This window comes from Micromonospora sp. CPCC 205739 (assembly GCF_036906795.1).
GTDB lineage: Bacteria > Actinomycetota > Actinomycetes > Mycobacteriales > Micromonosporaceae > Micromonospora.
The window spans coordinates 397,618-455,288 of record NZ_JBAKHS010000002.1 but is presented as its reverse complement, the minus strand read 5'-3'; the positions used below and the strand labels follow the sequence as shown (position 1 = coordinate 455,288).

46 protein-coding genes and 1 tRNA gene (1 of these 47 running past the window's edge) are annotated in these 57,671 nt (G+C 73.6%); 16 read left to right on the top strand and 31 right to left on the bottom strand.

Going from position 1 to position 57,671, the window contains the following annotated elements; genetic code table 11:
- Positions 1 to 744, top strand: partial view of a C40 family peptidase gene (locus V6U88_RS06025; protein WP_334450553.1) — the 3' portion only. 171 nt of this gene lie to the left of the window's left edge; the window shows 744 of its 915 coding nt (coding positions 172-915); the start codon falls outside the window, past its left edge; the stop codon is at positions 742 to 744.
- A gap of 66 nt (positions 745 to 810) precedes the next feature.
- Here the strand turns inward: V6U88_RS06025 and V6U88_RS06020 are convergent, their stop codons facing one another.
- From V6U88_RS06020 to pnuC, 3 genes are all read right to left on the bottom strand, one after another.
- On the bottom strand, positions 811 to 1,809 hold the full coding sequence (locus tag V6U88_RS06020; RefSeq protein WP_334450552.1) for a TerC family protein: 999 nt from the start codon (positions 1,807 to 1,809) through the stop codon (positions 811 to 813).
- Between the two features lie 370 nt (positions 1,810 to 2,179).
- Complete coding sequence (locus tag V6U88_RS06015) at positions 2,180 to 3,268, bottom strand: AAA family ATPase (RefSeq protein ID WP_334450550.1); 1,089 nt, start codon at positions 3,266 to 3,268, stop codon at positions 2,180 to 2,182.
- A complete protein-coding gene (gene pnuC / locus V6U88_RS06010; protein WP_334450549.1) occupies positions 3,265 to 3,918 on the bottom strand; it encodes a nicotinamide riboside transporter PnuC in 654 nt (217 codons plus the stop codon). Before pnuC ends, V6U88_RS06015 begins: the two co-directional genes overlap by 4 nt.
- A 104-nt stretch (positions 3,919 to 4,022) precedes the next feature.
- On the opposite strand from pnuC, the gene V6U88_RS06005 reads away from it, so the two are divergent.
- Both V6U88_RS06005 and V6U88_RS06000 read left to right on the top strand, forming a co-directional pair.
- Entirely contained in the window at positions 4,023 to 4,316 is a 294-nt protein-coding gene (locus V6U88_RS06005) for an antibiotic biosynthesis monooxygenase family protein (protein ID WP_334450548.1), read from the top strand.
- Positions 4,317 to 4,471: 155 nt separating this feature from the next.
- Complete coding sequence (locus V6U88_RS06000; RefSeq protein ID WP_334450546.1) at positions 4,472 to 5,233, top strand: SDR family oxidoreductase; 762 nt, start codon at positions 4,472 to 4,474, stop codon at positions 5,231 to 5,233.
- A 7-nt stretch (positions 5,234 to 5,240) separates the two neighbouring features.
- On the opposite strand, the gene V6U88_RS05995 is transcribed toward V6U88_RS06000, so the two are convergent.
- Both V6U88_RS05995 and uvrB read right to left on the bottom strand, forming a co-directional pair.
- Positions 5,241 to 6,158, bottom strand: coding sequence for a helix-turn-helix domain-containing protein (locus V6U88_RS05995; RefSeq protein WP_334450545.1), 918 nt, complete (start codon positions 6,156 to 6,158; stop codon positions 5,241 to 5,243).
- A gap of 147 nt (positions 6,159 to 6,305) precedes the next feature.
- The gene (uvrB, locus tag V6U88_RS05990) at positions 6,306 to 8,414 is read right to left on the bottom strand and encodes an excinuclease ABC subunit UvrB (protein WP_334450543.1); all 2,109 of its coding nucleotides are present in this window, start codon (positions 8,412 to 8,414) and stop codon (positions 6,306 to 6,308) included.
- Between the two features lie 317 nt (positions 8,415 to 8,731).
- On the opposite strand from uvrB, the gene V6U88_RS05985 reads away from it, so the two are divergent.
- Positions 8,732 to 10,426 (top strand): hypothetical protein, encoded by a 1,695-nt coding sequence (locus V6U88_RS05985; RefSeq protein WP_334450542.1) that lies wholly within the window; start codon positions 8,732 to 8,734, stop codon positions 10,424 to 10,426.
- 4 nt (positions 10,427 to 10,430) lie between these two features.
- On the opposite strand, the gene coaE is transcribed toward V6U88_RS05985, so the two are convergent.
- Positions 10,431 to 11,612 carry a dephospho-CoA kinase gene (gene coaE / locus V6U88_RS05980; RefSeq protein WP_334450626.1) on the bottom strand — a complete coding sequence of 394 codons (1,182 nt, stop codon included), beginning with the start codon at positions 11,610 to 11,612 and terminating at the stop codon, positions 10,431 to 10,433.
- Positions 11,613 to 11,917: 305 nt separating this feature from the next.
- Complete coding sequence (rpsA, locus tag V6U88_RS05975) at positions 11,918 to 13,411, bottom strand: 30S ribosomal protein S1 (RefSeq protein ID WP_334450540.1); 1,494 nt, start codon at positions 13,409 to 13,411, stop codon at positions 11,918 to 11,920.
- A 413-nt stretch (positions 13,412 to 13,824) separates the two neighbouring features.
- Between rpsA and V6U88_RS05970 the strand changes: the two genes are divergently transcribed.
- The 4 genes from V6U88_RS05970 to V6U88_RS05955 all read left to right on the top strand — a co-directional run bounded on the left by V6U88_RS05970 (position 13,825) and on the right by V6U88_RS05955 (position 15,973).
- A complete protein-coding gene (locus V6U88_RS05970) occupies positions 13,825 to 14,628 on the top strand; it encodes a class I SAM-dependent methyltransferase (protein ID WP_334450538.1) in 804 nt (267 codons plus the stop codon).
- A 107-nt stretch (positions 14,629 to 14,735) separates the two neighbouring features.
- A complete protein-coding gene (locus V6U88_RS05965) occupies positions 14,736 to 15,287 on the top strand; it encodes a Uma2 family endonuclease (protein WP_334450537.1) in 552 nt (183 codons plus the stop codon).
- A 46-nt stretch (positions 15,288 to 15,333) separates the two neighbouring features.
- Positions 15,334 to 15,552 (top strand): DUF2945 domain-containing protein, encoded by a 219-nt coding sequence (locus tag V6U88_RS05960; RefSeq protein WP_334450535.1) that lies wholly within the window; start codon positions 15,334 to 15,336, stop codon positions 15,550 to 15,552.
- Entirely contained in the window at positions 15,539 to 15,973 is a 435-nt protein-coding gene (locus V6U88_RS05955) for a DUF3140 domain-containing protein (RefSeq protein WP_334450534.1), read from the top strand. The genes V6U88_RS05960 and V6U88_RS05955 overlap by 14 nt, the downstream gene beginning before the upstream one ends.
- Positions 15,974 to 16,063: 90 nt before the next feature.
- On the opposite strand, the gene polA is transcribed toward V6U88_RS05955, so the two are convergent.
- The 8 genes from polA to V6U88_RS05915 all read right to left on the bottom strand — a co-directional run bounded on the left by polA (position 16,064) and on the right by V6U88_RS05915 (position 26,002).
- Complete coding sequence (polA, locus tag V6U88_RS05950) at positions 16,064 to 18,763, bottom strand: DNA polymerase I (RefSeq protein WP_334450532.1); 2,700 nt, start codon at positions 18,761 to 18,763, stop codon at positions 16,064 to 16,066.
- A gap of 135 nt (positions 18,764 to 18,898) precedes the next feature.
- Positions 18,899 to 19,612, bottom strand: coding sequence for an ABC transporter ATP-binding protein (locus V6U88_RS05945; RefSeq protein WP_334450530.1), 714 nt, complete (start codon positions 19,610 to 19,612; stop codon positions 18,899 to 18,901).
- On the bottom strand, positions 19,599 to 20,540 hold the full coding sequence (locus V6U88_RS05940; RefSeq protein WP_334450528.1) for an ABC transporter ATP-binding protein: 942 nt from the start codon (positions 20,538 to 20,540) through the stop codon (positions 19,599 to 19,601). The genes V6U88_RS05945 and V6U88_RS05940 overlap by 14 nt, the downstream gene beginning before the upstream one ends.
- Complete coding sequence (locus V6U88_RS05935) at positions 20,533 to 21,690, bottom strand: branched-chain amino acid ABC transporter permease (RefSeq protein WP_334450526.1); 1,158 nt, start codon at positions 21,688 to 21,690, stop codon at positions 20,533 to 20,535. Before V6U88_RS05935 ends, V6U88_RS05940 begins: the two co-directional genes overlap by 8 nt.
- Positions 21,687 to 22,670 carry a branched-chain amino acid ABC transporter permease gene (locus tag V6U88_RS05930; protein ID WP_334450524.1) on the bottom strand — a complete coding sequence of 328 codons (984 nt, stop codon included), beginning with the start codon at positions 22,668 to 22,670 and terminating at the stop codon, positions 21,687 to 21,689. Before V6U88_RS05930 ends, V6U88_RS05935 begins: the two co-directional genes overlap by 4 nt.
- Before the next feature lie 64 nt (positions 22,671 to 22,734).
- Complete coding sequence (locus V6U88_RS05925; protein WP_334450522.1) at positions 22,735 to 23,883, bottom strand: branched-chain amino acid ABC transporter substrate-binding protein; 1,149 nt, start codon at positions 23,881 to 23,883, stop codon at positions 22,735 to 22,737.
- 251 nt (positions 23,884 to 24,134) lie between these two features.
- Positions 24,135 to 25,328, bottom strand: coding sequence for a hypothetical protein (locus tag V6U88_RS05920; RefSeq protein WP_334450520.1), 1,194 nt, complete (start codon positions 25,326 to 25,328; stop codon positions 24,135 to 24,137).
- Between the two features lie 53 nt (positions 25,329 to 25,381).
- Positions 25,382 to 26,002 carry an ANTAR domain-containing response regulator gene (locus V6U88_RS05915; RefSeq protein ID WP_154943735.1) on the bottom strand — a complete coding sequence of 207 codons (621 nt, stop codon included), beginning with the start codon at positions 26,000 to 26,002 and terminating at the stop codon, positions 25,382 to 25,384.
- 94 nt (positions 26,003 to 26,096) lie between these two features.
- Here V6U88_RS05915 and V6U88_RS05910 point away from each other — a divergent pair.
- Positions 26,097 to 26,172, top strand: a tRNA-Leu gene (locus tag V6U88_RS05910).
- Between the two features lie 31 nt (positions 26,173 to 26,203).
- Positions 26,204 to 26,953 carry a terminase gpP N-terminus-related DNA-binding protein gene (locus V6U88_RS05905; protein WP_334450517.1) on the top strand — a complete coding sequence of 250 codons (750 nt, stop codon included), beginning with the start codon at positions 26,204 to 26,206 and terminating at the stop codon, positions 26,951 to 26,953.
- Positions 26,954 to 27,013: 60 nt separating this feature from the next.
- Here V6U88_RS05905 and V6U88_RS05900 read toward each other — a convergent pair whose 3' ends face one another.
- On the bottom strand, positions 27,014 to 28,189 hold the full coding sequence (locus V6U88_RS05900; protein WP_334450516.1) for a trans-sulfuration enzyme family protein: 1,176 nt from the start codon (positions 28,187 to 28,189) through the stop codon (positions 27,014 to 27,016).
- A gap of 83 nt (positions 28,190 to 28,272) precedes the next feature.
- On the opposite strand from V6U88_RS05900, the gene V6U88_RS05895 reads away from it, so the two are divergent.
- Positions 28,273 to 28,752, top strand: coding sequence for an Lrp/AsnC family transcriptional regulator (locus tag V6U88_RS05895; RefSeq protein ID WP_334450514.1), 480 nt, complete (start codon positions 28,273 to 28,275; stop codon positions 28,750 to 28,752).
- Positions 28,753 to 28,825: 73 nt separating this feature from the next.
- Positions 28,826 to 29,821, top strand: coding sequence for an LLM class flavin-dependent oxidoreductase (locus V6U88_RS05890; RefSeq protein WP_334450513.1), 996 nt, complete (start codon positions 28,826 to 28,828; stop codon positions 29,819 to 29,821).
- A 177-nt stretch (positions 29,822 to 29,998) separates the two neighbouring features.
- On the opposite strand, the gene V6U88_RS05885 is transcribed toward V6U88_RS05890, so the two are convergent.
- Positions 29,999 to 32,155, bottom strand: coding sequence for a rhamnogalacturonan lyase family protein (locus tag V6U88_RS05885; protein ID WP_442934573.1), 2,157 nt, complete (start codon positions 32,153 to 32,155; stop codon positions 29,999 to 30,001).
- Positions 32,156 to 32,469: 314 nt separating this feature from the next.
- On the opposite strand from V6U88_RS05885, the gene V6U88_RS05880 reads away from it, so the two are divergent.
- Positions 32,470 to 33,903, top strand: a complete 1,434-nt coding sequence (locus V6U88_RS05880; RefSeq protein WP_334450511.1) for a pyridoxal-dependent decarboxylase — start codon at positions 32,470 to 32,472, stop codon at positions 33,901 to 33,903.
- Between the two features lie 504 nt (positions 33,904 to 34,407).
- Here V6U88_RS05880 and V6U88_RS05875 read toward each other — a convergent pair.
- From V6U88_RS05875 to V6U88_RS05850, 6 genes are all read right to left on the bottom strand, one after another.
- Positions 34,408 to 35,418 (bottom strand): sulfite exporter TauE/SafE family protein, encoded by a 1,011-nt coding sequence (locus V6U88_RS05875; protein WP_334450509.1) that lies wholly within the window; start codon positions 35,416 to 35,418, stop codon positions 34,408 to 34,410.
- A 115-nt stretch (positions 35,419 to 35,533) separates the two neighbouring features.
- The gene (locus V6U88_RS05870) at positions 35,534 to 36,004 is read right to left on the bottom strand and encodes an RrF2 family transcriptional regulator (protein ID WP_334450508.1); all 471 of its coding nucleotides are present in this window, start codon (positions 36,002 to 36,004) and stop codon (positions 35,534 to 35,536) included.
- 57 nt (positions 36,005 to 36,061) lie between these two features.
- On the bottom strand, positions 36,062 to 36,946 hold the full coding sequence (locus V6U88_RS05865) for an acyl-CoA thioesterase (RefSeq protein ID WP_334450507.1): 885 nt from the start codon (positions 36,944 to 36,946) through the stop codon (positions 36,062 to 36,064).
- Positions 36,943 to 38,391: a pyruvate kinase gene (gene pyk / locus V6U88_RS05860; RefSeq protein WP_334450506.1), complete on the bottom strand. Its 1,449-nt coding sequence runs from the start codon at positions 38,389 to 38,391 to the stop codon at positions 36,943 to 36,945. Before pyk ends, V6U88_RS05865 begins: the two co-directional genes overlap by 4 nt.
- A 229-nt stretch (positions 38,392 to 38,620) precedes the next feature.
- Positions 38,621 to 40,003: an FAD-binding oxidoreductase gene (locus V6U88_RS05855; protein ID WP_334450505.1), complete on the bottom strand. Its 1,383-nt coding sequence runs from the start codon at positions 40,001 to 40,003 to the stop codon at positions 38,621 to 38,623.
- Positions 40,004 to 40,108: 105 nt separating this feature from the next.
- Positions 40,109 to 40,474, bottom strand: a complete 366-nt coding sequence (locus tag V6U88_RS05850) for a YciI family protein (protein ID WP_334450504.1) — start codon at positions 40,472 to 40,474, stop codon at positions 40,109 to 40,111.
- A gap of 248 nt (positions 40,475 to 40,722) precedes the next feature.
- On the opposite strand from V6U88_RS05850, the gene V6U88_RS05845 reads away from it, so the two are divergent.
- Positions 40,723 to 42,192 (top strand): PAS domain-containing protein, encoded by a 1,470-nt coding sequence (locus tag V6U88_RS05845; RefSeq protein ID WP_334450502.1) that lies wholly within the window; start codon positions 40,723 to 40,725, stop codon positions 42,190 to 42,192.
- Positions 42,132 to 44,435 (top strand): SpoIIE family protein phosphatase, encoded by a 2,304-nt coding sequence (locus V6U88_RS05840; RefSeq protein WP_334450500.1) that lies wholly within the window; start codon positions 42,132 to 42,134, stop codon positions 44,433 to 44,435. Before V6U88_RS05845 ends, V6U88_RS05840 begins: the two co-directional genes overlap by 61 nt.
- 55 nt (positions 44,436 to 44,490) lie before the next feature.
- Here V6U88_RS05840 and V6U88_RS05835 read toward each other — a convergent pair whose 3' ends face one another.
- The 8 genes from V6U88_RS05835 to V6U88_RS05800 all read right to left on the bottom strand — a co-directional run bounded on the left by V6U88_RS05835 (position 44,491) and on the right by V6U88_RS05800 (position 55,817).
- On the bottom strand, positions 44,491 to 45,285 hold the full coding sequence (locus V6U88_RS05835; protein WP_334450498.1) for a lipase family alpha/beta hydrolase: 795 nt from the start codon (positions 45,283 to 45,285) through the stop codon (positions 44,491 to 44,493).
- A gap of 215 nt (positions 45,286 to 45,500) precedes the next feature.
- A complete protein-coding gene (locus V6U88_RS05830) occupies positions 45,501 to 45,896 on the bottom strand; it encodes an effector-associated constant component EACC1 (protein ID WP_334450496.1) in 396 nt (131 codons plus the stop codon).
- Between the two features lie 12 nt (positions 45,897 to 45,908).
- Positions 45,909 to 48,125: a M48 family metalloprotease gene (locus V6U88_RS05825; RefSeq protein WP_334450495.1), complete on the bottom strand. Its 2,217-nt coding sequence runs from the start codon at positions 48,123 to 48,125 to the stop codon at positions 45,909 to 45,911.
- A gap of 431 nt (positions 48,126 to 48,556) precedes the next feature.
- Positions 48,557 to 48,820, bottom strand: coding sequence for a DUF6244 family protein (locus tag V6U88_RS05820; RefSeq protein WP_154943759.1), 264 nt, complete (start codon positions 48,818 to 48,820; stop codon positions 48,557 to 48,559).
- A gap of 100 nt (positions 48,821 to 48,920) precedes the next feature.
- Positions 48,921 to 49,592, bottom strand: coding sequence for a hypothetical protein (locus tag V6U88_RS05815; RefSeq protein WP_334450493.1), 672 nt, complete (start codon positions 49,590 to 49,592; stop codon positions 48,921 to 48,923).
- A complete protein-coding gene (locus V6U88_RS05810; protein WP_334450492.1) occupies positions 49,593 to 52,133 on the bottom strand; it encodes an FtsK/SpoIIIE domain-containing protein in 2,541 nt (846 codons plus the stop codon). It lies immediately after the preceding gene.
- Between the two features lie 90 nt (positions 52,134 to 52,223).
- Entirely contained in the window at positions 52,224 to 54,902 is a 2,679-nt protein-coding gene (locus V6U88_RS05805; protein WP_334450491.1) for a hypothetical protein, read from the bottom strand.
- A 117-nt stretch (positions 54,903 to 55,019) separates the two neighbouring features.
- Positions 55,020 to 55,817: an SGNH/GDSL hydrolase family protein gene (locus V6U88_RS05800; protein ID WP_334450490.1), complete on the bottom strand. Its 798-nt coding sequence runs from the start codon at positions 55,815 to 55,817 to the stop codon at positions 55,020 to 55,022.
- A 197-nt stretch (positions 55,818 to 56,014) separates the two neighbouring features.
- On the opposite strand from V6U88_RS05800, the gene V6U88_RS05795 reads away from it, so the two are divergent.
- The gene (locus tag V6U88_RS05795) at positions 56,015 to 57,556 is read left to right on the top strand and encodes a M1 family metallopeptidase (protein WP_334450489.1); all 1,542 of its coding nucleotides are present in this window, start codon (positions 56,015 to 56,017) and stop codon (positions 57,554 to 57,556) included.
- Positions 57,557 to 57,671 lie beyond the last annotated feature (115 nt).

Here is a 57,671-nt window from a genome sequence, read left to right as displayed (position 1 = left end):
AGCCAACTGCTGCTCGGCGAGCGGGTGCTGGTCACCGAGCTGCGCCCGGACGGCTGGGCCCGCGTGGTCGCCGTCGAGCAGCCCGCGGCGGAACTCGACCCGCGCGGCTACCCCGGCTGGCTGCCCAGCGCCCAGCTGGCCCCCGACGAGCCGGTCACCGCCGCCGGTGACCCGCTGGTGGTCGACGCCGCGATCAGCACGCTGCACACCGCACCGGGCGGCCCGGTCGCCCTGCCCGGCGTCGTCCTCGGCACCCGACTGACCCCGGCCGGCGGCCCGGTGGACGGGTGGCGTCCGGTGCACGCCCCCGGCCACCCGGAGCCGCTGTGGATCCCCGAGGCGGACGTGGTTCCGCTGCCCACCGGCCGGCCGGAGCCCGGCGAGGTGCTCGCCGTCGCCGAGCGCCTGCGCGACGTGGTCTACATCTGGGGCGGGGTCTCCAGCCACGGCATCGACTGCTCCGGCCTGGTACACCTGGCCTGGCGCCGCTTCGGGGTGACCCTGCCCCGGGATGCCGACGACCAGGCCGAGGCCACCGCGCCGGTGCCGCTGGGCGAGGAGCACCCGGGCGACCTGTACTTCTTCGCCCGCCCCGGGCGACCGATCCACCACGTCGGCATCGTCACCGCCGAGGCCGGCAGCGACCGCCGGATGCTGCACGCCTGCTACCGGCAACGCCGGGTGCTGGAGGAGCAGCTGCCCGCCGATCGGGCCGCCACCCTGGTCGCCGTCCGCCGGGTCTGAGCCGTACGTACGAGAGAGGGGCACCCCGCCGGCCGGGGTGCCCCTCTCTCGTACGTAGCGGATCGGTCAGTGCCGGGCTTCGGCCAGCTCGCGGCGGCGGTCCCGGGACGACTTGATCAGGCTGGCGGCGGTGGCCACGGCGAGGGTGCCGAGGATGACCGACAGGGAGAGCCAGATCGGGATGTGCGGGGCCCACCCGACGTGCTCGCCGCCGTTGATGAACGGCAGGTTGTTGTCGGCCAGGGCCTCCAGCACCAGCTTGACGCCGATGAAGCCGAGCACCACCGCCAGGCCGTAGCTGAGGTAGATCAGCCGGTCCAGCAGGCCACCGAGGAGGAAGTAGAGCTGCCGCAGTCCCATCAGCGCGAAGACGTTGGCGGTGAAGACGAGGTACGGCTCCTGGGTGATGCCGAAGATCGCCGGGATCGAGTCCAGCGCGAAGATCAGATCGGTGGTGCCGATCGCGATCATCACGATCAGCATCGGGGTGAACAGTCGCTTGCCGGCCTGGTGCGTGGTCAGCTTCGCGCCGTCGTAGTCCTTGGAGATCGGCAGCGCCTTACGGCTCCACCGGATCAGCACGTTCTCGCTGAACTCGTCCTCGTCCGGCTCACCCTGCCGGGCGAGGTTCACCGCGGTGTAGATCAGGAACGCGCCGAAGATGTAGAAGACCCAGGAGAACTGGGAGATCAGCGCCGCGCCGGCGGCGATGAAGCCGCCGCGCATGACCAGGGCCAGCACGATGCCGACGAGCAGCACCTTCTGCTGGTACTGCCGGGGCACGCCGAACCGGGCCATGATGATCACGAAGACGAAGAGGTTGTCCACCGAGAGGCTGTACTCGGTGAGCCAACCGGTGTAGAACTGGCCGGCCGCGCTCGCCCCGGAGGTGAGCCAGAGCCCGGCACCGAAGATGAGGGCCAGGGCCACGTAGAAGCCGACCCAGATGCTCGACTCCCGGACACTGGGTTCGTGCGGTCGTCGACCGACGATGAGAAGGTCGACGAGCAGGACCGCCGTCATCACGACGAGGGTCCCGGCCCACACCACTCCGGACACGTTCAATGCATTCCTCCGGCAGACACGCGACGTCGGGCACACCGTAACGCCGGCTGGCGGCGGGACGGGCGGCGACGCGGACTCTGGTGACTGTCGGAGGTCTCTTCCGCCAGCGACCCGCGGGCGGGGCGATGACCGACGGCGCCGGGTCGGGCCGCCGGTTTCGGCGGTCGACCGTGCTGACGACTCCGTCGCGGGGGAATACTCCCCTCCTCGGGGGCCATTGTTCCCCATCGCGGCCGGGCACCGCATCTCCAGGTACCGCGATTGCCGACAGCGTCACGTTCCGACAGGGTGCGGGCCCCACTTCCCCTATGGCGTCCTAGGAGGCTAGGTGTTGCGCAGTCCGCACCCGCCGGGGCGGCGGACGTCCTGCTCAGGCGGGTGCCACCAGGGGATCCGCGAGGGACCAGCCGGCGGCCAGCAGCGTGTCGCAGGCCGCCACCGCCCGCGCCAGCCGCTCCGGGTGCGGTCCGGTGAGCTCGATCACCGGCACCTCGCAGCCGGCCAGCTCGGCCCGGAACCGCTCGGTCATCCAGGCCCGCAGGTGCGCGCCGTCGCGCAGCCCGTCGTCGAAGAACGGCACCCCGACGTGGTCGGTGAGCAGATAGAGCGCCGGTCGTCGGGCCGCCGCCCGGACCGCCTCCGACGCCGAGCCCAGATAGCGCTCCTCCCAGACCGCGGTCGCCCGGGCGTCGGTGTCGCAGACCAGCAGCGGACCGCTGGACCGCGCCGCGGCGTCCTCCGCCGCCTGCTGGGCGCGGACCACCTCGACGAAGTCGTCGGAGTCCCAGGTGACGTCGAAGACCGTCGCCGCCGGCCGGTGGGCCCGCAGCCGGTCCAGCTTGCGGGCGGTCAACTCCCGGCCGTACTCCGGCACCCAGGCCGTGCCGTAGTGCGCGGCGAGGGCGGCGGCCATCGTGGTGGTGCCGGTGGACTCCGCCCCGACCACCACCACCCGCCGGACAAACCAGGCCCGCACCGGCGGGCTCAGTGCCGCCCAGTGCCCCACCGGATCGGCCCGCACCGCCGTGCCGGAGACCGGCACGACCCGCCGGTCCGGGTCCACGCAGACCGCCGTGGCGTCGAACCGCCGAGCCAGTTCCCCGCCGTACGCCTCGGAGGAGAACACCGCGTCCACCGGGCGCCCGCCCAGCGCGGCCCGGAAGACCGCGCAGTGCGCGTCCCAGGCCGCCGGGTCGGCGTAGTCGACCGGGTGGTCGTCGTAGCGGCCGACGAACCGGACCCAGGGGGTGTGCGCGTGCGCCTCGCGCAGCCAGTCCAGCCGCAACGCGAGCGGGATGGACTCCCGGCGCGACGGGGCGACCACCACGGTGACCGCCGCGCAGCGGGCGGCGGCGGCCTCGATCAGCGCGTGGTGCCCGGCGTGGGGCGGGTAGAACTTGCCGACCACCATGCCGTGCCGGAACTCCGGCCGGGCCGGGCCGGCGGGCGGGGCGCTCACGCGGTCACCGGGGCCGGACCCGGCGGCACCAGGCTCGGGGTGCCGGCCCGTTGCAGATCGGCCCGCCAGGCCCGCAGGCCGAGCACGCAGAGCGCCAGGAAGATCAGGTACAGCGCGCCGGTGAGCCAGAGGCCCTTGTACGCGTAGAGCGGGATGTAGATCAGGTCGGCCACGATCCACAGCCACCAGCTCTCCACCAGCTTGCGGGTCTGCCCGTAGGTGGCCAGCAGCGACAGCGCGGTGGTGAGCGCGTCGGCCAGCGGCACCGTCGAGTCGGTGGCCCGGTCCAGCAGGGCCCAGAGCCCGCCGGTGAGCAGCACACCGGCCACCGCCAGCCCGGCCCACTCCCGCCCGCTCGTCCGGCTGACCGTGAGCCGGCTGCGCCGCTCGCCGCCGAAGAGCCAGTGGTACCAGCCGAAGAGGCCGAGCAGCACGTAGACCACCTGGAGGCCGGCGTCGGCGTACAGGCCCGCGGTCCAGAAGAGCACCATCAGCAGCAGCACGTTGGCGATGCCGACCGGCCAGTTCACGATGTGCTGCCGGGCGACCAGCCAGACGTTGAGCACCCCGGTGGCGAAGCCGAGCAGCTCCGCCCAGGTCGTCCCGGCGCCTGCGACGGTGAACGCGACCGTGGTCAACCAGTCCAGCATGATCCGCCTCTCCCCTGGCCCGAGCGATCACCCTAGGGCCGCACCGGCCGGCGGACCAGACCCCACCCCACCGGTTCCACCGCCGGCCGTGCGAGGCTTCGGTCATGGTGCTTGAGGTCGCGCTCATCGACGTACTGCCCGGACACGAGGACGGGTTCGCCGCCGCCTACGCGCAGGCGCGTGGGCTCCTCACGGCCGCCGAGGGCTGCCGGTCGGTCCGGATGACCCGGGGTGTCGAGACCCCGACCCGGTTCGTGCTGCTGGTCGAGTGGGACTCCGTCGAGGCGCACGACCAGAACTTCCGGGCCACCGAGTCGTTCGGGAAGTGGCGCGCGCTGATCGGCCCGCACTTCGCCGGCCCGCCCCGGGTGGAGCACTTCGTCGACGTCCCGGCCTGACCGACTGATCCACACCCGTCGTTGTCGTACCCCCCGGTTACCGTGCGGCGCACGCGCGGCACACCGGCCCCGACGCGTTCGGGGGTGCCGGGTCCGGTGGCCGCGCGGCGACAATCTGCTGGCGCCGACCGGGCCCGGCGGGTTGACTGTCGATCATGAGTGATCGGGTCTTCCTGGTGACCGGCGTGAGCCGGCGGATCGGCATCGGCGCGGCGGTGGCCCGGCTGCTCGCCGCCGACGGGCACCGGTTGCTGCTCACCGGCCTGCCGGCCTACGACGACGCCCAGCCCTACGGAGGCGACCCCGACGGCGTGCCCGCGCTGCTGGCCGAGCTCGGCGACGCCGCCGGGTACGTCCCGGCCGACCTGCTCGACCCGGCCGCGCCCGCCGCACTGGTCGCCGAGGCGGTACGCCGGCACGGTCGGCTCGACGCGGTGGTGGCCGTGCACGCGTACTCCACCCACACCCCGCTCGGCGCGCTCGACGCCACCGAGATCGACCGGCACCTGCTGGTCAACGTCCGGGCCACGCTGCTGCTCGCCGAGGCGTTCGCCGCCGCGTTCACCGCCGGCTCGGGCGGCCGGCTGGTGCTCTTCTCCAGCGGGCAGCGGCTCGGCCCGATGCCCGGCGAGCTGGCGTACGCCGCCAGCAAGGCCGGCGTGGAGAACCTGACCGCCCAGCTCGCCCCGCTGCTGATGCCCTGCGGCATCACGGTCAACTGCGTCAATCCCGGGCCGACCGACACCGGCTACGCCCCACCGGACGTGCACGCCGCCGTGGCCGCGCTCTTCCCCGGCGGGCGCTGGGGCACCCCCACCGACGCCGCCCGGCTGGTCCGCTTCCTCTGCTCACCGGAGGCAGACTGGATCACCGGTCAGGTGATCGACTCCGAGGGCGGCTTCGAGCGGCACCGCTGAGCACCCCTCACCCGACGCGCCCCGCCGGCTCCCCCTCGACGCTGCCCGGCCACGCGCCGTTGGCGGCCTCGGCGGCCCGGTGGCGCAGCAGCGCCACGGTCTCCTCGCCGCTCAACGCCACCCCCGACAGCCAGTCGGTCATCCGCTCGTAGCGGGCGACGTCGGCGTCGGTCACCAGCCGCACGTCGCTGGTGAGCGTCTCCACCATCACCGTGCGCGGGTCCGCCGGGTCCGGGAAGGAGTAACAGGAGTAGGCGGTCAGCGCGTGCACCGCGCCGGGCGGGGCGGCCGTGCGGGGCACCACCCGGATCGTCACGTTGGGCAGGTCGGCCACGGCGAGCAGGTGCGCCAACTGCTCCTGCCAGACCTCGACCGGGACGCCGGCCGGATCGCAGACCCGCTCGTCGAGCAGGCCGGTGTAGCGCGGCGGATCGGGGCGGCGCAGCACCTCCTGGCGAACCAGCCGGGCCCGCACGTCGGCCTCCACGTCGACGTCCGGGTGCAGCAGCCGGCCCGCCAGGACCCGCAGCCGGGCGTACCCCGGCGCCTGGAGCAGGCCGGGCACCACGGCCGGCTGGTACTCCACGATGGTCGCCGCCCCCGCCTCCAGCTCGGCGTAGGTGCGCTGCCGCTCGTGCATCTCGCCGAGCGCCTTCCACCAGCCCCGGCTGGTCGCGGCGTCGCGGGCGATGACGATCAGCGCCTCCCGCTGCGGCGACGGCACCTGGTAGACGTCCAGCAGGTCGAGCACGTCGGCGAGGTCCGGCCGGCTCTGCCCCAGCTCGATGCGGGACAGCTTCGAAGTGGAGGCCCAGCCCAGCAGCCCACACACCTGTTCCAGGGTGAGCGCCTCCCGTCTGCGCAGCTGGCGCAACTCGGCGCCGAGTCGCGCACGTCGAATGACAGGACTCGATGACAACGGCATCCCGGCCTCCCCACGACGGAGGGTACGCAGGACCGTCACCCAGGGCAATACCTCGCTTGCGCACCGCAACCACCCGAGGCCCGCGGGAGGCGCACAAAGGCGCCCGCCACGTCCGCGCCCAGCGGACGTGGCGGGCTCGGGTGCCCCTTACTTCACGCCCGCGGCGTCCATCCCGCGCAGTTCCTTCTTGAGGTCGGCGACCTCGTCGCGGATCCGGGCGGCCAGCTCGAACTGCAGCTCCCGGGCGGCGGCCAGCATCTGGTCGTTGAGCTCCTGGATGAGCTGCGCCAGGTCGGCGCGGGCCATCCCCTCCCGGGACGGGCCGGCTGCACCGGCCCGACTGCGGCTGCGGGTCTCCTTGACCGGGGCCTTGCCCCGGGAGAGCTGGCGCACCGCCCCGCCGACCCGGCTGTTCTCGGTGTCCTCCGCCTCGCGGTAGATGTCGTCGAGAATGTCGTGGATCTTCTTGCGCAGCGGCTCCGGGCTGATGCCGTGCGCCTCGTTGTGCGCGATCTGCTTGGCCCGCCGCCGGTCGGTCTCGTCGATCGCGTCCGCCATCGACGGAGTAATCTTGTCGGCGTACATGTGGACCTGGCCGGAGACGTTCCGGGCGGCCCGGCCGATGGTCTGGATCAGCGACCGGCCGCTGCGCAGGAAGCCCTCCTTGTCGGCGTCGAGGATCGCGACCAGCGAGACCTCGGGCAGGTCGAGGCCCTCCCGGAGCAGGTTGATGCCGACCAGCACGTCGTAGTCGCCCTTGCGCAGCTCGCGCAGCAGCTCGACCCGGCGCAGCGTGTCGACCTCGGAGTGCAGGTAGCGTACCCGGATGCCGTTCTCCAGCAGGTAGTCGGAGAGGTCCTCGGCCATCTTCTTGGTCAGCGTGGTGACCAGCACCCGCTCGTCGCGCTCGGTGCGCAGCTTGATCTCGTGCATCAGGTCGTCGATCTGGCCCTTGGTGGGCTTGATCACGACCTCCGGGTCGATCAGGCCGGTCGGGCGGATCACCTGCTCGACGAACTCGCCCTGGGCCTGCTCCAGCTCCCACGGGCCGGGGGTGGCGGAGAGGAAGACCATCTGGCCGACCCGCTCCAGGAACTCGTCGAAGCGCAGCGGCCGGTTGTCGGCGGCACTGGGCAGCCGGAACCCGTGGTCGATCAGCATCCGCTTGCGGGACGCGTCGCCCTCGTACATGCCGCCGATCTGCGGGATGGTCACGTGCGACTCGTCGACCACGGTGAGGAAGTCGTCCGGGAAGTAGTCGAGCAGGCAGTGCGGCGGGCTGCCGGGCAGCCGGCCGTCCATGTGCATCGAGTAGTTCTCGATGCCGGAGCAGAAGCCGACCTGCCGCATCATCTCGATGTCGTAGGTGGTGCGCATCCGCAGCCGCTGGGCCTCCAGCAGCTTGCCCTGCCGCTCCAGCTCGGCCAGCCGCTCGCCCAGCTCGGTCTCGATGTCGCGGATCGCCCGCTCCATCCGCTCCGGGCCGGCCGCGTAGTGGGTGGCCGGGAAGATGACCAGCTGGTCGACCTCGCGGACCACGTCACCGGTGAGCGGGTTGAGGTAGTAGAGCTTCTCCACCTCGTCACCGAAGAGCTCCACCCGGACCGCCAGCTCCTCGTACGCCGGGATGATCTCCAGGGTGTCGCCCCGGACCCGGAAGGTGCCCCGCTGGAAGGCCATGTCGTTGCGGGTGTACTGGATGTCGACCAGCCGGCGCAGCAACTGGTCGCGGTCGAGCTCCTGCCCGACGGCGACCCGGACCGCGCGGTCCAGGTATTCCTCCGGGGTGCCCAGGCCGTAGATGGCGGAGACCGTGGCGACCACGATCACGTCGCGGCGGGTGAGCAGGGACATGGTGGCCGAGTGGCGCAGCCGCTCGACCTCCTCGTTGATCGAGGAGTCCTTCTCGATGTAGGTGTCGGTCTGCGGGATGTACGCCTCGGGCTGGTAGTAGTCGTAGTAGGAGACGAAGTACTCCACCGCGTTGTGCGGGAGCAGCTCGCTGAACTCCTTGGCCAGCTGGGCGCAGAGCGTCTTGTTGGGGGCGAGCACCAGCGTGGGGCGTTGCAGCCGCTCGACGAGCCACGCCGTGGTGGCGCTCTTGCCGGTGCCGGTCGCGCCGAGCAGCACGGTGTTGCGGTCGCCGCGCCGGACCCGACGCTCAAGATCGTCGATGGCCGTCGGTTGGTCGCCGGCCGGCTGAAACTCGCTGACGACCTGGAAGCGGCCGTCGAGCCGGGGAATGTCGAGCGCCATGACATCAACGGTACGCCGGAGGTCCGACACTCCGCCGCGACTACCGCGGGTCCGTGATCGGCTTCGATATTCCCATTGTGGCCCACATCCCACCGCGCTAGCCTGAACTCCGTAGGCCGCTCGCGGCGGCCGACCGGGCCGGTGGCCGGGCTCTCACGGGCTCCCACCCCCGGCACAGGAGGTCGCAGCACCCGGACATCGCCGGCGTGCGCACCCGACGTGGTCGCGCTCAAGGCGCAGACCGGCCGCCGCGAGCGCCCCTGCCCCCTTCCCCGGCGCGCTCGTCACCCTCGCCGCCGCCGGGCGTTCAACCACTCGTGGAGACCTCCCCCGACCGGCCGCCCCCGCCCGCCCCGACGGGCCCGTCCCCCGGCCGCCCCGTCGCCGGGCGGCCGACCGCGCACCCGTCCACCCGTATCCCCGTCTTCGTCGGCAGCGGCGGCGGGCCGGGAGGTGCCGACCACGGCGCCGGGGGTCGCCGCCGCCGGCCGGGCCGGCGGCGGCGCGAGCCCGCCCGGCACGCCCGGCCCACCGCGGCGGCCCTGACCGCCCTCGGTCCCGCCCCCGATCAGCCCGCGCGCCGGCGCACCGCCCTGGCGGCGCTCGGCGTGGTCGCCGCCGCCTCCGCCGCAGCGCTGGTCGGCGGCCTGCTGAGCTGGGCGCCGCCGGGCGAGCCGGCCCGGGCCCTGACCGCGGTCGAGGCCGAGCGGCTGGCCGCGACCCGGGTCACCAATTACCGCGACGTGCGGGCCGGGGTCCGGGTGACCGTCGGGGCCGGCGCCGCCCGCACCGACCTGGTCGGTTGGATCGACTGGGCCCGGCCCCTGGCCTACCTCGACGTGGGCGGTCCGGGCGCGGGCGGCGACCGGGGGCTGCTGCAGGCGACGCCCTCGGTCGTGGTGGTCCGCCCCGATCCCGCCGCGGTCCCGACGCCGGCCCTGCCGCCGCCGGTGCCCCCGGCGGACCGCTGGCGACTGCGCGAGCTGCCCGCCGACCGGGCGCTCGCCGGAGCGCTCGACGTGCTGTTCCGGCTGAGCGCGGACCGGGCCGAGCCGGCCGACCCGCTGCGCCACGGCGCGGGTCGATGGGTGGGACGGGAGACGCTCGCCGGGGAGCCGGTGGACGTCCTCCAGGCCTTGCTGCCCGGACGCAGGGTCGCCGCCGACCCGACGGCCGGTCCGTCCGCTCCGCCGGCGGCCGGCGACGGCGACCCCCGCTGGTGGGTCGACCGCGACTCCCGGCTGCACCGGTGGGAGGGGCGGCTCCCCGGCGGGCAGGTCGTCGCCGTCGAGCTGGACCGCACCGACCGGCCCGCCATCTGGCCGGTCGACGCGCTGGGCGGCCGGCCCGGGCTGCCCCGCGCGCTCACCGACGTCGAGGCGGACCGGCTGGCCCGGCTGCCCGCCCGGCTGAGGGCGCAGCCCGGCGCCGCGGTCACCGTCGCCGTCCCGCTCGGCACCGCCGCCAACCTGCGCGGCTCGGGGTGGTTGAGCTGGACGGGCGGGGTGGCCTACCTGTCGGTGGCCGAGCTGGACACCCTCGGCCGGCGTACCCTGCTGCGGCGCGACCGGGGCGGCTTCGCCCGGGCGGAGGTGCCGGTCGGGCCGGGTGACGGCGGCGCCGGGCTCAACGGGCCGCCGCTGCCCCCGCCGGCCGGCGCCGCCTGGCGGACCAGCGCCCGCCCGTTGGACGACCTCGACCTGCTGGTCGACGCGGCGCTGCGGGCGCAGACGGCACCCGCCCGACCCGGCGCCGCTGTGCGGCTGCGCACCGACCGGGTCGGCGGCCGGGTGGTCGAGGTGGTCGAGCTGCGCGCCCAGGGCCTGCGGTTTCGCTACTGGCTGGACCGCACCGGACTGCCGCGCCGGCTGGAGCTGCGCACCCGCGCGGGCGCCTGGGCACAGCTGGACCTCACGCCGGAGGCGGTGCCGGCGGGAATCGTGCCGCCCCGACCCGGGCCGCCCGCCCCCAAGGCACCGGCGGCACGGGCCCGCCCGGCGGGTCGCCGCTGACCGGTCAGGGTCGCCAGCCGGTCTGCGCCGCCCACTGCTCGGCCCGCAGGCACTCCTCGTCGAACCACGGATCCTTGGCCGTCGCGTACGCGCCGCTGTCCGGCGCCGAGGCCACCAGCTCCCGCTTCAGCATCAGGTAGGCGGCCCGCTGGTCCGGGTCGGCGCGCAGGTGGTCCCGCATCAGCAGGGCGTACCGCCAGCCGGGCGAGCCGGCCACCCGCAGGTGGAGATGGACCGGACGCCCCGGGTCGGCGCTGCCGTGCAACCGCTTCTCCCAGCGCCCGTCACCGGCCGGACGGGGGTTGTCCCACCACTCGCCCGGCAGCCGCGGGAAACCGGCCCGGGCGAGCCGGTCGGCGAGCGGACCGTCCGCCTCCGCCAGCGACGGCACGGTGAGCTGGACGTCGATCACGTCCTTCGCGGCGACACCGGGCACCGCGGTCGAGCCGATGTGGTCGACGCGCAGGTCCGTCGGGGCGACCGCGTGCCGGATCCGGCCGGCCAGCCGGGCGTACTGCTGGGGCCAGGTCGGGTCCGGCTCGGTCAGCTCGACGCGCTCCGGGTGGACCGCCCGCCGCTCGCGGACGTTGCGCTCGTAGGGCAGCAGCCGGTCCCGCCAGAGGGCGTCCACGGCCGCCTGCAGCTCATCGAGGGACCCGTCGTTGGTGAGCACCACGTCGGCCGCCGCGCGCCGCCGGGCGTCGTCGGCCTGCGCGGCGATCCGCCGCTCCGCCTCCGCGCGGGGCATGCCCCGGTCGCGTTCCAGTCGCTCCAGCCGGGTGGCCACGGCCGTCTGCACGACGACCACCAGGTGGTACGTCGGCGCGAGCCCCACCTCGACCAGCAGCGGTACGTCGTTGACCACCACCGCGTCCGCAGGTGCCGCGGCGGCCAGCTCGGCGGTGCGCGCCCGCACCCGCGGGTGGGTGATCGCCTCCAGCCGGCGGCGGGCCGCCTCGTCCCCGAAGACCACCGCGCCCAGCGCCGCCCGGTCCAGCGCGCCCCCGGCGTCGAGCACCCGGTCGCCGAAGGCGGCGACGACCTCTCCCAGCCCCTCGGTGCCCGGGGCGACCACCTCGCGGGCGACCAGGTCGGCGTCGATGACCACCGCGCCCCGCTCGGCCAGCCGGGCCGAGACGGCGCTCTTGCCGGAGCCGATCCCTCCGGTCAGTCCCACCATCAGCACCGGACCAGTCAACCGGATCACGGTCCACAGCACCAAACCGCGTCGGGCGGGCGACGGCGGTGTCCACCCCCTTTGCGGCGGTTGGGGGTGTCCGGGGCTCGGGACACCCCCAACCGCCGCAAACGGGGTGGATCAAGCCACCCGCGCGGCCGCGGCCGGCCCACGGAGAGGCCCCGAGACGCGCGAAGGCCCCGCCCCCGCGACCCGGTGGTGTACCGGATCGCGGGAACGGGGCCCGTCGTCGTCAGTGACGGCTCCAGGTCGCTGCGCGGCGTCAGCCGCGTCGAGCTGGAGTTGTCACCGGGTCACTTGCCGCCGGCGAGCTTCTCCCGCAGAGCGGCGAGCGCCTCGTCGGTGGCCAGGGTGCCGGCCGGCTCCTCGGCCTGACGGCTCGGGGCCGTGCTGGTCGTGGTGGTGGTGCCACCGGTCGACACGGCCGGAGCCGGGTTGGCAGCGGCCTCGGCGTCGGCGGCCCGAGAGGTCTGCACCTGCTTGGTGTGGGCCTCCCAGCGCTGACGCGCCTCGGCGTACTGGTTCTCCCAGGTCTCGCGCTGCTTGTCGTACCCCTCGAGCCACTCGCCCGTCTCCGGGTCGAAGCCCTCCGGGTAGATGTAGTTGCCCTCGGCGTCGTACGTCGCGGCCATGCCGTAGAGGGTCGGGTCGAAGTGCTCCTCGCCCTCGACGAAGCCCTCGTTGGCCTGCTTGAGCGACAGCGAGATCCGGCGGCGCTCCAGGTCGATGTCGATAACCTTGACCATGACCTCGGAGCCGACCTGCACGACCTGCTCCGGGATCTCCACGTGGCGCTCGGCCAGCTCGGAGATGTGGACCAGGCCCTCGATGCCGTCGTCCACCCGGACGAAGGCGCCGAACGGCACCAGCTTGGTGACCTTACCCGGCACGATCTGCTGGATCGCGTGGGTGCGGGCGAACTGCCGCCACGGGTCCTCCTGGGTCGCCTTCAGCGACAGCGAGACCCGCTCGCGGTCCAGGTCGACGTCCAGGACCTCGACCTCGACCTCCTGGCCCACCTCGACGACCTCGGACGGGTGGTCGATGTGCTTCCAGGAGAGCTCGGAGACGTGCACCAGGCCGTCCACGCCGCCCAGGTCGACGAACGCGCCGAAGTTGACGATCGAAGAGACGACGCCCTTGCGGACCTGGCCCTTCTGCAGCTTGTTGAGGAACTCGGTGCGCACCTCGGACTGCGTCTGCTCCAGCCAGGCCCGGCGGGACAGGACCACGTTGTTGCGGTTCTTGTCCAGCTCGATGATCTTGGCCTCGAGCTCACGGCCGACGTACGGCTGCAGGTCGCGCACCCGCCGCATCTCGACCAGGGAGGCGGGCAGGAAGCCGCGCAGCCCGATGTCGAGGATGAGGCCACCCTTGACCACCTCGATGACCGAACCGCGGACGACGCCGTCCTCGTCCTTGATCTTCTCGATCGTGCCCCAGGCCCGCTCGTACTGCGCCCGCTTCTTGGAGAGGATCAGACGACCCTCCTTGTCCTCCTTCTGGAGGACCAGGGCCTCGATGTGGTCACCGACCGAAACGACCTCGGCGGGGTCCACGTCGTGCTTGATCGACAACTCCCGAGAGGGAATGACGCCCTCGGTCTTGTAGCCGATGTCGAGCAGGACCTCGTCCCGATCGACCTTGACGACGGTGCCTTCGACAATGTCGCCGTCGTTGAAGTACTTGATGGTCTCGTCGATCGCGGCGAGGAAAGCCTCCTCGGAACCGAGATCGTCGTGGGTGACCCGGGTGGCGCTCGAGGGGGCCTCGATGCTGCTCGTCATGTGGGCGGTTGCTCCGGTCGGATGGGTTGTCACAGCAGGCGTGGTATCGCGGTGACCATTTCGCGCCAGCGGATCCGCCTCCGGGCACACCGAACGATCGAAGTGAAGATCATTAGTGGCTCCGGTGACCGCGCACCTGCTCCCTGCCGAGGCACACGATCCGCGAGCGCATCGTCTAGCCTACCCGCTGCATTACCACAGCGTGCAAGGCCTCCCGTGTCCTCGCGACCTCGTCAGCTGCGAAACGGGAGATTTCGGTGTCAAAGCGTCTCGACTGTCTCCCTTGTCACACCCGCCCCACGGGCAGAGAAGGTAGCGCACCGCCGCGTGCGCGCGCCGACCCCGTCCCCTCGGTCCCGCGCGCCGGGCCGGTCGCCGTCGGCGGCGGCCACGGCAGGGCCTAGCGTGAGCGGGTGGACGACGACAGGGTGACCCGACGGCGGGTCGGCGACGCGGAGACCCGCCGGGCCAACCGGGGCTGGTGGGACACCGACGCCGACGACTACCAGGCCGAGCACGGCGGGTTCCTCGGCGACGTCGACTTCGTCTGGTGCCCGGAGGGCCTGCGCGAGTCCGACGCCCGCCTCCTCGGCGAGGTCGCCGGCCGCCGCGTCCTGGAGGTCGGCTGCGGTGCCGCGGCGTGCGCGCGCTGGCTGGCCACCCAGGGCGCCCGCCCGGTCGCGTTCGACCTCTCCGCCGGCATGCTGCGGCACGCCGCGCAGGCCGCCGCCACCACCGGGGTACGCGTACCGCTGGTGCAGGCCGACGCGCTGGCGCTGCCCTTCGCCGACGGGGCGTTCGACATCGCCTGCACCGCCTTCGGCGCGATCCCCTTCGTCGAGGACTCGGCCGCGCTGATGGCCGAGGTGGCCCGGGTGCTGCGCCCGGGCGGCCGGTGGGTGTTCTCGGTGACCCACCCGATGCGCTGGATCTTCCTCGACGACCCGGGCGAGGGCGGCCTCACCGCCGTGCACTCGTACTTCGACCGCTCGCCCTACGTCGAGCAGGACGAGCGCGGCGTCGCCACCTACGTCGAGCAGCACCGCACCCTGGGCGACCGGGTCCGGGAACTGGTCGGGGCGGGGTTCCGCCTGGTCGACCTGGTCGAGCCGGAGTGGCCGGAGGGACACGAGGGGATCTGGGGGCAGTGGAGCCCGCTGCGCGGCCGGCTCTTCCCCGGCACCGCCATCTTCGTCACCGAGAAACCCGCGGCATGAGCCCGTCGCACTCCTGGTGCGGGCCCTGTCCCCCGCCGCGGCGCTAGGCTCCCCCCATGAGCGCCGAGCCCATCCCGACATCACCTGGCCCCTGGTGTCCGGATCCGATGCGGCAGCAGCGTGCCGACTACACGCTGGAGGACCTGCTCGCCCTCCCGGACGACGCCCCCCGCGTCGAACTCGTCGACGGAGTAATCCAGGTGACACCCTCCCCGACCCTGGGCCATCAGGACATCTCGTTCCTGCTGCGACTGTGGCTCCACTCCCGGGTTCCGGCCCGCCTGCGCGTCGCCCAGGCGGTCGGAGTCGGGCTGAGCCCCAACACCAGCCGCCAGCCGGATGTGCTGCTGTACCGCGCCGAGGTGCCGGCCGACCGGTTCCGGCTCCGGCCCTCCGACGTCGTGCTCGCGGTGGAGATCGTCTCGCCTGGCACCCGGCGGGTCGACCGGTTCGCCAAACCGGGCGAGTACGCCGCCGCCGGCATCCCTTTCTACTGGCGCATCGAGCAGGACCCGGTGCACGTCTACGCGTACCGGATTGGCGACCGGGTCGGCCCCGGCGGCGAGCGGCAGTACGAGCTGATGGCCGACAGCGCCGAGCTGATCGAACTGACCGAGCCGTTCGAGATCAAGCTCCCGGTCGCCGAGATCACCCCATAGCCCGCGGGCGTCGTTTCGGTGCATCGACGGCGGGTACCCGGCGGGCATGGCCGAGAAGGAGTTCCAGACGGGCGACCACGTCTCCTGGGCCAGTCACAGCGGTCGGGCGTACGGCGTGGTCAAGGAGAAGATCACCGAGCGGACGCACGTGCGGGGGCGCACCGTGAACGCGTCGCCGGAGGACCCGCAGTACCGGATCCGCAACGACCACTCAGGCCGGGACGCCGCCCACCGACCGGAGGTGCTGCGCCATGAGTCGAGTTGATGACGGGCAGGACACCTACCGGGAGTTCACCGAGGCGGTGAACATGAAGCCCGGTGAGCTGTCGAGCTGGCTGCAGACCGACGAGTCCAAGCAGGTGGGCTGGCACAAGGGCGGTCGTTCCGGGGGCGGCGAGTCGGTCGGTCACGAGTCCGGCCGGAGGATCATCGATCTGCTGCGCCGTAAGCGCGGCGAACTCTCGGAGGGCGACTACAAGCACATGCGCAAGGTGGTCGGGTACGTCCGCCGGCACATGGCCCAGCGCCCCTCCGGCGACGTCCGCGACACCAAGTGGCGCTGGTCCCTGATGAACTGGGGCCACGACCCCCTCAAGGGTCCGCTTCCGCCCCCGGGCGGCCCGTCCCGGCGGGCCCTCGAACGGCACGGCACACCGCCGAAGGAGCGCCGGGGACCCGGACGCTGACTCGCGCCCCTGTGCGACGACCGGAGCCGGGCTCCCGAGGCCGCGAGGCGCTGCCCCGCGGCCCGGCGGACCCGGCCCGGCCCTGACCCGTCAGTGGTCGGCGCTGTTCCAGTCCCGCCCCTCGCCGACGGACACCTCCAGCGGCACCGACAGCGGGTACGCCGCACCCATCTCCCGGCGCACCAGCGCCTCCAGCTCCTCCCGCTCGCCCGGGGCCACCTCGAAGACCAGCTCGTCGTGCACCTGGAGCAGCATCCGGGAGCGCAGGCCGGCGTCGCGCAGCGCGGTGTCGACGTGCAACATGGCGACCTTGATGATGTCGGCGGCGGAACCCTGGATCGGGGCGTTGAGCGCCATCCGCTCGGCGATCTCCCGGCGCTGCCGGTTGTCGCTGCCCAGGTCGGGCAGGTATCGCCGGCGGCCCAGGATGGTGGAGGTGTAGCCGTCCTGCCGGGCCCGGGCGACCACCTCGTGCAGGTAGTCGCGGATCCCGCCGAAGCCGGCGAAGTAGTTCTCCATCAGCCCGCGCGACTCCTCGGCGCTGATCCCGAGCTGCTGGGAGAGGCCGAACGCGCTCAGCCCGTACGCCAGGCCGTAGTTCATCGCCTTGATCTTGCGACGCTGGTCCGCGGTGACCTCGGCGACCGGCACGGCGAAGACCGACGAGGCGGTGGCGGCGTGGAAGTCGTGGCCGGAGTTGAACGCCTCGATCAGCGCGTCGTCCGACGACAGGTGCGCCATGATCCGCATCTCGATCTGGCTGTAGTCGGCGGTGAGCAGGCACTCGTAGCCCTCCCCCACCACGAAGGCCCGGCGGATCCGCCGCCCCTCCTCCGTGCGGATGGGGATGTTCTGCAGGTTGGGCTCGGTGGACGAGAGCCGGCCGGTGGCCGCCACCGTCTGGTTGAAGGTGGTGTGGATGCGGCCGTCGTCGGAGACGGACTTGAGCAGGCCGTCCACGGTCGACTTGAGCTTGGCGACGTCGCGGTGGCGCAGCAGGTGCTCCAGCACCGGGTGCGGGTTCTGCGCGTAGAGCCACTGGAGCGCGTCGGCGTCGGTGGTGTAGCCGGTCTTGATCTTCTTGGTCTTGGGCAGGCCCAGCTCGCCGAAGAGGATCTCCTGCAGCTGCTTGGGCGAGCCGAGGTTGAACTCCCGGCCCACCGCCTCGTACGCGCCCTGCGCCGCGGCCTTCACCTCGGCCGCGAAGTGCGCCTCCAGCTCCGACAGGTACTGCGTGTCGGCGGCGATGCCGACCCGCTCCATGCCGGCGAGCACCCGCATCAGCGGCAGCTCCACCCCGGCCATCAGCCGGGCGGACTGCTCGCCGTCGCGGGACAGCTCGGCGTCGATCGCGTCGGCCAGGTCGAGGGTGGCCCGGGCCTGGAGCATGAGGTTCTGCTCAGCCTCGCCGTCGTTGCCCAGCCCGTCGAGGGTGAGCTGACCGGTCTCCGGGGCGTCGACCCGCAGCTCGCGGTGCAGGTACCGCAGGGCCAGGTCGGTCAGGTCGTAGGAGCGCTGGTCGGGGCGGGCCAGGTAGGCGGCGATCTGGGTGTCGCGGGCGATGCCCTCCAGCGACCAGCCGTGCGCGCCCAGCGCGAGCACCGCGGGCTTGCTGTCGTGCAAAACCTTGGGGCGCGCGGCGTCGGCCAGCCAGCCGCCCAGCGCCGCCTCGTCGGCCGGCTCCAGCCGGGCCGGGTCGCACCAGGCGGCCGCCCCGCCGGCGGTGGCCAGCGCGAGGCCGGTCACCGAGGCGGTGTGCCGGCGGTTGGGGCCGGTGTCGAGCTTGACCGCCAGCCCCACCGGGGTGCCGGCCGGGGCGTGCGTCTCCAGCCAGCCGGCCAGCGCCCCCGGCTCGGTCAGCACCTCGCCGGCCAGGTCGAACCCGGCCTCGGCCTCCGGCTCGACGGCCTCCAGGTACTGGTAGAGCCGGTCGCGCAGGATGCGGAACTGGAGGGTGTCGAAGACCTGGTGCACGGCCTCCCGGTCCCAGCCCTGCCAACGGGCGTCCTCGGGACGGACCGGCAGCTCCAGGTCGGAGACCAGGCAGTTGATCTCGTAGTTGCGGATCACGTCGGCCAGCCGCTCGCGCAGGCTGTCGCCGGCCTTGCCCTTGATCTCGTCGGCCCGGGCGATGACGCCCTCGACCCCGCCGTAGGTGTTGATCCACTTGGCCGCGGTCTTCGGGCCGACGCCCGGGATGCCGGGCAGGTTGTCGCTGGTCTCACCGACCAGGGCGGCCAGGTCGCGGTAGCGCTGCGGAGCGACGCCGTACTTCGCCTCGATCGCCGCCGGGTCCATCCGGGCCAGGTCGGAGACGCCCTTGCGCGGGTAGAGCACGGTGATCTGGTTACCGACGAGCTGGAACGCGTCCCGGTCACCGGTGCTGATCAGCACCGACATGCCCTGGTCCCGGGCCTGGCAGGCGAGGGTGGCGATGACGTCGTCGGCCTCGTAGCCCTCCTTCTCCACCACCGGGATGCGCAGCGCCGCCAGCACCTCCTTGACCAGGCTGACCTGGCCCTTGAAGTCCGACGGGGTCTCGCTGCGGCCGGCCTTGTACTCCGCGTACTTGTCGGTGCGGAAGGAGCGGCGGGAGACGTCGAAGGCGACGACGATGTGGGTGGGCTGCTCGTCGCGGAGCACGTTGATCAGCATCGAGGTGAAGCCGTAGACCGCGTTGGTCGGCTGCCCGGTCGTGGTGGAGAAGTTTTCCACCGGCAGAGCGAAGAAGGCCCGGTATGCCAGGGAGTGTCCGTCGACGAGGAGCAGGCGCGGCGTCGTAGCTGTCACGGCAGCGACTCTAGTCCGTACCGCCGACAACCCCCGCCGGCGGCACCGCGCCGTCGGCGAAAACCGACATCCGGGCGAACGCCGGACGGCCGCCCGCCCCGCGAGGGGACGGACGGCCGCCGACGGTACGACGCCTCAGGCGACGCCGAGGTACGCCTCCTTGACCGCCGGGTCGGTGAGCAGGTCCTGACCGGACCCCTCCTTCACGATCCGGCCGGTCTCCAGCACGTAACCCCGGTGGGCCCGGGAGAGCGCCTGCTGCGCGTTCTGCTCCACCAGCAGGATCGTGGTGCCCTGCTGGTTGATCTCCGTGATGATGTCGAAGATCTGCCGGATGACCATCGGGGCCAGGCCCATCGACGGCTCGTCGAGCAGCAGCAGCTTCGGCCGGCTCATCAGCGCCCGGCCGACGGCGAGCATCTGCTGCTCGCCGCCGGAGAGCGTGCCGCCGGCCTGCTTGCGCCGTTCGGCCAACCGCGGGAAGAGGGTCAGCACCCGGTCCAGGTCGGCGGCGATGCCGGCGGAGTCCCGCCGGGTGTACGCCCCCATGTCCAGGTTCTCCATCACGGTCATGCCGGGGAAGATCTGCCGGCCCTCGGGGGACTGGCACAGCCCCCGGACCACCCGCAGGTCGGCCCGGAGCTTGCTGATGTCCTCACCGTTGAAGGTGATCCGGCCGCCGGCGAGCGCCCGGGTCCCGGAGATGGCCCGCATGGTGGTGGTCTTGCCGGCGCCGTTCGCGCCGATCAGGGCCACCACCTCGCCCTCGTTGACGGTCAGGCTGATGCCGTGCAGGGCCTCGATGCGCCCGTACGACACCGTCACGTTGTCGAGCTCAAGCAGCGTCATCGGCGGACTCCCCCAGGTATGCGGCGATCACCTTCGGGTTCCGACTGACCTCGGCGGGCGCCCCTTCGGCGATCTTGCGGCCGAACTCCAGCACCACGATCCGGTCGGTGACGCCCATGACCAGGCGCATGTCGTGCTCGATGAGCAGCACGGTCAGCCCCTTGTCGCGGATCTTCCGGATCAGAGTGAGCAGCTCTTCCTTCTCGGCCGGGTTGAAGCCGGCGGCCGGCTCGTCCAGGCAGATCAGCTTCGGCTCGGTGGCCAGCGCCCGGGCGATCTCCAGTCGACGCTGGTACCCGTACGGCAGGTTGCGTGCCGCGTCGTTGGCCCGGTCGGCGATGCCGACGAAGCGCAGCAGCTCCAGCGCCTTGGCCTCGGCGGCCCGCTCCTCCAGGATGTGCCGCGACAACCCGAAGGTCTTCGCGCACGCCCGGCGCACCTGCTGCCAGGTCCGGACGATCCCGGACTCGGCGGTGACCTGCGGCAGCTCCTCCGGCTTGGGCCGGACCCGGTAGAGCCGGAACAGCGCCCCCGGCACGCTGGTCTTGTGCCGGGAGTCCGTCCCGACGATGACGTTCTCCAGCGCGGTCATCTCCGGGAAGAGCCGGATGTTCTGGAACGTCCGGGAGATGCCCATCCTGCTGATCTGGTGGGGCTTGCGGCCGGTGACCCGCTCACCGCGGAACCGGACCGCCCCGGAGGTCGGCTTGTACACCCCGGTCATCACGTTGAAGCTGGTGGTCTTGCCCGCGCCGTTCGGCCCGATCAGTCCCAGGATCTCACCCTCGTGGATCTGAAAATTGATCTTGTCGAGGGCGACCACGCCGCCGAACCGCAGCGTGACGTCGTCCACCTCGAGCAGCACAGGGCGAGGCCCCGGCTGGGTCGGGATCTTCGGCGCCACGGTGCCGGTGGTCTCGTCAGACATGAGCGGGCGCCTCCTCTGCTTCCGCCGCGCGATCCTTCAGTTCCCGGGTCCGCCGTCGGCTGGGGATCAGGCCCTGCGGACGCAGGATCATGACCAGCACCATGGCCAGACCGAAGGCCAGCCAACGGTAGTCGGCGATTTCCCGGAACCGCTCGGGCAGGTAGGCGAGCAGCACCGCTCCGAGCGACACTCCCACCATGTTCCCCGAGCCGCCGACCACGACCATGGCGACGAAGAGGATCGACAGGTTCACGTTGAACTGGGTCGGGTCGATGAACGCGTTACGGCTGGCGAAGAGGAACCCGGACAGGCCGCCGAGCGCCGCGCCGATGGCGAACGCCCAGAGCTTGAACTTGAACGGGTAGACCCCCATCACCGCGGCGGCGTCCTCGTCCTCGCGCACGGCGAGCCAGGCCCGGCCGACCCGGCTGTGCTCCAGCCGGCGCACGGCGAAGACCATCAACAGCACCGCCGTGATGGCCAGCCAGTACCAGGGCTTCGCGTCGATCAGGCCGAAGACCTGGTTTTCCGCCGACGGCGGACCCTCCGGCCCCGGGATCGCGGAGATGCCCTGCGGACCGTTGGTCAGGCCGTTGGAGTTGCGGGCGACGATTCGGATGATCTCGCCGAAGCCCAGCGTCACGATCGCCAGGTAGTCACCGCGCAGCCGCAGCGTCGGCCAGCCCAGCAGCACGCCGGAGATCAGCGTGAGGACGATCGCGATGAACAGGCAGATCGCCCACGTCACCGCCCAGGTCTCCGGCAGGTCGAACTCCCGCTGGATCCACTTCACCACCGGCGAGTTGACCGAGCCGAAGAGCGCGACACTGTACGCCCCGATGGCGAAGAAGCCGATGTAGCCGAGGTCCAGCAGGCCGGCCAGGCCGACCACCACGTTCAGACCGATCGCGACCAGCACGTAGATGGCGCAGACGAAGAGCACGCCGGCCCAGTTGTTGCCACCGGCGATCGAGTCGGTCCGCAGCCAGGTCAGGCCGGGGATACCGAGCAGCGGCAGGTAGTACAGGAACGCCACCAGGGCCAGGAGCGCCAGGCCCCGCTGCCACTTCGGCAGCGCCCTGAATCGGTCACCGACGGAGGTCAGCAGGCTGACCCGACGGCGATCTGCGGTCCGGATCTTGTCGATCATGCGCGGGCCCTCCCGAGCGACTCACCCAACAGGCCGGTCGGGCGGAACATCAGCACCACGATCAGCACTACGAAGGCGATGACGTCCTCCCAGTTGGAGGCGAAGAGCGTGGCGCCGTAGACCTCGACGATGCCGAGGAACAGACCACCCACCAGCGCACCCCGCAGGTTGCCGATACCGCCGAGGACCGCGGCCGTGAACGCCTTGAGGCCGAGCACGAAGCCGATGCTGTTCTGCGTGAAGCCGAAGCGCATGCTCCACAGCAGCGCGGCCGCGCCGGCCATGATGCCGCCCAGCACGAAGATCAGCATGATCACGCGCTCCTGGTTGACGCCCATCAGCGCGGCCGTCTCCGGGTTCTGCGCCACCGCCCGCACGCCCCGGCCGTACCGGGTGCGGTTGATGAACCAGTCCAGCAGCGCCATCATCACCACGGCCGAGACGAACACGATCACCTGGATGTTGGTGATCGACGTGCCGCCGATCTGGAACAGGGTCTCCTGGTTGATGATCGTCGGCATGCCGACGATCTGCCGGGCCCGGCCGAACAGCGACGGCAGCGCGCCGCCGGCCACGTCGGGCAGGAGCAGGCCGAAGACCTCGACCAGCACCAGGGAGAGGCCGATCGCGGTGATCAGGAAGATCAGCGGCGGCGCGTTCTTGCGCCGCAGCGGACGGTAGGCGATCCGCTCGATCGCCAGGGCCGTGCCGCCCGAGGCGACCGCCGCGGCGATCAGGCCGAGCACCAGGAAGAGGATGGCCTGGCCGGCCGGGGGGTTATTTTCCACGCCGAAGGCGGTCCACACGCCCAGCACCGCGAAGGTGCCGACCATGAAGACCTCGGAGTGGGCGAAGTTGATCAGACGCAGCACGCCGTAGACGAGGGTGTAGCCCAGGGCGATCAGGGCGTAGATCGCCCCCTTGGACAACCCGTCGACGGTGTGCTGGCCGAGGTGGCCGAAGAGTTCGTCGAAATTCACCGGGGTCTCCTTGCATCGAGTGCGGCCGGGGAGAAGACCCCGGCCGCACTCCAGTGCCGTGTCGTCAGCTGAGCTTGAGCTCCTGCAGGGCAGCGATCTCCGTGCCCTTGATCTGGTACGCCCAGATGACGACCTTCGTCGGGTCGACGTCACCCTTGTCGTCGAACTTGATGTACTTCGACACGCCCTGCTTGTCGTAGGACTTCACGTAGGCGAGGATGTCGGCCCGGCTCTTCTTGCCGTCCTTGAACGCGTCCAGGTAGATCTGGGCGGCGTCGAAGCCCTCCGCGCCGTAGGAGCCCGGCGCCTGGCCGTACTCCTTCTGGTAGTCCGCCGAGAAGGTGCCGCCGGCCTTGTCGGCCGGGAGGCAGGGGCAGGTGATGATGGCGCCCTCGGCGCCACCCGACGCGCCCTGCGGGAACGCCGGGTCGTACAGACCGTCCGGGCCGACGAACTTGGCCTGGACACCGGCCGCGCGCATCTGCTTGACCAGCGGGGCCGCCTCACGGGTGTAACCGCCGTAGAAGACGTAGTCCGCCTGCGCCGCCTTGATCTTGGAGATGGTCGCGTCGAACTGCGACTGCTTCTCCTGGATCTTGTCGGTGCCGGCCAGCGTCGCGCCGAGGTTCTTGCCCAGCTCGGCGGTGATGCCCGCGCCGTAGGCGCTGCCGTCGTCGATGGCGAAGACCTTCGCCGCGTTCTGCGCCTTGAGGTAGGTCGCCACGGCGCCCGCCTGGGTGCCGTCGTTGCCGACCACCCGGAAGAAGGACTTGTTGCCCTTCTGGGTCAGGTCGGTCCGGGTCGCCGACGGGCTCACCATGGCCAGGCCGCCGGCCTGGTAGATCGGCATGGTGGCGTCGGACTCGCCGGAGAAGTGACCACCGATGACGCCGAGGAACGAATTGTCACCGGCGATCTGGTTCGCGAACGGGGTCGCCACCGCAGGGTCGCCCTGGGTGTCGAACTCCTGCAGGGTGACCTTGCAGTCCTTGTTCTTCTCGTTGAACTGCTTGACGGCGAGCTTCGCGCCGTTCAGCGACGGAATCACCAGGCCCGCGTTGTCACCGGTGAACGCGCCGAAGATAGCGATCTTGCCACCGCAGTCGCCCGACGCGGCGCTTCCGCCACCGCCCGAGTCCTGGCAACCCGCGGCGCCGACCATCGCCGCAGCGATCGCGGCGGCTCCGAGCACCCGTACATAGCTACGCCTCACGGCTTCCTGACCTCCTCCAGAAGCAGAAGGCGACTGCACCGAGAGGACGGCGACAGCACAGCCCGCACCACCACCCCACCCGGCAGGGACGCCCCTGCGTTACGGCTCGTGATGGCGGAGCGTACCGACACTCATACGGTCGAGGAAGGGCTTGGGGCGGGGTCTGCCAAACCGTTACGAAGACGTGCGCGATAGATACGGACGCCGTAACAGGCCGTTCCCTGAGCGGTCCTTAAGCCCCAGGTATGCCCTCATTGCGGGACGGCGGGCATCGGGGCCGACCAGGCCGCGGAGCGGACGCCGTCGTCGCCGAAGAGCCAGAGCCGCTCCCCCACCGCCACCACCGCCACGTCCCGGTCCGCGCCGGCCGGCACCGGAAAGGGCAGGTCAACGCCCCGCCAGGAGGTACCCAGGTCGATGGAGATCCACACCGAACGGGACGCGCCGTCGGAGACCGTCGCGACCAACCGCCCGCCGGCGGCCACCAGCCCGTCCACCGCCGGCACCCCGGAGCGGGCACCGGCGGCCGGCGACGCCACCGCGCCACCGAAGCCACCCACCGCGGCCCAGCCTGCGCCGTCACGCCGCCACACCCCGAACGACTGCCCGAGCAGCCCGAGCGCCACCGCGACACCGTCGACCAGGACCACCCGTTGCAACTCCTCGTAACGGTCCGTGCCGGGCAGCGCCGTCCGCGACCAGGTGCGGCCGTCCCGCGACGACCAGGCCATCGGGTCCCGGTCGATCCGACCGGCGGGCAGCACCCCACCCACCGCCAACCACCCCTCGGGTACGCCCACCGCGTCGAACGCCCAGCTGACTCCCCGCCCGTCGCTGGCCAGCTCCGGCGCGCCCTCCACCAGCGCGAAGTCCGCCGCGTCCGGCGACACCCAGGCCGCCGCGCCACTGGACCGGTTGCCGACGATCAACCAGCCCGCCGGGCCGCCCGTCAGGCGGGACACATTCACCGCCGTCGGCCCGCCGTACGTCTCGAACGAGGCCGACACCTCGACCAGCCCGCCGTCGGGGCGCTGCCGCCAGGTGCTCACGCGGGGGTAGCCGTGCGCGCCGCCGACCTTCGCCCCGATCGCCGCCAGCGCGCCGTCGCGGCAGCCGGCCGAGTAGAGCACGTTCTGCCTGCCGTAGAAGGAATCCGCGGCGATCGGCACGACCGTCCAGCTCGTACCGTCCCGGCTGGTCCAGGCGGCGGGGCGGGTCCCGCCGGCGGCGTCGGCGACGCCGCCCACGGCGTACCACCGGCCGGCGCAGGCGGTCGCGTCCCGCAACAGCGCGCGGCCCGGCGGACCGGGCGGCGCGGGCAGGGTCAGCGGCTGCCACGCCGGGCGGACCGGGTCCTCGGCGCGGCGCGGTGCGGGCGCCGGATCACAGGCGGCCAGCAACACGGCGAGTACGCCGAGCACCGCGAGCACGCGCCGAGTGGACACGCGTCGATGCTAACCACCGCCGATGGTTTCCGGGACCCGCCGGGCCCGGCGGGTCAGGCGGTCGGCTGGGCGACCTCGCCGCCGGCGGTCTCCGCGAGGATCCGCTCGGCGACCTCCTTCATGGTCATCCGGTGGTCCATCGCCGTGCGCTGGATCCACTTGAACGCCTGCGGCTCGGTCATGCCGTACGTGGTCATCAGCGCGCCCTTGGCCCGCTCGACGGTCTTGCGGATCTCCAGCCGGTCGGTGAGGCCGGCGACCTCCGACTCCAGGGCGGCGATCTCGGAGTAGCGCGACAGCGCGATCTCCACCGCCGGCACCAGGTCGCTCTTCTGGAAGGGCTTGACCAGGTACGCCATCGCGCCCGCCGCCCGGGCCCGCTCCACCAGGTCGCGCTGGCTGAACGCGGTCAGGATGATCACGGGAGCGATCCGGGCGCCGGCGATCCGCTCGGCGGCGGCCAGCCCGTCCATGATCGGCATCTTGATGTCGAGGATGACCAGGTCCGGCTTGAGCTCCTCGGCCAGCCGGACGGCGGTCTCACCGTCACCGGCCTCGCCGACGACCTCATAGCCCTCCTCGACCAGCATCTCGGCCAGGTCCAGTCGGATGAGCGCCTCGTCCTCGGCGATCAGTACGCGCCTGCGCTCGGCATCCGTCTGCGTCTCGGCCACGAGCCACTCCCACCAGTCTGTGCTCGACACCCGCCGTGCCGGGTGTCGCCGCCCTTAGCGTAATGGGTAGTCTGTTAAGGCCGGATCACGGAACGCCCCTGTACTCCAACGGAAGAGAGACGGAGCTCAAACCTCCGACAGTGTGGGTTCGAGTCCCACCGGGGGCACCAGATTGTCGTACGGACGTTCGAAGATAGTCCCGTGCATTCCCTTGAGATCCGCTCCCGCGCCCGTCAGCAGTATTTGGCCGGCAGCACGGTCGCCGAGGTCGCTCGCCAGTTCGGCCTGCCATATCCGACCGTTCGCCACTGGTGCAAAGATCGGTGCGAACCGAAGTGGCACGGCACGCAGGCGCGCTGCTTCCGCTGTCGGACCGACGTCGACAATCCGACAAAGCCCGCCGCCTACGCATACCTCCTCGGCCTCTATCTCGGTGATGGTCACCTGGTGACCACAGCCCGTGTGCCGGTGCTGCGGATCTACTGCGCCGATGCCTGGCCAGACCTGATCACGCTCTGCGAGAAGGCGATGCGGGAGGTGCTGGCGGGTTCGGTTCAACGGGTGCAGAGGCAGGGTTGTGTCACCCTGCAGAGCTACGGCGTGCACTGGCCATGCCTGTTTCCGCAGCACGGCCCGGGCAAGAAGCACGAACGGCCGATCGTCCTGGCCGACTGGCAGCGCCAGATCGTCGAGGGTCACCCCGGTGACTTCCTGCGGGGCCTCTTCCACTCCGACGGCTGCCGGGCCAGCAACGGGGTCACCGTGCGCGGCAAGCGATACGTCTACCCGCGCTACATGTTCACCAACGAGTCGGCCGACATCATGGGCCTCTGCCAGTGGGCCCTCGATCTGCTCGGCATCGCCTGGAAGATGAACCGCCGCAACTCCCTCTCCGTCGCCCGACGAGAGGCGGTCGCGGCTCTCGACCGGCACGTGGGCCCGAAGTCATGAGCCCGAGGAGACGTCAGACTCACCGCATGTGCGCCGAGCGCGGCGCGCGGCAGGCGCCGGTCAAATCATCCCGAGGGCCCGCTCCAGGTCGGCGCGCAGGTCCTCCGGGTCCTCCAGCCCGACGGAGATCCGCAGCAGTCCGCCGCCCGGCTTGGCGTCCCCCTCGACCGGCCGGTGGGTGAGCGACGCCGGGTGCTGGATCAGGGTGTCCACCCCGCCGAGCGACACCGCGTGCGTGATCAGCTCGCAGGAGCCGGCGACCGCGGCGGCCGCGGGCGCGCCGCCGCGTACCTCGAAGGCGAGCAGGCTGCCGGTGCCGGCCATCTGGCGGCCGACCAGGCCGGCCGGGTCGTGGACCGAGGGGTGGTGCACCCGGACGACGGCCGGGTGCCCGGCGAGCCAGGCGGCGAGCTTCTCCGCGCCGGCCTGCTGGGCGCGGACCCGCAGCGGCAGGGTCTGCAGGCCCCGGTGCAGCAGGTACGCGCCGAGCGGGTGAAGCACGGCCCCGGTGACGGCGCGCACCTGGCGCAGCCGGGCGGCCCAGTCGGCGTCGCAGGCGACGACGCCGGCGAGCACGTCGCCGTGGCCGCCGATGCTCTTGGTGGCGCTGTGCAGCACGAGGGCGGCGCCGTGCCGGGCGGGCTGCTGGAGCACCGGCGTGGCGACGGTGTTGTCGACCAGCAGCGGGACGTCGCCGGCGGCGGTGGCGAGCGCGGCGATGTCGACCAGGTCGAGGGTGGGGTTGGCGGGCGTCTCGACGATCACCAGGGCGGTGTCGGGGCGGACGGCGGCGGCGACCTCGTCGGGTCGGGCCCAGGTGACCTCGGTGCCGAGCAGCCCGGTGGCGAGCACGTGGTCGGTGCCGCCGTAGAGGGGGCGGACGGCGACGACGTGCCGCTTGCCGTCGCGGGTGGCGGCGAGCAGCGCGGCGGTCAGGGCGGCCATGCCGCTGGCGAAGGCGACGGCCGCGGCGGTGCCCTCCAGCTCGGCGAGGGCGGTCTCGAAGCGCGCCACGGTCGGGTTCCACAGCCGCTGGTAGACGGCGCTGGCGCCGTCCGGGAGCGTGCCGCCGGTGGCGAGCAGCTCGTACGCGTCTCCCCCGCCCTCGACCGAGGGCAGCGGGTTGGTGGTGGAGAGGTCGATCGGCGGCACGTGGACGCCGAGGCCTGCAAGGTCGTCGCGGCCGGCGTGCACGGCCCGGGTGTCCACCGTCGTCATGCCGGAAGCGTCGAACAAAGAGCCGACGTAGGGCAATAGATTCGAAGATTATTCTGCGTAGGGCTCTTTCGTTGTCGCAGCATTCGCGGAAGGATGCTCACATGCCCTCTGCGCCGAATGATGTGCGGCCTTTCGCCGCGCTGGACGACGTCGACCGAGCGATCCTGACCGAGTTGGCCGCCGACGGCCGGTTGCCGAACAACGCCCTCGCCGAGCGGGTGGGCGTCGCGCCCTCGACCTGTCTGACCCGCACCCGGGCGCTGCGTGACTGCGGGGCGATCCGGGGTTTCCACGCCGAGGTCGATCCGGCTGCGGTGGGGTTGCCGTTGCAGGCGTTGGTGTCGGTCCGGCTGACCGCGCACGAGCGGCCCGCGGTGGACGCCTTCCGGGCCCGCTCGGTACGGCTGCCCGGGGTGGTGTCGGTGTTCCACGTGGCCGGCGCGGAGGACTACGTGCTGCACGTGCGGGCGGCGTCCGGGGACGCGCTGCGGGACTTCGTGCTGGACCACCTGGCCGTGGACCCGGCGGTGCAGCACACCCAGACCAGCCTGATCTTCGAGCAGGCACGTGGCATGGGCTGACGATCACCCGTACCCGGAGAGGGGAACAATTCCGGCGGGCGCCGAGTTGATCACATGCGTGATCGACGTACCGATGTCTGTTCTCGACCTTGCGCCCGTGGCCCGGGGCGCGTCCGCCGGGGCGGCCCTGCGGGCCACCACCGAGCTGGCCCGCAGGGCCGAGGAGCTGGGCTACCGGCGGTTCTGGGTGGCCGAGCACCACAACATGCCGGCGATCGCCAGCTCCGCACCGGCGGTGCTGCTGGCCCACCTGGCGGCGCACACCGCCACCATCCGGCTGGGCTCCGGCGGGGTGATGCTGCCCAACCACGCCCCGCTGGTGGTGGCCGAGCAGTTCGGCACCCTGGAGGCGCTGCACCCGGGCCGGATCGACCTGGGCATCGGCCGCGCGCCCGGCACAGACCAGGTGACCGCGCTGGCGTTGCGCCGCACGATGGAGGGGCTGTCGGCGGAGGGTTTCCCCCGCGAGCTGGCGGACCTGATGAACTACTTCAGCGGGGACGAGCCGGGGCAGATCACCGCCACCCCGGGGCTCGGCCAGTCCCCCGCGGTCTGGCTGCTCGGGTCCAGCGGGTTCAGCGCCCGGCTGGCCGGGCTGCTCGGGTTGCCGTTCTCGTTCGCGCACCACTTCAGCGCGCAGAACACCCTGCCGGCGTTGCAGCTGTACCGGGAGAACTTCCGCCCGTCGCGCTGGCTGGACGAGCCGTACGCGATGGTGGCGGTCAACGTGGTCTGCGCGGAGACCGACGAGCGGGCCGAGTGGTTGGCCGGGCCGGGCGCGCTGTCGTTCCTGAAGCTGCGCTCGGGGCGGCCGGAGCCGCTCGCCAGCCCCGAGGAGGCGGCGGCGTACCCGTACAACGAGTTCGAGCGCGAGTTCGTGCGGCAGCGCCGCGACGGGCAGGCGATGGGTTCGCCGGAGACGGTCCGCCGGCAGCTCGGCGACCTGCTCGCCCGCACCGACGCGGACGAATTGATGATCACCACGATGGTGTACGACGTGGCCGACCGGGTGCGCTCCTTTGAACTGGTCGCCGGCGAGGTGGTTGGCGGGCTCAGCCGGAATGCCTGAAACACGCTCTTCATACCCACGTCACCCCACCGTCGCGCGGCGCGCCTAACTTAATCACCGGTGGTGGTACGGCACACCCGGTCGGGACGGGTCGGGGGTGCTGCGGTGTGGAGCACCGGGTCGCCAGTGGTGCGGATTCCGCGACTGGCGACCCGGTGCCTACCGGGCGAGACGCGCTCAGCGCAGGTAGATGTTCGGCGTGGGCGGGGTGCCCATGCCGTCGCCGATGAAGAACCCGGTGTGCGGCGGCTGGTTGTAGGCGGTGTTCTGCCAGGCCACCGAGACCCGGTACTGCGGGTCGTGCATCAGGGTGGGCAGGCGCAGGCCGGTCGGCGTGGGCGTGCTGTAGATCCGCAGCGCCCGGTTGTCGGTGGTCGGCCAGACGATCTCCTCACGCCAGTCGCCCAGCAGGTCGGCGGAGATCGACGGGGTGGCCTTGGTGCCGTTGACCGAGGTGACGCCGCTGCCGGTGAGCAGCCGGGCGTCGCCGCCGGTGCCGTACTTGTTCACGTACGTGCGGTCCAGCAGCTCACGCACGGGGTCGCCGTCCCACCAGACGAGGAAGTTCGCCGAGGACGGCTTGCGCCCGACGCTGCGCCCCCGGGTGTCGAGCAGCCCGTCGACGGCCGACGACCAGGATTCCGCGCCGGGGCTGCCGGCCCAGACGTCGGCGGAGACGCCCCGGCCGTTGTCGCCGGCCGGTGCGGTCTGCCAGAGCACCTGCCCGGTGCGGGCGTCGGCGAACCAGGAACCGGGCTTGCTGCCGTCCTCGTCGACCTTGAACACCTCCAGGCCCGGCCGGGCCGGGTCGAGGTCCCCGACGTGCAGGGCGTCGCCGTGGCCGTTGCCGGTCGACCAGAGCAGCCGGCCGTTGTCGTCGATGGCCGCCGCGCCGTACACGATCTCCTGGCGACCGTCGGCGTCCACGTCGGCCACCGACAGGTTGTGGTTGCCCTGCCCGGCGGCGGCGCCGTTGCCCGGGGCGTTGGAGTCGAAGGTCCACCGCCGGGTCAGCGTGCCGTTGCGGAAGTCCCAGGCGGCCAGCACCGCGCGGGTGTAGTAGCCGCGGGCCATGACCAGCGAGGGGCGCTGCCCGTCGAGGTACGCGGTGGCGGCGAGGAACCGGTCGACCCGGTTGCCGTACGAGTCGCCCCAGGAGGAGACGGTGCCGCGCGGCGGGTCGTAGTTGACCGTGGACAGGGCCGCGCCGGTGCGACCGTCGAACATGGTCAGGTACTCGGGTCCGCTGAGCACGTAGCCGCCGGAGTTGCGGTGGTCGGCGCCGGCCGAGCCGATCACCTGGCCGGTGCCGGAGCGGGTGCCGTCGGCGGTCTTCATGGCGACCTCGGCGCGGCCGTCGCCGTCGTAGTCGTACACCTGGAACTGGGTGTAGTGGGCGCCGGCGCGGATGTTGCGGCCCAGGTCGATGCGCCACAGCCGGGTGCCGGTGAGGGTGTACGCGTCGACGTAGACGGTGCCGGTGTAGCCGGACTGCGAGTTGTCCTTGGCGTTGGTCGGGTCCCACTTGAGCACGAACTCGTAGCGGCCGTCGCCGTCGAGGTCGCCGACGCTGGCGTCGTTGGCCGCGTAGCTGTACGCCTCCCCGGTGGTGCCGCCGGGCGGCGGCTGGATCGGCACGTCGAGGTGACCGGCGGCGAACTGGAGGGCCGGCGCCGACGCCGCCTGCTCGGCGCCGTTCACCACGGCCCGCACCGTGTACGACGCGCCGGCCGCCGCCCCGCCGTCGAGGTAGCTGGTGGCGCCGGTGATCGGGGTGCCGTTGACCCGGGTCGCGCCCCGGTAGAGGTTGAACGACACGCCGGAGGTCTCGGTGCCGAGCAGCCGCCAGGAGACCAGGTTGCCGGTCCCGGACCGGACGCTGACGAGTCCCCGGTCGAGCCTCTCCATCTGCTTCGCCCCGGCCGGCGGGGTGGTCGGGGGTGGGGTGGTCGAGGGTGGGGTGGTCGGCGGTGGCGCGGTGGTGGTGGGTGCGGTCGCGCCGGTGCAGGTGGTCCCGTTGAGCGCGAAGGCGGCCGGCGCGGGGTTGCTGGCGTCGTTCCAGGAGGCGTTGAAGCCGAAGTTGGCGGTGCCGCCGGTACCGATGGCGGCGTTGTACCCGGCGTCGCGGGCGGTGACCTGGGCGCCGGACTGGGTGACGGTGGCGTTCCACGCCTGAGTGACCCGCTGCCCGGCCGCGTACGACCAGGTCAGGGTCCAGCCGTTGACCGGGTCGCCGAGGTTGGTGACGGTGACGTCGGCGCCGAAGCCGCCGCCCCACTGGTTGGTGATCCGGTAGTCGACCCGGCAGCCCGCCGCGGCGGCGGAGGCGGCCATGGTGGTGAGGGAGCCGGCGAGGAGGGTGCCGGCCGCGGCGGCGGCGAGCAGCGCGGTACGGCGTCGTGACGGGGTGAAATACACGGGGCATGCCTCCGCAGAGGTCGGGCGCGCGGGGACGCGTCGGGCCCGACGGCTCGCCCAGGGCCGGCGGGAAGCGTCCGCCGCGCTGGCGGCGGTGATCGGACATCCATCGACGTCCGCGTGTCGGCTCCGCGCACCCCGGATGCTAGGACAACGCTTTCCCGCACGCAACGGGTTGCGCGGTGACCGGCACTCTTGCCCGCACGGCATCGGTTTGGTCGACTCGTCGGATGGCTGAGCACATGGACCCGGAGGAGTTCCGCCGAGCCGGGTACGCGGTGGTGGACTGGATCGCCGACTACTGGACGACGCTGGGGAAGCGACCGGTGACCTCGCAGGACCCGCCCGGCGCCGTGGCGGCGGCGCTGCCCGCGAACCCGCCCGAGCACGGCGAGCCGATCCAGAACGTGCTCGCCGACCTGGACACCCTGATCACGCCCCGGCTGACCCACTGGCAGCACCCCGGGTTCTTCGGCTACTTCCCGGCCAACACCTCCGGCCCCAGCGTGCTCGGCGACCTGGTCAGCTCCGGCCTCGGCGTGCAGGGCATGCTCTGGGCCACCGGCCCGGCCTGCACCGAGCTGGAGACGGTGATGCTGGACTGGCTCGCCGGGATCATGGACCTGCCGGACCGGTTCCGCTCCACCGGCCGCGGCGGCGGGGTGATCCAGGATTCGGCCTCCTCGGCCACGCTGGTCGCCACCCTGGGCGCGCTGCACCGGGCGAGCGGGGGCCGGTGGCGCGCGGTGGGCGTCGACCGCCGGTACCGGGCGTACACCTCCACCCAGGGGCACTCGTCGATCGAGAAGGCGGCGCGGATCGCCGGGCTGGGCGAGGACGGGGTGCGCCCGATCGAGGTGGACCCGGAGACGCTGGCGATGCGCCCGGCGGCGCTGCGGGCGGCGCTCGAGGCCGACCGGGCCGCCGGGGTCGTGCCGGCGATCGTGGTGGCCACCATCGGGACGACCTCCACCACCGCCGTCGACCCGCTGCCGGAGATCGGGGCGATCTGCGCCGAGTACGGCGTCTGGCTGCACGTTGACGCCGCGTACGCGGGCGCGGCGTCGGTCTGCCCGGAGCTGCGCTGGTCGCACGCCGGGCTGGAGCATGCCGATTCGTACTGCTTCGACCCGCACAAGTGGCTGCTCACCGGCTTCGACTGCGACGCGTTCTGGGTGGCCGACCGGGGCGAGCTGATCGAGGCGTTGACGGTGATGCCGGAGTTCCTGCGCAACGCCGCCACCGAGTCCGGCGCGGTGATCGACTACCGGGACTGGCAGGTGCCGCTGGGACGGCGCTTCCGGGCGCTGAAGCTCTGGTTCGTGCTCCGCTGGTACGGCGTCGAGGGGCTGCGGGCGCACATCCGCACCGGGATCGCCCTGGCCGACCGGTTCGCCGGCCGGGTGGCGGCCGACGACCGGTTCACCCTCGCCGCGCCGCACCCGTTCTCGCTGGTCTGCTTCCGGCTGCGGGCCGGCGACGAGGCGAGCGCCGCGCTGCTGGCCCGGGTCAACGGCACCGGGCGGGTACACCTGACGCACACCCGGGTCGCCGGCCGGTACACGCTGCGGCTGGCAGTCGGCTCGCCGCTGACCACCAAGGAGCACGTGGACGAGGCGTGGCAGCTGCTGGCGTCCGCGGCGAGCGACGTGCTCGCCGGCTGACACCTCCCACAGCTGGCGGCTGGCGGCTGGCGGCTGGCGGCTGGCGGCTGGCGGCTGGCGGCTGGCGGCTGGCGGCTGGCGGCTGGCGGCTGGCGGCTGGCGGCGGCATTCTCCCCGACGAGCGATATACCTCAGGGGCATAAATATGCCTCTGAGGTATATCGCTCTCGGGGGCATCCGCCCGCAGCACGGTGACGCTGGGTGAAGCAGAGGGGTCCGATAGGTCGGCGTGTCCGCGCCCCACAGCCCCACGGGCCCGATCGCGGCCCCCCGTCATCGCAACCAGGCCGGTCCCTGTCGGTCACGGCCCGATCGTGGCCCGCCGCTCGCCGCAGCCGGGCCGGTCCCCGGTCGATCACGTTCCGATCGCGGCCCGCCGCACGCCGCACCCGGGTCGGTCCCCGGTCGATCACGTTCCGATCGCGGCCCGCCGCTCGCCGCAGCCGGGCCGGTCCCCGTCGGTGCGGAGGAGGGCAGGGGCGCCCGTGGGCGTACCCGATCAGTTCAGCGGTCGGCCGTGGCGAGCCGCGGCGGGTCCTCGACCGGCGCGCTGGCCGGCGACCCGGGGACCGCCGACGCGGCCGGCGTCGGCCTCGCGGCCCCCACCGGCCCGGCGCCGCCGGTCGGGGCGAGGACGGCGTCGGCGGTGGCGCGGGCCCGGCGGGTACAGCGCAGCGCGCGCACGGCCAGCGCCAGTGCGACCAGCCAGCCGGCCGTGAGCAGCGCGTAGACCACGGGCGGCAGCGCGCCGCCGGTGCCGCCGGCGCGCATCAGGGTGCGGGCGTTGGTCAGCACGATCACGCCGCCGATGGTCGCGCCGAGCAGTTGAGCCGGGACGATGCGGACCAGCCAGGCGGCGACCGGCGCGGCGATCAGGCCGCCGACCAGCAGCGCGGCCACGGTGGGCAGCAGGAAACCCTGGCTGCCCAGGCCGATCAGGAAGCCGATGCTGGCCGCGCCGGCGACCACGAACTCGGCGGTGTCTACGGAGCCGATCACCTTGCGCGGCTCCAGCCGGCCGGAGACCAGCAGCGCGGGCGTGGCGACCGGGCCCCATCCCCCGCCGCCGGTGGCGTCGACGAAGCCGGCGACCAGGCCGAGCGGGCCGAGGAACCGGCCACGCAACCCCCCGGCGCCGGCCCGGGGGCGCAGCGGCCGGGAGAAGCGGACCAGCAGGTACGCGCCGAGCACGAAGAGGATGCCCGCCATCCACGGCGCGGCCGACTCCGTGGAGATGGCGCTGAGGAAGGTGGCGCCGGCGAAGGCGCCGAGCGCGCCCGGCACGGCGATCCGGGCGACCACCCGCCAGTCGACGTTGCCGAAGCGCCAGTGCGCGACGCCGGCGGCGAGCGTGGTGCCGATCTCGGCCAGGTGCACCGAGGCGGAGGCGGTGGCCGGGGCGATGCCGGCGAAGAGCAGCAGCGTGGACGAGGTCAGCCCGTACGCCATGCCGAGCGCCCCGTCGACGAGCTGAGCAGCCAGCCCGACCAGGGCGAGGACCAGAAGCTTGCGCACGCGCGCCCCTCCGAACTTTTCGGCATCTCCTATCGACTTGGTCGACAATGCGGCACGACGGGGGCGGGGTCAAGCCCCCGATCGGTGGGTGGGACGGCCCGGCGACGGCTCGGGCTCAGCTCCAGGCGCGCGGGTCGGCGGCCAGCTCGGTGATCCGGCCCGGCAGCTCCCCGGCGGCCACGTCGGCGATGCTCACCTGCTCCAGGATCTCCCGCTCGCTGGCCCGCAACGCGATCCAGACCTCCTGCAAGGACCGGGCCGCGCCGTGGTAGCCCAGCTCCTCGGGGCGCTGCCCGCGCACGTGGGCCAGCGGCCCGTCGATGACCCGGATCACCTCGGCCAGGGAGATCTCCGCGGCCGGCCGGGCCAGCCAGTAGCCGCCCTCGGGCCCGCGCTGGGCGTGCACGATGCCGCCCCGGCGTAGCTGGAGCAGGATGCTCTCCAGGAACTTCGGCGGGATCTCCTGGGCCCGGGCGATCTGCTCGGCGGTCACCGGGCGGGGCCGCCCGACACTCGCGCCGCCGGCGACCGAGGCCAGCTCGGCGGCCGCGCGGAGGGCGTAGTCGACTCGGGCGGAGAGGCGCATGACCGCAAGGCTAGTCGGCTGGTCAGCCGCCCGGTCTGCCGCCCCTCACCCTTTTGATCACGCGCCGACGCGGCGGAGCAGACCCTCCTGTACGGCGCTGGCGATGTGCCGGCCGTCGGTGGTGAACATCCGGCCGGTGGCCAGCCCCCGGGCGCCGGAGGCGGACGGGCTCCAGCAGTCGTAGAGGAACCACTCGTCGGCCCGGAACGACCGGTGGAACCACAGCGCGTGGTCGAGGCTCGCCCCGACCACGCCGCCGGGGCCCCAGACCTCGCCGTGCACCGAGAGCACCGAGTCCAGCAGGGTCAGGTCGGAGGCGTACGTGAGGGCGCACGCGTGCAGCAGCGGATCGTCCGGCAGCTTGCCGTCGATGCGCATCCAGACCCGCTGGTACGGGTCGGCCGGGCGGTCGCCGGGGCGTACCCAGCCGGGCTCGCCGACGTAGCGCACGTCGATCGGGCGCGGGATCTGCCCCCAGATGCCGAGCCGCTCCGGGTAGCGGGAGAGCCGGTCGGTCATGGTGGGCACGTCGTCCGGGCCGGGCACGTCCGGCGGGGTGGGGGCCTGGTGGTCCAGCCCCTCCTCCTGCCGCTGGAACGAGGCCGACATGAAGAAGATCGGCTTGTCGTGCTGGAGGGCGACCGAGCGGCGGACCGAGAAGGACCGGCCGTCGCGGATGTTCTCCACCTGGTACTCGATCGGCTCGGCCGGGTCGCCCGGCCGGACGAAGTAGCCGTGCAGGGAGTGCACGAAACGCTCCGGGTCGACGGTGCGCCCGGCGGCGACCAGGGCCTGCCCGGCGACCTGGCCGCCGTACACCCGTTGCGGGCCGACCGGCGGGCTCATCCCCCGGAAGGTCATCTCGCCGGTGTGGTCCAGGTCGAGGACCTCCAGCAGCTGGTCGACCGCGGCCTGGCCGGTCGCCGCCAAGTGCTCGGTCACTGCAGGGCCCGCGCGGACGCGGCGTCGACCAGCGAGCCGAGCTGGTGCACCCGCAGGGTGTTGGTGGAGCCGGGGGTGCCGGGCGGCGAGCCGGCGACGATCACCACGTAGTCGCCCGGGTTGGCCCGGTTGAGGCCGAGCAGCGCCTGGTCGACCTGGCGGAACATGTCGTCGGTGTGCTCGACGAACGGCATCAGGAAGGTCTCCACGCCCCAGCAGAGCGCGAGCTGGTTGCGCACCTCGGGCACCGGGGTGAAGGCCAGCAGCGGCAGGTCGCAGTGCAGCCGGGAGAGCCGCTTGACGGTGTCGCCGGTCTGCGAGAAGGCGACCAGCGCCTTGGCGCCGATGGCCCGGGCGATCGAGGAGGCGGCGACGGTGAGCGCCCCGCCGTGGGTGCGCGGGTCGTGCTGGAGCCGGGGCACCCCGATCGAGCCGGACTCGGTGGTGGTGACGATCTTCGCCATGGTGCTGACGGTGAGCACCGGGTACTTGCCGACGCTGGTTTCGCCGGAGAGCATCACCGCGTCCGCGCCGTCGAGCACCGCGTTGGCGACGTCCGAGGCCTCGGCGCGGGTCGGCCGGGAATTCTCGATCATGGAGTCGAGCATCTGGGTGGCCACGATGACCGGCTTGGCGTTCTCCCGGCAGAGCTGCACGGCGCGCTTCTGCACCAGCGGCACCTGGTCCAGCGGGAGCTCGACGCCCAGGTCACCGCGGGCGACCATGATGCCGTCGAAGGCCAGCACGATGGCCTCGAGGTGGTCCACCGCCTCGGGCTTCTCGACCTTGGCCAGCACCGGGCGGTGCACGCCCTCCTCGGCCATGATCGCGTGCACGAGCTTGATGTCGTCGGCGGAGCGGACGAAGGAGAGCGCGATCATGTCGACGCCCAAGCCGAGGGCGAAGCGCAGGTCCTCCGCGTCCTTCTCGGAGAGGGCCGGGACGCTGACCGCCACGTTCGGCAACGAGACGCCCTTGTTGTTGGAGACCGGCCCACCCTCGGTGACCAGGACCCGGATGTCGTTGCCGGTGACGTCGCTGACCTCGACGGCGACCCGGCCGTCGTCGATCAGCAGCCGGTCGCCCGGCTTCACCTCCTGCGGCAGCTTGCGGTAGGTGCAGGAGACCCGCTCCTTGGTGCCGACGATGTCGTCGCCGGTGATCAGCACGGAGTCGCCGGTGCGCCACTCGTGCGGACCGTCGGCGAACTTGCCGAGGCGGATCTTGGGGCCCTGGAGGTCGGCGAGGACGGCGACCGGGTGCCCGGCGGCCTCGGCCGCCTCCCGCACCAGCCGGTACACCGACTCGTGGTCGGCGTGACTGCCGTGGCTGAAGTTGAGCCTGGCCACGTTCATGCCCGCCTCGACGAGCCCCCGGATCCGCTCCGGGGACGAGGTGGCAGGGCCAAGAGTGCAGACGATCTTCGCGCGGCGTGTCACGCCCATCAGGCTAGTCTCTCCTCCGGGTCGACCTGCGGGCCGACCCCTTTCGGACTGCGGAACAGTTGTCCAACGACGCGCCGCGGCGAGCGCGTGGCCGGCGGGCGCGGAGCCGCGCCGGGGGACGTCGTGAGTGGCGGGCATCGGCGACCGCGCGCCGGGAATCGTACCGCCCGCCCGCACCCGCCGACGGGGCCGCTCCCACGCCCGCGCCGCGCGCCCACTCCGGCGCCACTCACCCACCGCCGGTGGTTGCCGGCAGCGTGGGTACGGCGGAGAAGATCGCCGTCGGATCGTACCGGTGCTTGGCTCGGCGCAGCCGGGCCCAGTTGTCGCCGTACGCCAGCCGGACCCGGTCGGTCTCCTCGGGGGCGAGCAGGTTCGGATAGCCGCCCGGCACGGCGTGCGGGGCGAGCGCGGCGCTGGTGCGCTCGGCCCACTCGCGGTGCGCCCCCGGCTCGTCGCCCGGCGCCCAGACCGCGATCACCTCGGCCAGCAGGTGGTCGGCGCGCAGCCCGAACGCGGTGTCGCCGGCGCCCACCCGGCTCGCCGCGCCGTGGAAGTGGTGCAGGGCGATCGCCGAGTACGGCGAGCCGACCCGACGGGCGGCGTCGACCAGCACCGCCACCGCGTCGTCGGTGAGCCTGGGCAGCCACCGGGTCCGCAGCAGGTAGTGGTTGCCGTCGACCATCCCGTCGTCGAACATCCGCAGCACGTCCTCGTACGGCAGCGGCGCCACCTGGTCCACCAGCGGGGTGCCCAGCGCCCGGATGCGCTCGACGTACCGCTGCCCGGCGGCCGGGTCGTCGCCGCTGTGCACGGGGCAGACGAAGACCAGCGGCTCGCCCGCCGGCCCGGGCAGGAAGCCGGCCATCACGGTCAGCTCGTCCGGCGCGTCGGCGACCAGGTCCCGGTAACCGCGCAGCACGTCGACGGCCTCGTCGAGGGCGAACATGACCATCCCGGCGAGGGCGGCGGGCAGCCGGTGCGCCCGGTAGGTCAGCCGGGTCACCACCCCGAAGTTGCCACCGCCGCCGCGCAGCGCCCAGAAATGCTCGGCGTCGTGCTCCGGGTCGGCGGTGACCCGGCGACCGTCGGCGAGCACCACCTCGGCGGCGAGCAGGTTGTCCAGCGCCAGGCCGTACCGGCCGCAGAGCGGGCCGTACCCGCCGGCGAGGGTGAGCCCGGCCATGCCCACGGCCCGGACCACGCCGGTCGCCACCACCAGGTCGTACGGGCGCAGCGCCGCGACCACGTCCCCGGCGGTGGCGCCGCCGGCCACGGTGACCGTCGCGGCGGCCGGATCCACCTCGACGTCGCGCATCCCGGTCAGGTCGAGCACCAGGCCGTCGTCGCGCAGCGCCCGACCGGCCCAGTCGTGGCCGCCGGCCCGGACGGAGAGCGGCACCCGGTGGCGCCGGGCGACCCGCAGCACGCCGGCCACCTCGTCGGCGTCGCGGCACCGGGCGACCAGCTCGGGTGCGCGGTCGACCGCACCGTTCCAGACCCGGATCGCGGCGGGGAAGTCGGCGTCGGCGGGCCGGAGCAGCCGGTCGCCCAGCAGCTCACGCAGCTCGGCGGCGGCGCGGGAGAGGTCGGGGGTGGTGGTGGCCGTCATCGGGGCTCCTCGGCCCGGCCCGGCGGCGCCCGGCGCGCCCGCCGTCCGGAGCCTCCCAGTGGACACCCGCGCGGCGGCCGGCGCCGTCACCCTGCCGACAGTCGCCTAGCTCTCCTTCTTCACCAGCGGGAACTCCAGGGAGCCGGCCGGGCAGAGGAAGGTCAGCACGTCGACCTGGTAGAGCCCGGCCTGCACGGCCGGATCGGCCTCCATCACGCTGCGCACGTCGTCCACGGAGCCGGTGCCGGCCAGCCCGAAGCCGATCGGCGGCGCCGGCTCCCGGGCGGGTCCGTCGATCGACCCGGAGACCAGCACGATCCCCCGGCGCTGCAACGCCTGCATGTGCTCGAAGTGCTCGGCCTGCAAGCGCTGCACGGTCTCCTCCGGCAGGACCCGACCGGCGGCCCCCGGGTAGAGCACGATGCACTCGTACGTGTCGAGCGCGAAGTCCAGCTGCGGCGTACCCGTCATGGCGCCCCCTCCCGCGCGGCCGGCGTCGCCCCGCGCCGGTCCCCCGACTCGGCACAGCGTCCCACGCGGAGGCGGGCCGCACCGGCCGCTCCGGCCAACTGCCCCGCCGGCGTACCCGGTTGCCGACCGGCTGGGCCGTTCGTCCACGAGCGCCGCCCGGCCGACCCGATCGACCAGGGACGAAGCCACCGCCCGCTGGTACGGTCCGACCGATGGGGAAACGCTCGAGCCGCCGAGCGGAGGTGGAGATGACGCAGCCCCCGCGTCGCACCACCGGACCGGACGACTTCCGGTGGCGGGACGTCTTCGCCGCCGGCGGTGAGATGGGCGCCCGGATCGCCGCCCACGACTGGTCGGCGACCCCGCTCGGGCCGGTCGACTCCTGGCCGCAGAGCCTGCGCACCGCGGTCACCATCTGCCTGCACTCCCGCTTCCCCATCCTGCTGTGGTGGGGGCCGGAGCTGGTGATGCTGCACAACGACGCGTACCTGCCGATCCTCGGCTCGTCCAAGCGGGACGCGCTGGGCCGGCCCGGCGCGACGGTGTGGCCGGAGATCTGGGACGTCATCGGCCCGATGCTCACCGGTGTGCTGGCCGGCGAGGGGGCGACCTGGAGTCAGGACCAGCTGCTCCTGCTGGACCGCAACGGCTTCGTCGAGGAGTGCTACCTCACCTTCTCGTACAGCCCGATCATCGACGAGTCCGGCGGCGTCTTCACCGCGGTCACCGAGACCACCGACCGGGTGGTCAGCGACCGCCGGCTGCGGGCGATCAGCGGCCTCACCGCGGCCCTGGTGGACGCGGTCGAGCCGGACGAGGTGCGGGCCGAGGCGGCGGCGCGCGCCGCCCAGCACCAGGCCGACCAGCGCTTCCGTACCCTGGTGGAGGCGTCCAGCGCGGTGGTCTGGACGGCCGACGCCGCCGGCGCGATCGTGGCGCCGCAGCCGTCCTGGGAGGCGTACACCGGGCAGCGCTGGGAGCAGTACCGGGGCACCGGCTGGGGCACGGCGCTGCACCCGCAGGACCGGCCCCGCATCGAGGCGGCCTGGCAGGAGGCCGTCGCCGGCCGGGCCCCGCTGTTCGAGGCCGAGGGACGGCTCTGGCACGCCGCCAGCGGCGGGTACCGGCACTTCGCCGTGCGCGCGGCCAGCCTGCGTGACCCGGCCGGCGCGATCACCGAGTGGATCGGCACGGTCGACGACATCGAGGACCGGGTGGTCGCGGAGGCGGCGGCCCGGCGGACCGCGGCGATCAGCAGCGCCCTGCTGGACAGCGCCCCGATCGGGGTCGGGCTGGTGGACACCGAGCTGCGGCACCTGCACGTCAACCCCGCGCTGGCCGCGTTCCACGGCCGGCCGGCCGAGGACCACCTGGGTCGCCGGCCCAGCGAGCTGCGGCGGGCGTACCCGCCCCGGGTGGAGCAGCTGATGCGCCGGGCGCTCGACCGCGGCCCGGTGGTCGGCGTGGAGTCCACCGCCGAGCCGCTGCCGGGCGGTGCGGACCGCCGGCACTTCGTGTCCAGCTACTTCCCGATCCGCATCGCCGGCACCGACGAGCTGGTCGGCCTGGGGTTCACCGTCGTCGACGTCACCGGACCCGGCTGCTGGAGGCGCTCGGCGAGGAACGGGCCCGCTTCGAGCGGCTCGCCGCCACCGACGTGCTCGCCGTCTTCGGCGGCGAGGAGGACCTGGTCACCGAGGCCAACGAGGCGTTCCTGACGATGCTCGGCCACACCGCGCAGGACGTGGCGCAGGGCCGGCTGGACGGGCGCCGGCTCACTCCCCCGGGCTGGGAGGAGGCCGACGCGCGGGCGCTGGCCGAGCTGCGCAGCGCCGGCCGGGCCCGCACGTACGACAAGGAGTACCGGCACGCCGACGGACACTCCGTCCCGGTGCAGATCGGCGTGGTCGCCCTGGAGCGCGAGCCGCTGCGCTGGCTGGCGTACGCGACGGACCTGAGCGCGGAGCGGGCCACCCAGGCGGAGCTGCGGCTGTTCCAGGCGCTGGTGGAACGCTCCGGCGACTTCATCGCGGTGGCCGCCCCGGACGGGCGCGCGGTCTACGTCAATCCCGCCGGCCGCGAGTTCGTCGGCCTGGCCGCGGAGGCACCGGTGGACGGGTTGCGGCTGCTGGACTTCGCCGCGCCCGAGGCGCGCGAGGTGTGGCGGCGGGAGCTGATCCCGGCGGCACTGCGCGCGGGGCACCACCGGGCGGAGACCCGGCTGGCCCGGCTGGACACCGGCGAGCAGCTCGACGTGGACCACCAGACGTTCACCGTCACCGCCGGGGACGACCGGGACACCACCGCGTTCGTGGCCACCGTGGCCCGGGACATCGGCGACCGGCAGCGCGCCCTGCGCCAGGCCGAGGGGCTGGCCCGGCTCGCCGGGGCGCTCAGCTCCGCGCGGGGGCAGGACGCCGTCGTCCAGGTGATCACCTCGACCGTCCCGGCGGTGGTCGGCGCGTCCGTCGTCCGGGTGGCGGTCGCCGCGCCCGGGTCACCGACGCTGGAGATCGCCGACGGCGACGGCCCGCAGCGACTGCCGGTCGGCGCCGACGTGCCGCTGGCCCGGGCGGTACGCGACGACGCGACCGTGCCGCTGGCCGACGGCGCCGGGGTCTGCCTGCCGCTGCGCGAGGGCGACGGCGGCGTCCTCGGCGCGCTGGAGGTGCGCTGGGGCCGGCCGGTGGTCGACGACGAGGCACGGCACACCCTGCTCGACGCGGTGGCCGGGTTGTGCAGCCAGGCGCTGCGCCGCGCCGAGCTGACCGGCTCGGCGCTGGCCATGGCGGACTTCGCGGCCCGGCTGAGCGTCACCCGGTCCACCCGGGAGGCGATCGAGGTGATCCTGAGCGCGGCGCCGGCGACGCTGGGGGCGACGATGCCGGGGCTGGCGATGCGGGACGAGGGACGCCGGGTGCGGCTCTGGTACCACGACGTGCCGCCGGCGCTCTCCGCGAGCTTCGCCGACCTCACCATCGACGACCCCCGGCCGATCGCCCACGCGCTGCGCACCGGCGAGCGGATAGTGGTGCGCGACCGGGCCGAGTTCGCCGCGCTCTTCCCGGGCCTGCCCGACGCGGCCGGGGCGCACGGCATGGTGACCACGGTGGCGTTGCCGCTGCTGGACGCGCAGCGCCGGCCGATCGCCGCGCTGGGGTTCGGCTGGCGGCGGGAACGCCGGCTGCGGGAGGGCGACCTGGCGCAGCTGGACACCATCGCCGACCTGTGCGAGCAGACCCTGGAACGGGTCCGGCTGGCCGCCGCCGAGCACAACCTGGTGACCCGGCTGGCGGGGCGGCTGCGGACCTCCGCGTCGAGGGTGCCGCCCGGCCTGGAGATCGCGACCCGCTACCAGCCCGCGATGAGCGGCCTGCACCTCGGCGGCGACTGGTACGACCTGATCGCCCTCGACGGCGACCGGCTGGCGGTGGTGGTCGGCGACGTGGTCGGTCACCAGGTGGAGGCGGCCGCCGACATGGCGCAGCTGCGGACGGTGGTGAACACCCTGATCCGTACCGGGGTGCCGCTGGCCGAGGTGTTCCCCCGGCTGACCGAGCTGCTGGGCGTGGGGTTCCTCGGCACCTGCCTGGCGATGGTGGTCGATCCGGTCGCGGGTGAGGTGGCGATGGCCCGGGTCGGGCATCCGCATCCGGTGCTGGTGCGCCCCGGCCAGGCCCCGGAGACGGTACGCACCGGTCCCGCGCTGCCGCTGGGGCTGGTCCGCGAACCGGTGCCCGTGACGACGGTGCCGTTCGGCCCGGGCGACCTGCTGGTGGCGTACACGGACGGGCTGGTGGAGCGGCGCGACCAGTCGTACGACGCGGGGGTGGCGGCGCTGCACGACGTCATCGTCCCGGTGCGCGACCAGCCGGTGGAGGTGATCGCCGACGCGATCCTGGGCAAGCTCTCCGGCTCCGACGACGACCAGGCGCTGGTGGTGATCCGGCACGTCGGCTGAGGTGCCGGGCCGTGCCGGACGGGCGGACGGGGGTTCGCCCGTCCGCCCCTCCGGGTCACAGGGCGAAGCAGTTGGGCCGGATGGCCGCGTCGGTGAGCACCTGCCGCACCACCGTGTAGGTGGTGCCGTCCAGGATGAGGCTGAGGTGGCCGACCAGCCGCAGCGGGCACGCGCTCTGGATCAGCACGTTGGTCGAGCCGTCGGCCAGCGCGGCGTTGGCGATCGGCCAGACCAGCTCGTCCTGCCACGTCCGGACGGTGGCCCAGCGGATGGCGCCGGGGGTGTCGTCGCCGTCGTTGAGGGCGGTGAGCAGGTCCGAGCCGATGGACATCTGCTGGCAGGCGATGATGCCGGCGCAGTTGCCGAGGCCGACGAACTTCAGGATGTTCGCGGCGTAGGTGCCCTGCTGCGGGCTGCCCAGGCTGACGTACCGGCCGACGGCGTCGGCGCCGCCGAGGAACTTGACGTACCAGCGGGAGACCAAGCCGCCCTCGGAGTGGGCGACGAGGTCCACCTTGGCCGCCCCGGTGCGGGCGCGGACCTGGTCGACGTACGTCTTGAAGGCGCGGGCGGACTCGCGGATGTCGCCGAAGCCCAGCCCGGGGATCTGGAAGATGGAGACCCGGAAGCCGTCGGCGCGCAACCGGGCGGCGATCGGCTCGTACGCGATGGAGACCCCGATCAGCCCCCCGACGACGATGACCGGATTGGCGTTCGCGGCCGCGGCGGTGGTGGACGCGGCGACCGTGCCGGCGCCGGTGGTGCGGTCGGGGGCGGCCGCGGCGGCGGTGGCCGGGACGAGCAGTGCGGTGACGGCCGCGGTGGCGGCGAGGATCGTTCGGAGCAGCATGGCTGCACCTCCGGTGGGAGGTTCCCGGGGAGCCGGGACGGCGGGTGGGGGATCCGATCGATCGTGGGACGATGATGCGGGCAAGAATTCACACACGTCAATGGCAAGTTACGCGCCGGTAACCCGTTGTCGCACCGAAGGTGTCTTCCGGCAAACCGGGCAGAGGACGACGGGGGCCGGCCGCGATCGCGGCCGGCCCCGTTCGGCTTCCTCGGTCAGGACGTCGGGTCGGTCTCCCCGTCGGCCGCCGCCTTCAGCGCCCGGGTGGCCTGGTCGAGCAGCGTGGTGGGATCCGTCCGGCCGTTGACCTGGATCTCCGCCTCCGAGTCGCCCACCTGGATGCGGACGCTCACCTCGGTCCGCTGCTGGTCCACCCAGCTCTGCAGCAGGTTGAACAGGCCGGGCAGCAGCGCCTGGGCGACCACCGCGATGATCACGGCGTCGCTGAAGCCGGGCCGGCCGCCCTGTCCGGCGCCGGCGTCGCGCACCGCGGCGCGGAACTCCGGCCGGCGGTGGATCCAGGTCAGCAGCGGCACCCGGGGCGGCCGGGCGGCACGCGGGGTCAGCATCATCCGCACGGGCGCTCCGGCCCGGTGCATGGAATCGGTCACGTCGTACTCCTCCTACTGGCCGCCGGGCCGGAACGTCAGCTTGCCGTCGACCACCAACAGCACCCCGACCACCTGAAACTCCTCGTCCTCGGTGAACGGGGTGGTCCCGAAGAACCCGGTGGTGGTGCCGGTCGCCCGGGCGGACCCACGCGCCTCGTACGGCGTCGACACCTGCGCCGCGGTCGGGCCGGTCAGGGTGAGTTCCACCTTCGGGTACCGGGTGATCTTCCAGGCGATCTTCTGCACCTTCTCCCCCGTGTAGTAGCGGAAGGGGCACCCCTCCGGCGCGGCCACCGTCCGGGCCGCGCAGGCGTCCAGGTACGCCTTGACGCTCTCCTCCGCCGTGGCCTGGGCCGCCGGGGCCAGCGTCGGCGTGAGCTCCGGGCTTCCCGCGCTCTCCTGCCCCGGCAGGACGTGGACGGCCTGCGACGGGGTCTCCGCCAGGGCGGTGCGCTGACCGCCCACCGTGTACGACCCGGGCAGCAGCGCCAGGGCGACGCCCTCCGGGGCGGACGGCGCCGGCTGGCCGTTGACGGTCAACCCCTCCTGCCCGCCGGGGAGGCTGAGCCGCGCGGGCGGCGCGGCGATCTGCCAGCGGTGGAACAGCCCCAGCGTCGCCGACTCGTCCCGGCGCAGCGGCAGCTCGGCGGTCAGCTCCTGCCCCGCCAGGGTGTAGTTGACCTTTGCGACCGCCTCGTCGCCGTCGCGCTCGACGGCCGTGACGTCCACGTCGGTCGGCGGCTGGTAGCCGTCCGCCCCGACCATCCGGGCGAGTTGCTCGCCGTCGCCGGCGGCCGCCCTCGCCTCCGGCGTCAACACCGCCAGGGCACCCCGGCCGTCCCGGTCGTCCAGCGCCGAGAAGTAGTCGTCGATTGCCGCCTGCGGGCGGAACAGCAGCCACTGCGCCGCGGTGAGCCCGCCCCCGCCGAGGCAGCCGACGAGCACCAGCGCGCCGACCAGCACCCAGGCCCGCCGGGAGCCGATCGGGCCCGGCCGGCCGAACAGCTCCTCGGTGCCCACCCGGACGGGGCTGCCGTCGGCGGCCGTCGCCGGATCGGCGGTGGCCGGCGTGAGCCGCTCCAGCCGGTCGAGCCGCAACTCCGACGGCGGGTGGGTGGCGCAGACCGCCTCGTCCCACCCGCTGCGACCGGTCTCGAAGGACCGGCGCCGTTCCAGCATCGACCGCATGCCGGCCGCGTGCCCGGCGAGGACGGCCCCGGCGTCGGCCCGGTACTCGGCGGCCCGGACGTCGCGCCGGTGGCAGGGCAGCACCACGAACCGCATGGTCAGCAGCACCGGCCAGAAGACGATGAAGACCAGCAGGTCGGTGGCCGGGTGCGGGAATCGGCGCATCAGCCAGGTCGGCACCGCGTGCACCAGCACCAGCGGCAGCCCGACCCCGCGGACGAAGGCGCTGGTCACCTCGTCACCGGTCCGCCAGTGCACCAACTCGTGGCTGAGCAGCGCCGCGACGTCCTCGTCGGACTCGTCGAGCAGGCTGGTGGTCACCACGATGTGCCGGGCGTACGCCCGGGCGTTGGTGAGCACCGGGTCGTCCTCGATCAGCAGCCGGGGCACGCCTGGCAGGCCGAGGCGCGCGGCGCACCCGGACAGGATGGGGCGAAGCCGTTCGGCCTCCCGGCGGCTGAGCTGACGCGCGCCGGAGACGCCCAGCAGCCACGGCTCCAGCAGCACCCGGCCGACGGTGTAGACGACGCCGACCAGGGCGGCGGCCACCACCATCCCGACCAGGCCGGTGAACAGGTTGGCCGGCTCGTCGAACGCGTCCCGCCAGGGCAGGATCAGCACGAGCAGGAAGCCCGCCAGGAACCCGAGCGCGAAGCCGGCGAACCCGCCGACCACCCCACCGGACCGGTTGAGGAAGGCGTCGAGCAGCGGGCCGACCAGCGGCGCGTCCCGCACCACCGCCGGCAGGGCCTCGCCGGATTGGGTACCCCCGGCGACCAGCCCGAGCACACCCAGCGAGAGCCCGCCCCACACGGCGGCCAGCAGGGCCAGCGGCAGGTAGAACCAGGCGGTCACGAAGGAGCCGAGCACGCCCCGCCAGTCCCGCAGAATGCCGGCGCGCAGCCACACCAACGCGTTCGGATACCCGGGTGGCCGGTCGGCGAGCCGCCGGTCGAGGGCGCCCGGTCCAGCCGGGCGCGGCGCGGCCGGCGGCGGCTCCGCCGCGGGTCTCACCTGGGGGTCAACGTCCGGGTCGCTCACGGCAAACTCCTCGACGACAGACGCCACCCATTCGCCGACGGCGAATGGCACCCGGTCACGGGCACGGCGCAGCGGACGGCGGCCGGGCCGACCGTCGACGGTATGTGCGCGGGCAGGAAAGCGGTGCCGACATCCGGTCAGCGGATTTCGACGTCGCAGGACATTACCTGTCGCGAATGGACGACGCCACCACGAATCGGGGCGGACCGATTGACGGCAGCCCGCCCTCGTGGCCCCGTCCCGCGCTCCACCAGCACGTTCAGCCGCTCTGCCCGAGGGGAGGTTCCGGTGGAAATAGGGGTTGGTGGACCCCCGGGCAGGCATTCCCAATCGGCGGTGAACAGGTCAGGACACGTCCGGGCCGGAGTCCGGCACCCTGCCGTTCCGCATCAACTGTCGACAATCCGCCATTGCGTCCGGCGCCGCGCGGGTCAACTGCCCAGCGCGCGTACCTTGGCGATCGTCTCCTGGACCTGCTGGGTGGCCGGGCCGGCACCCTGCGCCGCCTGGGTCAGCGCCTGCCGGTAGGCGTCCAGCATCCCGATCAGCGGCCCGGCCGCGACCCCTTCCAGGGCGCCGGCGACCAGTTCCCGCGCCTCGGCGGCGTCCTGCGCCGCGGCGGCGGTCTTGGCCTTCGCCTCGTCCAGCTTCTGCGCCGCGGCCGCCAGCCTGGCGATGACCTGTGCTGCGCTCACGCGCCCTCCCCTGCCCACCGGCCCGCCGCCCGGCCGGCCACGGTCCACGAGGGAGCCTACCGAGCGGCGCCAGCCGGCCGGCGCGGCGACAGCGGGCGGATCAGCGCAGGAAGCGGACGAGCAGCAGGCTGGCGCAGTACGCGGTCGGCACCAGCGCGACGCAGATGACGAAGCCGAGCGGGACGAACCGCGGCGGGTCCACGGTGGCCAGGGCCGGCCGTCCCCACCGGCCGAGGATCAGCCAGCCGGCGGCGAAGGAGAGCACCGGCAGCCCGGCGCAGATCCAGGCGCCCAGCGTGAAGCCGCTGACCAGCCCCACCCCGGAGGCGACCACCAGGACCAGCATGAGCAGCACCCCGGCGGCGGCGCAGGCCACGTAGACGGCCACCGCCCGGGCCGCCGGCGACCACGTCGGCAGCAGCTCCGGCCGGGCAGCCAGGGCCTCGACCTGCCGGGTCCGCAGATCGGACTCGTCGACCAGCCGGCGGGCGTCCTCCAGCACGGCCGCCGGGTCGGCGTCGTGGTCGGGGCTCGGGGACCCGCCCACGGCGTCCGGGTCTTCCGTACCGGACGCGGTGGCCGGGGGGAGGCCGATCGCCGTGCCGAGCTGGTCCAGCCGCTGGCCCTGGGCGGCGAGCCGCTGGCCGAGCTGCGCGACCCCGCCGTGCAGCCGCCGCCGGCGCTCCGCCTCGGCGGCGGCGCCCCGCTCGCCCTCGCGTACCTGCACGGAGAGCTGGCGCACCGCGGCGGCGTACTCGTCGAACGTGGACACTCAGCGCTCCTCGTCCTCGGTCCGGTACCCGGGGCGGACGAACGGCACGATCAGCGCGGTCCGCTGCGCGTGCCGGTCCACCAGCAGCGCCCGGTCGGCCCGGGGAACGTACGCCAGGTCGGTGACGCCCAGGTGCAGGCCGAGGTCGGCGGCCGGCACGTTGAGCGCCACCAGGCAGGCCACGTCGTCGCGGTTCTGCGAGCCGCCGAGGTCGTCGGCGAGCCGGCGCAGCCCGCGCCACCAGCCGAGCAGGTGCACCCCCTGGCCGGGGCCCTGGCGCAGCAGCGCGCGCAGGTCGTCGTGCCCGGAGCGGAAGGTGTCCGGGTCGGTCCGGGCGAGGGCGGCGCCGGCGGCGTCCGCGCCGAAGACCACCAGGTACCGCCGGCCCCGCTGCTCCGGGTCGGCGGCCAGCTCGCCGATCCGCCGCCGCAGCCCCGCCGCGTCGACCACGGTGACCGGGTGCCCGGCCGCCTTGATCCCGGCGGCGGTCTCGTCGGCCAGCTCGTCGGCGGCCTCCACCAGCGGCGCGAGCACGAACTCGGCCTCGCCGGGGGCGTGCTGGCGGGCCAGGCTCAGCGCGGCGGCCCGCAGCACGTGCGCCCCGGTCGTCGCGGTGCCCACCACGGCCAGGTGCCGCCCGGGGGTGGCGTCCAGGGCGAACTGGGCCGGGCTGCCGGCCACGTCGACCGTCCGGCCGACCAGCACCGACGGTCGGCGCCCGCCGGGGCGCAGGGCGGTCGCGGCCGGCTCGTCCTCCAGGTGCGCGGGCTCGTACCCCCGGAACACCGACGGCGGTGGCCAGCCCTCCGGCCGGTCGTCCCAGAGTTCGTAGCGCAGCCGGGCGACCTGCCGGGCGTCGGCGTGCGCGTCGGGGAAGCGGACCAGCAGGTCGCCGGCGGGCGCACCGGCGGCGGTGTTGACCACGGCCGTGCCGACCGCGCCGGCGGTGGCGGCGCCGGACACGCGCGGGCCGAGCACGGCCTCGCCGCCGGGCAGCGCCACCCTCAGCGCGAACTGCCCGAAGAGCGTGTCGGCGCGGCCGTAGAGGGCCTCGACGCCGCTGGTGCTCTGGCTGGCCAGCACCAGGTGCACGCCGTACGAGCGGCCCTTGCGGGCCAGCTCCTCCAGCAGGTCGACGGCCTCCCGGGCCAGCCGGTCGTTGCCGGCGAGCAGCACGTGGAACTCGTCCACCACGGTCACGATCCGGGGCGCCGGCACGTCCGCCGGCAGGTCGGCGAGCTTGGTGATCCCGTGCCGCTTGAACTCCTCGGCCCGGCGGCCCAGCTCCCGGCGCAGCTCGCGGAGCACCGCGAGGCCGTACTCGCGGTCGGACTCGACGCCGACGGTCCGGGCGTGCGGCAGGAACGACGGGTCCCGTTCGGTGGGGACGAACTCGGTGAAGCTGACGCCCTCCTTGAAGTCGAGCAGCCAGAGCTGGAGTTCCGCCGGGGAGTAGCGGGCGGACAGTCCGTAGAGGACGTCGACGAGGAAGACGGTCTTGCCGGCGCCGGTGCGCCCGCCGACCAGCCAGTGCGGGGTGGCGTCGTCGAAGGCGAGGGTGACCGGCTCCCGCCCGGCCCGGCCGACCACCGTACGCAGCCCGGCCCGCGCCGACTCCGTCCAGCGCCGCTCGGGCAGCAGGTCCGCGACGTGCAGCGCCGCGTCGCGCCGCACGGCCGCGGCCAGCCGCCCGGCGAGCGAGCGTACGGCCTCCTGCGGCGGGTCGCCGTCGAGCAGCACCGGTACGGCCAGCCCGGTGCCGTCGTCGCCGAACGGGTGCCCGGGCGGGTCGCCGACCCAGGCGTACCGCTCGTCGAGGCGCAGCGTGGTGGTGGCGCCCAGCGGCGGCGCCTGCCCGGGCGGCGCCGGCGGGTGCCCGGCGAGCAGCACGCAGACCGCGGCGGCCGGCCCGGCGTGGGTGAGCGCGGCGAGCCGGGCCAGCTCGCGCGGGGCCGGCGCGGAGGCGGCCACCACCAGCAGCAGCTCGTGGTCGTCGCGGCCGGCGTGCTGGGCGGCGCGGGCGTGCGCCTCGGCGGCGTCGAGCAGCGCGCCGATCTCGGCCTCGGTGGTGGCGGTCGCGCCGAGCACGCCGGCCTCGCGCAGCGGCCGCAGCGGCAGGAAGGTGGCGCCCAGCGCGGCGGGGTCGATGCCGACCACCCGGACGGCGCCGGGCGGGGTGGTGGCGAGCAGTCGCAGCACCAGCACCCGCAGCAGCACCGCCACCCGGGGGTCGCGGGCGTCGGAGCTGATCGCGAGGTGCCGCCCGGCGCCCAGCGGCAGCAGCAGCGGGAACCGGCCGTCGGCGGTGGTGGCGTCGCCGACGCGCACCGGCGCGGGCTCGCCGGCGGGGCGGGCCGCCGGGGCGGTGGGCGCGGTCAGCCCGGCGGCGAGGCGGCCGAGCCGGGCGACGAGGTCGACGGTGCGCTCCGGCACCGGCTGCCCGGCCAGCCGGTCGAGCAGCGCCCGGGCCTGGGACCACCGCTCACGGGCCCGCCGGTGGGCGGTGACCGCCTGCCCGTACGCCGACGCGAGCCTGCCCACCGTCTGCTCCCCCACGACGTCCGTCCGGTCGAGGGAACCCTAACGGAGCCGGGCCGGTGGCGCACCAGCCGGGACGCGGGCCGGCTCGGCTCAGGCGGGGCGGCAGGCCGGGTCGGGCGGGCCGTCGGCGGCCCCGCAGTGGTACACCTCGACCGGTTCCGCGTGCACGTCCGGGACCTCCGCCACCCGCAGCAGCGCGATCCGCTTCGCGACCGGCTCGCCGGAGTCCGGGGCGTACCGGACCAGGCCGGCGACCCCCGGGTAGCCGCCGGCGGCGTTCTGCCGCAGCACCTCGGCGTGCACCCCGGCCGGGTTGACCGCGCGCGGCTCCCAGCGCCGGCCGGTGTCGGCGTGCCGCAGCCGGGCGGCGAGGCTCTCCAGCGCCCGCACCATCATCATCGACGCGTCGTAGGCGAGGCTGACCCGCTCCCCCACCGGGGTGCCGGTGTCGTCCCGGCAGCGCGGCGGGTCCAGCAGGTCGTCGGCGCGTACCCAGCTGAGGAAGGTGCCCCGGGCGTCGTCGCGCCGGGCCTGCGCGGCCCGCAACGCGCCGCAGGTGGCCAGGGCCGCCTTCGACACGTACGTCACCGGCAGGTTGCCCGGCGCGCTGGCCCGCAGCCCCGGGTTGGCCATGTAGCGGTTCACCGAGTCGTCGGCGAGCAGGTGCCGGGGCGGATTCGCGCCGCACTCCTTCAGCGCGCGCAGGAACCCGTCGAACTCCGACCACCGGCCGGCGAAGATCAGCACGCCGGGGTAGCCGCACTCCTCGGTCAGCCGCCGCCCGGTGCGCCACTCGTCCAGCCGGGTGAGTCGGTCGCCGAACCGTTCTCGCAGGCCGTCGACCAGAGTGGAGACGTAGAGGTCGTCGGCGAGCGAGCTGCCCTCCCCGGTGGTGTGGTAGACGTGCGCCTCAGTCACCTTCAACACCTGCCGGGAGTACGCCTCCAGCATCCGGGCCTGGTCGGAGTTGGGCGCCGACATCTGCAGGTAGAGGCTGGAGTTCTGGTCCATCTTGTCGGCCGACAGGGTGGGCGCGAGCACCGGCAGGCCGACCCGGTTGAGCTCGCGCAGCGCGGCGGCGGTGCTGGTCCGGCTCTCCACCAGGCCGACCACCCCGAGCAGGGTCGGATCGTCCCGGGCCAGTTCCTCCAGCATGGTCACCGCCCGGCCGGCATGGCGCATCTGCCGCCCGCCGTTGGCGACGACGATGTGCAGCAGGGCGGCGCCGTCGGCGGCGGCGGACTCCTTGAGCAGGGCGTACTGGGCCGTCGCCATGCCCTCCAGTTCCTCCCGCTCGGAGACGTACGACTCCTCGTCCGCGCGGGTCCGGTTGCCGGTGAGCGAGCCCAGGTAGACCAGGGTCAGGTACGGCCGGCGGTGCTCGCTGCGCCGCCAGACCTCCTCGGCGGCGCGGTTCTGCGCGAAGATCCGCCGCTGCACCGCCCGGAGCCGCTCCTGGCCCGGGTCGCTGTTGAACAACTGCCCCGCGCTGTCGCTGTAGCCGACGCACTCGCCGTCGACCACCTGCACCTTGACCTGCCCGGTGAGGGACGGGTGGCAGTCGGGCGCCCAGCGCCGGTCGGCCCACGCCCCGACGGCCAGCAGCAGCACCAGGGCCACCGCCGCCGGCAGGAAGCGTCGCGACCACCACGGCGGGTCCGGCGCCACCAGCGCCCGGGGGGTGACCCCCGGCGGGGGCACGTCGTCCCCGCTCTCCAACCGCAGGACGACCAGCCAGGCGGCGGGGCGGCGCAGCCGCCGGGTCTCCGGCAGCGCCTCGGCCCACTCCTCGTACGCCTCGTCGGCCTCCCGCAGCGCGCGGGTGGCGGGCAGTTCCGGCGGTGGCTCGTCGGCGACCGCCACGACCAGCAGCGGGTCGTTGCGACCGGTCTCGTTGCGGACGTCGTTGAGCAGCCGGACCAGGGTGTGCCCGACGGTGCCGACCGCAACGCCGTCGAGCAGCAGCACCGGGTACGCGGTGCGCCGCCAGTCCCCCGGCCGCCAGAACCGCCGGCGGTACGCCAGCCGCAGGTCCTCCAGGAAGGCGTGCAGCAGCAGCTTGTCCACCTGGGCGGGCTGTTCGCCGTCGCGCCAGCCGGCGGTGAGCCGTTCGGCGAAGCCGAGGAAGGTCACCGACTGCCGGGGCGCGAGGTACTGCTGCCGCATGAACCAGCGGTAGTGCCGGCCGACGAGCGGCACCCGCCCGGACACGGCGATCCGGAACACCGCGCTGGGCACTGCGCGGCGCAGCAGCCAGAGCAGCACCTGCAGGGCGGTGCCGAAGCCCGACTCGCCGGTCACCGGGGGCTCCTCGGCGGAGCGCCGGCCCCGCCGGTCGCGCAGCCGCCGCACCAGCGCCGCCCGGCCGCCGTCGGCGGTGTCGACGTCGACGCCCAGGCTCTGGTGCATCAGCCAGTCGGCCAGCGGGTAGTGCCGGAACCGCAGGCGGGCCGTGCCGAACGCCTCCAGGGAGAGCTGCCGGTGCAGCTCGCGCAGCACGGCGGGGATGTCGTCGGCGCCGGGCCGGGCGGCCGGATCGAGCACGGCGTGCGGCACCCGGCGTCCGGTGCCCTGGCCGACGAAGCGGCGCAGCAGGCCCGCCACGTCACCAGCGCCGGACGCGCGGACCAGCCAGAGCAGCGGCAGCCGCCGGTCCCCGCGTCGGGGCCGGCGCAGCAGCCGGACCAGCAGGGAGAGCAGTTCGGGCCCACCGGCGGGGAGCCGGTCCCGGGTCGGGCGGGGCGGCTGGCGGGTCGTCGGTTCTCGCATCGCGCCCCTTTGCCGAGTCCAGGGAAGCCACGGACCACCCATTGTCGGTGGTGGATGCAACACCGGCGGCGGCCGGCGGTCCCGCGCGGGGACCACCGGCCGCCGGGGGCGGGTCGGTCAGCCCAGTACCGCGTTCAGCGCCGGCAGGTAGCCGTACCGGTAGCCGTCGGCGTCCGGGTGGTACGCCTCGATGACACCGGAGACGTCCCGGATCCACGGGTCGGCGGCGCAGACCCCGTGGCCGGCGAAGAAGGGACGGGTGTCGGCGAAGGTGGCGCCGGCGGCCGCCGCGCGGTCGGCGATGACCGTGGCGAGCAGGTCGGCGGCTTCGTTGAGGATGGTGCGCTTGTAGGTGCTCATGGCCAGCAGCCCGCAGTAGTTCGTCTCGAACAGTCGCGGGTAGCCGAGCACGACGAGCCGGGCGTTGGGGGCGCGGTTGCGGATGGCGGCGTAGGTGGCGTCGAGCCGGCCGGGCAGCGTTGCGGTGGCGAACGCCTTGGCTTCGTTGACGGCGTTGGTGCAGGTCGAGGTGCTGCCGAAGCGGCAGCTGGTGATGACGTCGGCGAAGCCGGCGTCGTTGCCGCCGATGGTGATGGTGACCAGCGTGGTGCTGGTGCTCAGCGAGTTGACCTGGCTGTTGATCACGTCGGAAGTGACCGCCCCGCCGCAGGCCGGGAAGCGGAAGCTGGTCACCGCGTTGGCGGCGGCCCAGAGCGGGGCGTACGACTTCTGGCTGCGCAGACAGGTGGAGAGGTCGTACGGGCCGGCGCCGACCCCCGAGGAGTAGGAGTCGCCGAGGGCGACGTAGTTGACGGTGGCCGCCTGGGCGGTGCCGGGGACGAGCACGACGCCGAGGACGGTGGCGAGCAGGGCGACCAGCGCGGTGACGGCGCGGGCCAGGGCGCGGTGGGGCATCACGGACCTCCACGGAGCAGGGGTGGTGGGATCCTCGTGACCGCGCGCTGGTCAGGGGTGTGGGTCTTGTTACTAGTCGGTAATACTATCGAAACATTTAGATCAACTGAACAGCTGATCTCGCCGCGGGGGCGGACACGTTCACAAACGTCGATTAGGTTCATCCTGCGAACACCCCGATGGAGGGAGTCCACCTCGTGCGACGTGTTTTCACGGCGGCCATCGCCGCCCTGACCGTCACCACCGCCGGCACCCTGGTGACCGGCACCCCCGGCCAGGCCGCCCTACCGGGTTGGGGCCGGCCGGTCCCGGTCGCCGCCGCACCGGCGCCCGGCAGCCCGGGTCTGGGCGACAGCTACTTCCCCTACTACGGCAACGGCGGGTACGACGTCAGCCACTACGACGTCCGCCTGCGCTACGAGCCGGCCACCGACCGGCTCACCGGCACCACCACCGTCCTGGCGAAGGCCACCCAGGACCTGTCCCGCTTCAACCTCGACTTCCTGCTCGACGTGGAGTCCGTCCGGGTCAACGGCTGGTCCGCCACCCACACCCGGGAGGGCACCCACGAGCTGGTGGTCACCCCGCCTCGCACCATCGCCAAGGACCAACTGCTCACCATCGTGGTGAAGTACTCCGGGGTGCCGTCGGAGACCGAGGTCAACGGCTACAGCGGCTGGACGCGGACCGCCGACGGCGCGCTGGCGGTCAACGAGCCCGAGTCCGCCTGGTGGTGGTTCCCGGCCAACGACCACCCGCTGGACAAGGCCACCTTCGACATCTCGGTGTCGGTGCCCACCGGCGTCGAGGTGATCAGCAACGGGGTGCAGCCGCGCGCCCCGCTGGCCGAGGCCGGCAACCGGATGCGGTGGAGCTGGCGCAGCACCAAGCCGGCCGCCACCTATCTCGCGTTCCTGGCGATCGGCCAGTACGACATCGTCACCGACAGCGCGCCGAACGGCCAGCCGGTGATCAACGCGTACAGCACCACGCTGGGCGAGCGCGGACCGGCCGCCCGGGCCAGCATCGAGCGGACCGCGGAGATCGTCGACTGGGCGAGCGGGCTGTTCGGGCCGTACCCGTTCGAGGCCCAGGGGGGCGTGGCCGGGCCGATCGACGGCATCGGCTTCGCGCTGGAGACGCAGACCCGATCGGTGTACGGGCCGAGCTTCTGGCGCCGCGGCGCGAACACCTACGTGGTGGTGCACGAGAACGCCCACCAGTGGTTCGGCGACTCGGTGTCGGTCGCGCAGTGGCGCGACATCTGGCTCAACGAGGGCTTCGCCTCGTACGCGGAGTGGCTCTGGTCGGAGGAGCAGGGCGAGGGCACCGCGCAGGAACTCTTCGACTTCACCTACGCCTCCTACCCGGAGGACTCGGAGTTCTGGCAGGTGCCGCCGGGTGACCCGGGCGCCGACCGGATCTTCGACGACGCGGTCTACGACCGGGGCGCGATGGCGCTGCACCAGCTCCGGCTGACCGTCGGCGACGAGGCGTTCTTCGAGATCCTGCCGGCCTGGACGGCCGAACACCGGTACGGCAACGCCTCCGTCGCCCAGTTCCAGGCCCTCGCCGAGCGGATCTCCGGTCTGGACCTGGACGGGTTCTTCACCACCTGGCTGTTCACCGCCGGCCGGCCGACGCTGGCCACGGCCGCCCGCGCGACGGCCACTGACGCTCCCGAGCAGCCGAAGTCGTGGACGAAGATCCGCGAGGCGCACCAGCTCCTGCAGCGCTGACGCCGGCCCCGGCCGGGTGCCCGCTCCCCTTCTTCGGGGCCGGGTGCCCGGCCGGTGCGCCGCCCACCTCCGTGGCCCGCACGGTCAGCGTGCGCACCGCTCAGGGGCGAACGAC

What these genes read in the sequence shown, in the direction of transcription:
- V6U88_RS06000 (WP_334450546.1), top strand. Translation starts at nt 4,472, where the DNA reads ATGAGTGATCGGGTCTTCCTGGTGACCGGCGTGAGCCGGCGGATCGGC.
- pyk (WP_334450506.1), bottom strand. Translation starts at nt 38,391, where the DNA reads ATGGGCGTGACACGCCGCGCGAAGATCGTCTGCACTCTTGGCCCTGCC.
- V6U88_RS05885 (WP_442934573.1), bottom strand. Translation starts at nt 32,155, where the DNA reads ATGGCCGCCTCCGCCGCCGCGGCGGGCTGCCGGGTCGACTACCGGATC.
- pnuC (WP_334450549.1), bottom strand. Translation starts at nt 3,918, where the DNA reads ATGCTGGACTGGTTGACCACGGTCGCGTTCACCGTCGCAGGCGCCGGG.
- rpsA (WP_334450540.1), bottom strand. Translation starts at nt 13,411, where the DNA reads ATGACGAGCAGCATCGAGGCCCCCTCGAGCGCCACCCGGGTCACCCAC.
- V6U88_RS05835 (WP_334450498.1), bottom strand. Translation starts at nt 45,285, where the DNA reads ATGCTGCTCCGAACGATCCTCGCCGCCACCGCGGCCGTCACCGCACTG.
- V6U88_RS05850 (WP_334450504.1), bottom strand. Translation starts at nt 40,474, where the DNA reads ATGACGGGTACGCCGCAGCTGGACTTCGCGCTCGACACGTACGAGTGC.
- uvrB (WP_334450543.1), bottom strand. Translation starts at nt 8,414, where the DNA reads ATGGCGCTCGACATTCCCCGGCTCGACGGCCGCTTCCAGGTCGTCAGC.
- V6U88_RS05995 (WP_334450545.1), bottom strand. Translation starts at nt 6,158, where the DNA reads ATGCCGTTGTCATCGAGTCCTGTCATTCGACGTGCGCGACTCGGCGCC.
- V6U88_RS05940 (WP_334450528.1), bottom strand. Translation starts at nt 20,540, where the DNA reads ATGTCTGACGAGACCACCGGCACCGTGGCGCCGAAGATCCCGACCCAG.
- V6U88_RS05890 (WP_334450513.1), top strand. Translation starts at nt 28,826, where the DNA reads ATGTCTGTTCTCGACCTTGCGCCCGTGGCCCGGGGCGCGTCCGCCGGG.
- V6U88_RS05935 (WP_334450526.1), bottom strand. Translation starts at nt 21,690, where the DNA reads ATGATCGACAAGATCCGGACCGCAGATCGCCGTCGGGTCAGCCTGCTG.
- V6U88_RS05960 (WP_334450535.1), top strand. Translation starts at nt 15,334, where the DNA reads ATGGCCGAGAAGGAGTTCCAGACGGGCGACCACGTCTCCTGGGCCAGT.
- V6U88_RS05805 (WP_334450491.1), bottom strand. Translation starts at nt 54,902, where the DNA reads ATGCGAGAACCGACGACCCGCCAGCCGCCCCGCCCGACCCGGGACCGG.
- V6U88_RS05800 (WP_334450490.1), bottom strand. Translation starts at nt 55,817, where the DNA reads ATGCCCCACCGCGCCCTGGCCCGCGCCGTCACCGCGCTGGTCGCCCTG.
- V6U88_RS05965 (WP_334450537.1), top strand. Translation starts at nt 14,736, where the DNA reads ATGCGGCAGCAGCGTGCCGACTACACGCTGGAGGACCTGCTCGCCCTC.
- V6U88_RS06005 (WP_334450548.1), top strand. Translation starts at nt 4,023, where the DNA reads ATGGTGCTTGAGGTCGCGCTCATCGACGTACTGCCCGGACACGAGGAC.
- V6U88_RS05845 (WP_334450502.1), top strand. Translation starts at nt 40,723, where the DNA reads ATGACGCAGCCCCCGCGTCGCACCACCGGACCGGACGACTTCCGGTGG.
- V6U88_RS05880 (WP_334450511.1), top strand. Translation starts at nt 32,470, where the DNA reads ATGGCTGAGCACATGGACCCGGAGGAGTTCCGCCGAGCCGGGTACGCG.
- V6U88_RS05855 (WP_334450505.1), bottom strand. Translation starts at nt 40,003, where the DNA reads ATGACGGCCACCACCACCCCCGACCTCTCCCGCGCCGCCGCCGAGCTG.
- V6U88_RS05870 (WP_334450508.1), bottom strand. Translation starts at nt 36,004, where the DNA reads ATGCGCCTCTCCGCCCGAGTCGACTACGCCCTCCGCGCGGCCGCCGAG.
- V6U88_RS05945 (WP_334450530.1), bottom strand. Translation starts at nt 19,612, where the DNA reads ATGACGCTGCTTGAGCTCGACAACGTGACGGTGTCGTACGGGCGCATC.
- V6U88_RS05895 (WP_334450514.1), top strand. Translation starts at nt 28,273, where the DNA reads ATGCCCTCTGCGCCGAATGATGTGCGGCCTTTCGCCGCGCTGGACGAC.
- V6U88_RS05955 (WP_334450534.1), top strand. Translation starts at nt 15,539, where the DNA reads ATGAGTCGAGTTGATGACGGGCAGGACACCTACCGGGAGTTCACCGAG.